This window comes from Nostoc sp. NZL (assembly GCF_015714705.1).
GTDB lineage: Bacteria > Cyanobacteriota > Cyanobacteriia > Cyanobacteriales > Nostocaceae > Nostoc > Nostoc foliaceum_A.
In genome coordinates this window covers 1-47,397 of sequence record NZ_WBKL01000133.1, presented here as the reverse complement: position 1 = coordinate 47,397, position 47,397 = coordinate 1, and the positions used below count along the sequence as shown (strand labels likewise).

The window sequence follows — 47,397 nt, the reverse complement described above, 5'->3', positions numbered from 1 at the left end:
TTAGTCATTAGTCATTAGTCATTAGTCATTAGTCATTAGTCATTAGTCATTAGTCATTAGTCATTAGTCATTAGTCATTAGTCATTAGTCATTAGTCATTAGTGAATAACAAAGGACAAATGACTAATGACACCCTAGCCTAGTTCTTCTGACTCCGCAGTTAAATTACCTATGCTGGCACTCTGAAAAGAGGCTGGCAAAGACTGGCTATTACGAGAATATGGCTCTGCCAGGTTAGAACGCAGTTGCCGCATCAGGCTTGCCATTTCTAGGGCATTCAGGGCATAATCCCAGCCATGATTACCTTTTATGCCTGCCCGTTCTAAGGCTTGCTGCATAGTGTCTACTGTCAAAATACCAAAAATTACTGGTACTCCAGTTTGAAAGCTAGCGGCAGCGATGCCTTTAGAAACTTCGGCGGATACATAATCAAAATGGGGTGTTTGTCCTCGAATGACTGCACCTAGACAAATTACAGCATCATAACGATGGGAAAGTGCTAGTTGGCGAGCTACTAAAGGTACCTCAAAACTTCCTGGAACCCAAACATAGTCCACCTGATCGCCTTGGGGGTTAGGATCTACACCGTGGCGTTTCAAGCAATCTTGACATCCCTCTAGCAGCTTTCCGGTAACTAGGTCATTGAATCGACCAATCACCACTGCAAACCGCAAAGGCTCCGTTTGGGTAAAAGTTCCCTCGAAAACTGCCATGACTGCCTCTTAATCAACTATACTTCTGGCCAATATACATTTCTTATTAAAATGTAGAGGAGCAGGAAAGCACGGTCAGAAAAAAGAAAATCGGAAAAAATTTCTCCTTTTTTCCTTTGGTTTTTGACCTTGGCTTTTCTGCCCCTCTAGTTCTTATATTATGTGCCTGCGCCAGAGCGAAGCCGTCGCTTACACGACAAAAAAGTTTAACAAACCAACTAAAAACACCAAAGCAATCCAAGCGGCGGAACCAACCCAGAGCAGTTTTTTAGATTCAACCCAATTTTGGGGAGTGGCGTAAGCAACGGGGACGCCAACAACCAGGACAAAAGACAATAGGACTAGACCTATCAAGGCAAATTGGAATATTATGGTCATTTTTGCTTCTCCCAATACAGCGAAATACTAAGGATAGAATATCCTAAAGGGCGACACTGACACTTTCTTATTATTTTTAAGCTAGCAGAAATTGCAACATTTTAGTCATTTGTCCTTTGTCTAAGTACCAATGGCTAATGACTCGTAACTATGGATTTAATTCTTTGCCACACAACAGCAGATTTTGACGCACTAGGAGCTGCGGTAGGGTTAACGCGCCTACTACCGGGAAGTAAGATTGTGCTGACTGGCGGTTCTCACCCTCCTGTACGGGATTTTTTAGCATTGCATCGGGATGAATATCCGCTGATTGAACGCCGTTCGGTGAATCCAGAAAAAATTCGTTCTCTGACTGTGGTGGATACGCAACACCGCGATCGCTTGGGTAAAGCTGCTGAGTGGTTAGATTTACCCCATTTTAAAGAGATTATAATTTATGACCATCACTTAGGACAAGAATCAGATATTCCTGCCACGGAATCATATATTTCCTCAGTAGGAGCCACGACAACTTTGATCGTGGAGCAATTGCAACAGCAGGAAATTTCCTTGACTCCTGCCGAAGCAACTGTGATGGCTTTGGGTATCCATGTTGACACTGGTTCTTTGACTTTTGACCAGTCCACACCACGGGATGCCCTAGCTTTGGCTTGGTTGATGCAACAAGGTGCTAGTTTATCAGTAATTTCCACCTACCGCGACCCCGGATTATCTCCGCAATTACAGCAGCTATTAACTGAGGCACTGGAAAATTTAGAATATCTTTGTCAACACGGATATACGGTTGCTTGGGTAACTCTGAAAACAGATAGTTTTGTGCCGGGGCTATCGAGTCTGGCTTCGGAACTCGTGGAATTAACCGAAATTGATGCCCTACTGTTGGCTAATGAATATCCTTTAAGTGAAAGTGATTCACGCTTAACTGTAATTGGGCGATCGCAAATTCCCAAAACGAATCTTAACCTATTATTCCAACTTCTAGGTGGCGGCGGTCATTCACAAGCCGCATCGCTCAACTTAAGGGGAGTTGATTCACAGGCAATATTAAAACAACTCCTTGATGGGGTAAAAGCGCAAATTCCCCATCCCCCCACTGCTAGGGACTTGATGTCATCTCCTGTTCGCACTATTCTGCCTGAAACCACAATTGCCGAAGCCCAACGCATTTTATTGCGCTATGGACACTCTGGTTTATCTGTAGTCGATACCCAAGGGCAACTAGTAGGTATTATTTCGCGCCGCGATCTTGATGTTGCCCTGCACCACGGATTTAGTCATGCGCCAGTCAAGGGCTATATGACCACAAATCTTAAAACAATTACACCAGATACGACATTGCCACAAATTGAAGCGCTGATGGTGACATACGATATCGGACGCTTACCAGTATTAGAGAATGAGCAGTTAGTTGGTCTGGTCACTCGTACTGATGTTTTGCGGGAATTACATCAGGAAAGGGATGAAGATGAAGGGGGACAAAAATTCAAAATTCAAAATCACGCTCTCTACGAGACGCTGCGCGAACACGGACTCGCTCTAAGCGTTGGCGCAGCCTCTCGTAGAGAAGCCATGCCGAAGGCTTACGCTGCGCTAACAAAATTCAAAATTCCTCTCAGCACTGAGTTGCAAAATCGCCTTGCACCGCAACTGTGGCAATTACTAACTACAGCATCGCAAGAGGCAGAAAAACGGGGTTGGCATCTTTATCTTGTCGGGGGTGCAGTGCGGGATTTGCTATTAGCTGAAGCAGCAACGGGCACTTTGATGATTAAAGATATCGATCTTGTGGTTGATGGCTTTCACAAATCAGCAGATGTTGGTGCTGGTGTAGAACTAGCAAAGGCACTCCAACAACTTTACCCTGCTGCCCGCTTAGAAATCCACGGGGCTTTTCAAACTGCTGCTTTGTTGTGGCATAAAGACCCGGAATTAGATTCTCTATGGGTAGATATTGCCACCGCTAGAACAGAATTTTATCCCTACCCGGCGGCGAATCCAGAAGTTGAGGCTAGTTCTATTCGTCAAGACTTGTATCGGCGAGACTTTACTATTAACGCCCTCGCCTTGCGCCTAACTACTCCCCGTGCTGGTGAATTACTCGATTTCTTTGGTGGATTACTAGATTTACAAGCTAGGCAAATTCGGGTTTTACACCCTAACAGCTTTATCGAAGACCCCACCCGCATTTATCGTGGCGTGCGTTTTGCCGTGCGCTTTGGATTTCAGATAGAACCGCAAACTGAAGAGTTTATCCGCTATGCCATCAACAGTGGCGTTTACGATCGCACTGCTCAAGAGAATAGCAAAACTCCAGCCCTGCAAACTCGACTGAAAACAGAATTAAAACACATCTTAGAAGCCCCCTACTGGAAATCGGCTTTGCAGTTACTTGATAATTTAGGGGCATTGCAATGTATCCATCCTACCCTCAAGCTAGATGCAGAACTCCTGCGACAACTACGTTTGCTAGAACGCTGCTTGCGGCGATTTGATGCTGAACAAACTCTCATCCATTGGGAAATGCGCTTAGAAGCGTTAATCGCCCATTTAGCACCACAATATCGAGCGAAAGTAGCAAAAAATCTGCAACTGCAAGAGGATAGCATTAAACGCTTGCAAAACTTGCCTTCTGTCCAAACTGAGGTGATGGAATCTTTGCCTAAGTGTCAAAGTCCCAGTCAAGTAATGCAGTTGTTGCGACAGTACGATTTACCAATGCTGATTTTAATTGCTTTGCAAAATCCGCGATCGCTTAGACATCAGATTTGGGAATATTTAACTGTTTTGGCTAATGTGCAGCCACTATTGAATGGCAATGATTTAAAGAAACTTGGCTACAAACCAGGGCCTCAGTATCGGCAAATATTAGATGATGTAGTTGCTGCTACTTTGGATGGAGTGATTAAAGATAGGGCGGAAGCTGAAGAGTTTTTAGCACAACACTATCCTAAATGAAATAGCCCTGGTCTAAATTGTATCTGGGTCAATGTTTAACTCACGCAGTTTTGCTGCCAAACGTTCTGCCGTTTCTTCCGGTGTTGGTACTAGTTGCCCATCTCGTGTAAAAAACCGCAATAGACCTTCATAAACTCCCAAATATAACCCTAGTTGCTGACTCCACAAATATCCTTGTTCACTTGCTTGTAGAGGTTGATATTCTCCATCTACTAAATGAAATCCCGCAAATTCTTGTGTGTAAGGGTCGAACCAAAAATAATCCAACGTGCGGAAAGTATCTTGATAAATTTCTTTTTTTAAACCTTTATCTGTATTAGCTGTTGAGTCAGACAAAATTTCTAGAATTACATTCGGATATTTGCCATCTTCTTCCCAAACCACCCAACTTTTGCGGGTTTTGCGTTCAGTTCCTAGCACTACAAAAAAGTCTGGGCCTCGGAAGTATTCTGATTTGCGTTGGCGTGGACTGTAGTAGATAGTCAGATTTCCAACTGCATAGAAATCATTTCTATCTCGCCACAGCCATTCCAAACATGTTAAAAGTAGGATTATTTGCCGTAGATGTAGTTCGCTTTCCAAGGGAGGCTCATCACTATATAAATCACCAGGGGGAAATATAACATCTTGGCAGATGCCTTCTTGATCATCTAATTCTTGAGCTATGGTCATAGAATGGATACGGCATCAAGTAGTTATGGGTTTATTTTAGCATTCTTGTAGTAGGCGATCGCTTAGTTATAGATGCAAAACATGTGTATCAAAATTCCTCCTGAGATTCTACTCTCTGCGTTTTCTGCACCTCTGCGGTGAAAAATTTTATTAACCACAGAGGCGCGGAGGGCACAGAGAAGAAAAGAGCGATCGCTACCCTTCCGAAATACCTTCATGCTACACTGTAGTCAATATCAAACCTCATCATAACTCCAACGAGATAGCTGAAATGAAGTAGTACCAAACACCTGTTGCGCCAAAGCAACAAATGTCAACGAAGAATAAACGCAACTAGTTTGACAGGGTTACTTCACATAGTCATGTACTAAAAATATTGTCATCAATCGTATCTACTTAAACCGCTTGGCAAGTGCTTGCGACTAAGATTTTTTGTGTCTAATCTACCCGTAATTGTTGTAAACATGCGGGTGAGAGTTTGCGAATTGAGGTTTGATAAGAATGCAGAAAAAATCAATATTATTAGCTGAGAATTTAGCCTACGAACTCAGCTTGGGCAGAACTTTGTTTCAAAAAATTCAGGTGAGTATTGAAGCAGGCGATCGCATCGCTTTAGTAGGCCGTAATGGTGTAGGAAAATCAACCCTACTCAAGATACTTGCAGGGCAAATCAGCCCCAGTGATGGTTCGGTTTGGCGTAATGGTATTGTCTACTATTTGCCACAAATTAGCACTATCAGGCAAGAAATGACAGCAGATACAGTACTTAATTTTTTGATTTATATTTCTGATGAATGGTGGAAGATTGAGGATATTTTGCAAACACAATTTAATACAAAACTTGACTTATCTTTACCATTTGCTAACTTGAGTGGCGGAGAACTTACTAAACTGCTTTTGGCGATCGGTTTGGCTCAACAACCAAATTTGTTATTGCTCGATGAGCCAACTAATCACATGGATTTGCAAGCATTAGAAAGCTTAAGACAGTTTCTTTTGAATTTCACAGGTGCGTATGTAATTGTTTCTCATAAGCCTTTTTTCTTAGACCAAGTGACAGATGTAACCTGGGAACTTACACCTGTTGGTTTGAAAGTATATGGAGGCAATTTTTCTCAGTATCGGGAACAAAAAGAAATCGAGTTAGAGGTAGCATTGCGAGCGCACGAAGTCGCTAGAAAGGAACTCAAACGTACCCAAGCCACAGCTATGCAAGAACAGCAACGCGCAGCCCAATCTAGCCACAACGGTCGTGCCAAGTTTCTTAATGGCAGTATTGATAGAATGGCAGCAGGGCTGATTAAAACCAAAGCTGAGGTGTCTACCGGAACTGCGAAAAAGAAACATGAAGCAGCAGTAGCAAAGGCTAATCAAAAAGTTGCAGAGACGAAGGTCAAAACTACGAAAGTAACTAGTATTCAGCTAGAAGAAAAAAATCAAAAGTACAGAAATCTCATTAATATCCAGGGTGCAAATCTTAGGATATCAGAACGGCTATTGATTCAAAATATTCAACTGCATGTATCATCTGGCGATCGCATAGCCATTCTCGGCGCAAACGGTTCTGGTAAATCGAGTCTAGTAAAGGCTATTCTGGGAATGGAAAACCAAACAGCAGTTTTGGACTCAGGTGAGGTTTTGCTAGCACCAACGATGAAAGCTGTATATCTCGATCAAACCTACGAATTGGTAGATCGCCAATACACAGTTTTGGGAAATATGCAAGCTGCTAATCCTAATCTCAGCTATCAGCTTTTGCGTCAACAGTTGGGACACTTCCTCTTTAAATGTTATGACGTTCACAAAAGCGCCTCTGTACTGAGTGGAGGTGAGTTAGCAAGATTAGCGATCGCTATGATCAGTATCTCAGAAATCGATCTGCTGATTCTCGATGAGCCAACTAATAACCTGGATATTGAAACTGTTGAACAAATGATAATAGGTATCAATGACTATCAAGGAGCGCTTTGGGTAATTTCCCACGATTTAGATTTCCTCAGCCGGATTAATATTACTCAAAGTTTCAAATTGAAAGAGCAAGCCTTGCAAATGACCGCCTATTTACCCAGTAGACCAGAGCAATATTATCGAGATTTACTAGAATGTCACGATAATATTTGATCCCAGGTCGGTGTAGCCCTCGTTTGTGTGCCCGTGAACTCCGCGAATTCTATTCGTTAGGGCTGAAGTCGCACATTGCGTCACGTAAATCTCTAACTCCTCAGCAGAAGCCGTAAAGCATACAGGCAAGTTATAATTCTCTTGCGGATCAACGTAACAAAAATTTATGAGTAACCCCCTTGTGCAAGCCTTTTTCGTAGGCAGAGCAGTAGCTGAAGTAGTTAATGAGCGTTTAGAGGTCGCTTTGACCGATGCTTTGAGTGATCTGGGCAAATTTGATGCAGAAGCTAGAGAGCAGTTGCGCCAGTTTACAGAAGAAGTCGTAGAGCGGGCAAATCGGGCAGCAGAAGCAGCTAATGCTGGTCAAGCTACTACAAGTAGTGGAAAAGCTAGTTCTGATTCAGGCGACTTGCAAGCAGATATTGATGAATTGCGAGCAGAAATTGCGCTGTTACGAACAGAATTGCAACATTACCGCAGAACTTCTGCATAAATTTAGTCATTAGTCATTGGTCATTGGTCATGAGTTATTAGACCAAAAATTATCCACAAATGACAAAGGACAAAAAACAAATGGCACTTTATCAAAAACAGTTTAGGAATCAGAGTGTCTTTTCTTCCAAGTGATTCGGTTGCAAACCAACGGTACACACAGCATATGGAACAAGGTTATTCAGATAAGGCATACCGTTGGAATCGGGAAAACTACTCTAGCAGACGGCGTTTTGTGGACATTTGGTCTTTTGTCTTGACCTTATTGTTCAAACTTTGGCTATACAACAAATCTTGGAGTTATCCGGGTGGCGTGACTGAGGCAAAGCAAGCTGCAAGACGCAAAACCCAAGCGGTCTGGATTCGTAATACCCTGCTGGATTTAGGGCCAACCTTTATCAAAGTTGGGCAACTGTTTTCTACCCGTGCTGATATATTCCCTATTGAATATGTAGAAGAATTAGCCAAGTTACAAGACAAAGTACCGGCATTTAGCTATGAGCAAGTAGAAGCGACCATTGAGAAAGAACTAGGCAAGAAAATTCCTGAGCTATTCCATAATTTTGAACCTATTCCCTTAGCTGCTGCTAGCTTGGGGCAAGTACACAAAGCTGTGCTGCATACTGGGGAATCGGTTGTTGTCAAGGTGCAACGTCCTGGACTAAAAAAGTTATTTGAAATAGATTTACAGATTCTCAAGGGAATTACCCGCTATTTTCAAAACCATCCTAAATGGGGAAGGGGGCGAGATTGGTTGGGTATTTATGAAGAGTGTTGTCGCATTCTCTGGGAAGAAATTGATTATCTCAATGAAGGTCGTAACGCTGATACTTTTCGCCGGAACTTTCGCGGCTACGATTGGGTGAACGTCCCAAGAATATACTGGCGTTACGCCACGTCCAGAGTACTGACTTTAGAATATCTCCCTGGAATTAAAATTAGCCAATACGAAGCTTTAGAAGCAGCAGGTTTGGATCGAAAGGCGATCGCTCGTCAAGGCGCTCAAGCTTACTTACTACAGTTGCTCAATAGTGGCTTTTTCCACGCCGATCCTCACCCAGGCAATATTGCCATTAGTGCAAATGGTGCTTTGATATTCTACGATTTCGGTATGATGGGGCGGATTAAGTCCAACGTCCGCGAAGGATTGATGCAAACACTGTTTGGCATTGCCCAAAAAGATGGCGATCGCGTTGTGCAGTCTCTGATCGATTTAGGCGCGATCGCCCCAACGGATGATATGGGCCCAGTGCGGCGTTCCGTCCAGTACATGCTGGATCATTTCATGGATAAGCCTTTTGAAAACCAATCGGTGGCAGCAATCAGTGACGACCTTTATGAAATAGCTTATAATCAGCCATTTAGATTTCCAGCAACCTTCACTTTTGTGATGCGAGCTTTTTCTACCCTGGAGGGGGTAGGCAAAGGTTTAGATCCAGAGTTTAACTTTATGGAAGTTGCCAAACCATATGCAATGCAGCTTATGACCGATATGAATGGTTCTGAGGGAAATAGCTTTATTAACGAATTAAGTCGTCAAGCAGCTCAGGTAAGTAGTACCGCGTTTGGTCTACCACGTAGGTTAGAGGATACCCTAGAAAAGCTAGAACGGGGAGACATGCGCCTGCGTGTTCGGTCTATCGAAACTGAACGCCTGTTGCGGCGGCAGAGCAGTATTCAACTCTCAATAAGTTATGCTCTGTTAATCAGTGGTTTCACACTTTCAGCTACGATCTTAGTGGTTAGTAAGTCTGTATGGTGGGCACTAGTGCCTGGTTTAATTGCAGCAGTGCTTTCAGTGATCCTGATCAGACTACTTTTACGCCTTGACCGTTACGATCGTATGTATTAATTGTTGCAAAAATAATTTATGAAACTTAATTTCACGGGTTTTAGCGATCCGGGACTTATTCGTTCTAATAATCAGGATGCTTACTATATCGACCCAGAGGGGCGGTTTTTCGTTGTTGCCGATGGTATGGGTGGTCATGCGGGAGGTGAGGAAGCAAGTCGCATTGCCACTGGAGAAATTCAGGCATATTTGCTGGCAAATTGGGAATCTTCAAAATCTTCCCAAGAATTGCTAGAGCAAGCTTTGTGGGGTGCGAATGAAGCGATTTTACACGATCAGCAAAATCATCCCGAACGCGCTGACATGGGTACAACGGTTGTAGCGGTAATTTTTCGCTCCCCAGAATCGCCCTGGTGCGCTCATGTTGGCGATTCGCGGCTATATCGCTTCCGAGAGTCACAATTAGAACAGGTAACGGAAGACCACACTTGGGTAGCACGGGCAATCAAAATCGGTGACATCACCTTAGATGAAGCACGATTACATCCTTTTCGTCATGTATTATCGCGCTGTTTGGGGCGTGAAGATTTGCATCAAATTGATGTGCAACCACTAGATGTAAAAACTGGCGATCGCTTGCTGTTATGTAGTGATGGTCTCACAGAAGAACTTGTCGAACAGAAGATTGCTAGCTGCCTCCAAAACACTCCTTGGCTTGATAAAGCCGCCATCTCTCTAGTTGAGGCTGCTAAGGAGCACGGAGGACACGATAACATCACAGTTGTCATCGTCTCACTCGATTAAAAATTCATTGATCATTGGTGATTGGTCAAATCCGGTAGATATACTCAGCAATTTGTTCAGCGTGAGCATTTTTCCTTTTTACAATTTGATACAAATATTTTTAGCCTCCAAAGTGACCTAAGGAGGCTGAATTTAGCATAAATTAGTAAATTGACATCTTGCACTTAATAAGGTAGAGCGACTATAATTCACGCTTATTACCATTCATTCCCCAACCTCCTCAAAATTCCTATCCCTCCAAAGTTTCCTGCATACTTGGGGATGAAACATCTTAGTTTTTCTGTTTAGGAAAAACTATCGAGAGTTAAGGATAACACCTGAGCTTCTCCTCAAAGGAGGTTCTGCAAATCAGGAAGGAGGCAGGGAGGTAGTTATAGCTTATCTGAGGTCAAGGGCAGCCTATTTTCTGGAATATGGCTCAACTTACTTGGGTGGTATATCAGTAGGCTTAGGTGCAAGATGTCAGAGCAGAAAAAGTCCACACTTAGGATGTGGGCAATCTGTCAAACACTTGTTATCTTTCTTAATACGGAGGAACAAATGTTGGACAGTTACAAGTCCAATTCTTATCCCATTTGGACTTCTGTGACCCATATCACCTTTACGCGTTGTTTTTTCGGAGTTAATTATGAACCAACCAATGAAACTATCCTTGGAACAGCAATTCAGCATCTGCTCATTTGCTACTCAGGTGCAAAATATGAGCCATGATCAAGCTAAAGACTTTTTGGTAAAGCTCTATGAGCAAATGGTCGTGCGCGAGGCAACTTATCAAGAGCTTCTTAAGCACCAGTGGGGCTTAGATTCCGGTTCCACTATGGCATAGAGTCGTTCTACTGTCGCAGTGGGCGACCTCCTTCTCTTGCTTGGTTCCAAGGAGGAAAAGAGCTGGGGATGTCGGGGCGTCAACTTCGATAACCAAATTGTGCAATGGTTGGGCAAAAATTCAATTCAAAAAACCAACAACTAAAACTTTTGACGATAGATCTGCTAGAGTCTAGACTTACTTGAATTCTGTAGGACAAATTTACTGTTTACTTTAGCCAGACTTGCTTTTCGTTCGTCTAGTGTGAGAATTAACCTGCGTAAATTTTCAATTTCCCAGAATATGTACATAGGAAGATTGAAAGAGAATTTAGATAGCCATGATTTGGCAGCTAGTGTTTTCACTCTTTATACATATAACTAGAACTTACATCTTTATATATATTTTGTTTATAAAAGTTTACATTCTTTGAGCGATCGCCCCTTAGTTACATCTAAAACATGTAATATTAAGAAATTATTCTTAGCTGGAAAGATCGTATGGAGAATCTGTATCAATACTTTCCAGTTTTGCGAGAATTTGAGGCTTAATCTTTTCGTACTCGCTTTTGAGTAAGCTTTTACTAATTTGCGGATCGGCAGAGGATATCAATGTGTTGCTCATTGCGACCCACTCTTGCAGTCGTTGACGCTGGGCAGAAGCGACGCTGGAAAGTGAGATATGGGTACAGCAATTTGGTGTTTCTCGGGCAAAGAATAAAAGGCGGTAGCAACCTGTGTGCTGTAGTAACCGGGCAATTTCTTGACCAAGACTGGTTTTGAGATCAAGGTAGTAAGGTAACCATTTAGCACCATGTTTGCGGTTGTAGATGACAGTAATCCATAGCAGCATAGGATGGGGAATAGAGATGAAAAGAAATTGGTTATAGCGGGTACAGAGTAAGCGCTTTTGAATTTCCTCTTGCGGTAGCATTACCCACAGAGCTGGGAAAAGCTCCCCATTACTATTAATGGGCTGGGGAAACACAATATCGGCAACTGGTTTATTTTGGGGCCAGGAAATGGCACGAGCGATTTCATCGTTTGACCAGGATGCCCGCAAATCGGCTTTTGTCTTTTGTTCAAGCTCAGTACTCGCTGTAGTAGTAGGAACTAGGGCATGGCTGTCTTGCTTAATTTTGCCTGGATGCTCAGGCTTTTCTAGAGATGCTAAAACTCTGAGAATTTCAGTGATGCTTTGGGGGCGATCACGTGCTACTTTAGCTAGACAACTCATCACCAAATTTTCGATTTCTTTGGGTAGTTCTAATCCGGGCGCAACCTCAGCAAAAGAACGTGGTTTTTGATAGTGATGTGTTTTATACCATGCTCCAAAAGAGTGAGTTGGTGCCACCAATGGCATTTTGCCTGTGAGCATCTCAAACATCATGACACCCAAACTATAAATATCAGCACGGTTGTCTAATTCTTTACCCTCCATCTGTTCGGGAGAAGAATAAGCCAATGTCCCCAAATAGAATTTTGTATGGTCGCCATCTGACTGTAATAACTTAGCAATACCAAAATCTAGAACCTTGACCAATTCTCCGAAACTGGGGTCTTGAATCACCAGCATATTACTTGGCTTGACATCACGATGGATAATTGGGCAAATATTACCCTCAACTGGGATGCCATCATGAGCGCACTGTAACCCCAGGCTGAGTTGACGCGCCATACTCAGGAATCTTGGTAAAGGCAGTCGTTGCTTACGAATAATATTGTTCAGGCTTTGTCCTTGTAGGTATTCCATGACGTAGAACGGGGTGTTATTGTCATCTACGCCATAGTCCATGACTCGGACAATGTGGATGCTTTTTTGCCCTAGTAAAGCACAGGTTTTTGCTTCTCGCTCAAAGCGGTCTTGCAATCGCATCTTTTCATTTTGGATTGATAGAGCGAGAAACTTAACCGCAACAGGTACACCTCCCAACAAAGTATCTTTAGCACGATAAACTCGACCCATTGCTCCAGTACCGATTAACTCCTGGAGTTGGTAGCGTTTGCTGAGTAAGCGACCAATATTGGGGTCTGACATAGAGAATTTGAATCCAAAAGCAGGTTGTAAATGTTTGGGAGATAAAGGTGCATTCAAACTGATATCTGAATTATTGCGCCCAGAAATGATTTTCTAGGCTCGTACCGCAAGGCACAAATAGAAGATAAAAGCTAAAAAGCTTAGAGGCTAGGCTTTTTGGCGATTTACAATCGTTGGTATATTTACGCAGTGCTGTACTGGCTTTTTTCAGTCCTCTTTTAGAAGATTGAAACCATTCTCTGGCAGTTTGCAACCGAGACGGTGAAAAGAACTGATGCAACATGTCAGATCAAACAAGCAGAACGGGTAGATTTATAATGACGCTTTGTACCATTTTGCTACTTTCATTGTGGTGTAATTTTAGTTTGCCCAATTTTGACTAAATAGATAACTCTAGGATGTGCCAAAAACCTTAATTAGGTAGCATCACACTCACCACAGAGTTCTAAGAGCTGTGTAATGAGTGCGGAGTTTTAAATATCAATAAAGCCTGAGGAGGCGACATGAAGCCGTGCTGGGCAGATTTTTTAAGCTCCAACCCCTTATGCCTCGTAAATAATGCTTTAGCTTATTAGGATTTTTGACTGTTATTTTAACGTGAATTCGACGGCTCATATAGTATCCGTCTAATTAGCCCAATAAAAAGACCTCTAAAAAAGAAGTTTTACTACCCAAAACAGTCCCTCTTCGAGTGGCAGAGGGACAGATTTGAACTTAAGTTCAAGGTAAGGAAAGGTTCGTCAAACTCAGGTTATGTTAGTGAGCAATGACCCATAACTAAAGTTTTGCTTAATTAGTACTTTGCTCCTACCTCCAGCAAAGCTATTCTCTGCGTTTATTTTGTAAGTAGGGATAATTAAAAATACTTATTGCCTGACCAGATTTTTAACCTCCAGGCTGATTCTGACTACGGAAGGATGGATTATTTCTTGAGGGAACTGTGATAGTACTAATTGTTACTTTTTCGCTCCCTCTGTATATTATAAGAAATGTCAAAAACTGATTTATTACCCATTACATAATATTGAATTCGACGTTCTATAATATTGGACAATCGGGAAATAAAATCATAAAAGAAGTACGGGTTTTTACCCATTTCTGTCAATGCTGTTACCCATTTTCCTTCCTTTAGAGGCTCTACAACTTGAAGGTAAGCTAAATCTTTTTTGTAGACTGAATTATTATAAGACAGAGCACGCATTAAAGCTGGATTTTTTTTCACAACTTCTTGTTGCATGAAAGAACTACTAGCATTCAAGTATTGATTTAGACGTGACAATTGGCTTTTATGTACAAGAGAACCGGGGCGTGAACGGTAGAAATAATAGGGTTTTGGCTCAAGGAAAAAGCGAGCTCCTTTGATTAAGCATTTCATATCAATCCAAAAATCTTGGCCCATCCTGATGGCATCATCGTACTCTATGCCGTGCTTAACCAGAAATTCTCGTTTGAATAGAGGCTTGCTTATACCAAGATGCAACCCTGGTTGTCCATAGACATCAGTTTCTACAAAATAAACGATATCAATTTGGAGAATTTTATCTATATGTTTCTCACTTTCTTGAATCAATGTGCTCCAAGGAGATGTTTCGCCATCCTTTATTAAATAAAGATCGTCAGCAATCATGTCTGCATCTCTTTCATGTGCCAGTGACACAAGCTTTTCTAATCTTTCAGGAGCATACCAATCATCTGAATCAAGCACAGCAATCCATTCCCCTTGGGCTGCTCTTAAGGCACAATTACGCGCAGCAGCAGCCCCAAGGTTTTGTTGATTAACTATTACTTTGAGACGTGGATCAGTAAAACTTTTAGCGACTTCTACAGTTTTATCACTTGAAGCATCATCGACTATGATAACTTCAATATCTGTAAGCGTTTGCTCTAAGACTGACTCTATTGCCTTCGCAATATAAACTTCAGTATTGTAAGCAGGGATAATGACAGATACTTTAGGATTCATGAAACTGGACTCCAGACTACACGGTTCGGTAAAAATACTAAAAGTCTGACAATAATTTGATAATTTCTTTTTTAGTATACAACTCAGTAGGTAAGTGAGAATAAATGATCACTCATTAAGTTCAGGCATGAGACATTGGACGTTAGGAAACCAGTGCGTTGTCAGAGTTGTTTGACCGGAAGAAACACAGCCGGCCGCGCTGTCTTTAGGTTGACTGACGTTCTAGGCTAGCTTCCATTGTGTTAGTTAAAAAATGACCAGCCAAGATGCCACTACTGAGGTAGTATGTATCTTCCGAAATCCGGTGCAGGGTTTCAAAGCCACTACGACGCTGACGATCGCCTATTACCCAGTAACGTTGCACAATAGTATCTAAACCAATCCAGCCTTCACCTTCAACTTGCCCCAAAATATTATGTTGCAGTAAAAAAGTATACTGGCGCTCTCCTTCATGCAGCCGCCCCTTGTATTGCAGAGAGATTTCTGAGCGATCGCTACCTGGGAATATCAGCTTTGTAGCCATAGTGAACCAGTTATTTCGATTCCAAGCTACCAAGGTCATACCCTTGACGCTGATTGGCATACCATTTCGTTCTAGCCAATTTCCTTGCATTGCCCAGCGTCCTGGTTCCAATAAAAAAGTATGAGCCACCTTCTATATTCCCTGTCTTGATCGAGTGCCGCCAAGACTACAGTTATAGCAGTGCCGAGTCGTGAGTGCTGAGTTAAGAGTTAGGAGTGAAGAGTTAGGAGTGAAGAGTTAGGAGTTAGGAATTCTTCCCTTACTCTCCCACTCCCTACTCAGTACTGAGTCCTGACCTTGGTGAATTTCTCCCAAAAGCACTTCTTGAGGTGCCCCTGTAGCAGTAGGTAGGTTGCCAGGAATACCCAAATGTCGCCAGTAGGCTAAAACTGCAAAGGCGATCGCTTCTTTAAAATCTGCACTCAAACCGACTTCATCTGTAGTCGAAACTGGTATTGATGCCAACAACAACTGTAATCTTTGTTTCAAATAGAGATTGCGACTACCACCGCCACATAATAGTACCCGCTGTGGCATTTCCGGCAAAAAAGTGCGGTAACTATGAACAATTGAAGCTGCTGTAAGTTCTGTGAGAGTTGCCAGTATGTCGGCAGCATTGAGTTGGTATGCTTGGGCATCTTTTAAACACTGATGTATGTAAGTCACACCAAATAACTCTCGACCTGTAGATTTGGGTGGCGATAGATGAAAATAGTTTTGGTTAAGCCATTGTTCTACCAATGGATGACAAGGAGTACCACTCGCTGCCCAATTGCCATCTTCATCGTAAGTTTTAGTACCAGCGCTTAAATGCTCTACCGCCAGATCCAATAGACTATTTCCTGGGCCAGTATCCCAAGCACGAATTTTTGAGAGCCAGTTGCCATAACGAGGCGGAATATAAGCGACATTACCAATACCACCAATGTTTTGAATACAACGGCCCTCTTGAGGGTGACTGAGTAAATAGGCATCTACTCTCGGCACGAGAGGCGCACCATGACCACCAATAGCGATATCAGCAACGCGGAAGTTGCTCACAGTTGTAATGCCCGTAAGATGGGCAATTAATTCACCGCGCCCTAATTGCAGACTGTAACCTAGTGGGGAGTGGGCAGAGACGCGATTAATCTCGTCTGTACTAGGAAGTGGGGAGTCAGGAGTAGTTTTTTTCCCTATTCCCCTATCCGCAGGTGGTCGATGATAAACCGTCTGACCATGAGAGCCAATGATAGTAGCTGGCTGATGACCAATTTGAATATTTTGGGCTGCTTGGGCAAAGACTTGAGCGATCGCATCATCTATTTCTGCCAATTCTGGCATTGAGATGGCAACGCCTGCACCAATTGCCAGTATTTTTTCTCTAAGTCCGGCTGGATAGGGATACGTTTCCCCGGTGAGCAACTCAATTTTGAGATCCAATTCTGTACCGGAAATCTCTACCAACGCAGCGTCTATGCCATCTACGGATGTGCCACTAATTAAACCGATAACGCGAGTAGGGACAGCAGCTTCTTCAGTCGGATGCATTGACAAAGATTCTTTTGTTGATTGCAAGAGGTAGTTTAATTCATGTTACTACCCATGTCAAAAAAACTCAGGTGGCATAGTTGAGTGGAGAAAGATGATGTAGGTAGAGCAAGGGAAGAATCTCAAAACCAATAACAATCACCACGAATCTATTTCTATTTATCAGGCAAGCAGGGTTATCTGTTAACTTTATTAATCCTTAATAAGGACAATATCCAAAGATACAAATTCTTGATATATGGTCAAGCTTTGCAACTTTTTTATCTCCAGATAAAGAACAAATACTCCATCCACTTTTTCGAGAAGTAAAAATACTTATTTAGCATCGAGAAGAGAGCCAAATATTTACCCAATATATGGATTTATTGGCAAAGACAAATCCAGTAATTTCATCCTGTTGTTTCTCCTGCAAGCCATTACATAATGAATTCAAGCCGCACAACGAATTTATCAACAAATAAAAATACAGAATCTCAAAATTATGTCTCTTAAAAAAATTGCTTGCATCGCTGCTCTATCTTTATCTGCAATCTGCTCATTAATATATGCAGGTTCTGCCCAGGCTATTTCCTTCCAGGTGACTACAGGGATTGCAGGCCCCAATGGAGAAACGAACCAAGGTGCTTTTTCTGAGTTTACTCAGCTTCCCGGTACGACAACTGTTGACTTCAATAATGGTCAAGCACCAACCACTGGTTTTGCTAAGTACTCATTTGAAACTGGTCAAAACAGCAGTGTAAGGTCAGATGTATGGGCACCTGCCGGAGCAAACGGTGAGGTCAATGATGGTAAGTATTTGGCAGTTTTCAATGGTGATAAAGTCACAATTAATCTTGAAAGTTCCCTCAATTATTTTGGTATTGACTGGGGAGCTATCAGTGCCAGTAACATTTTTTCATTCTACAATGGCGATACTCTGATCAAATCATTTACAACTGAGGATGTGAACCCAGTTGCTCCAGTTCATGCATCACAGCATGGTGGTGAAGGAAATGGCTTCCTTCACTTCTACTCAGATAGTAGCAACGATATTTTCAACAAAATTGTCATTACCCAAGCTGGTGGTGGTGGATTTGAAAGCGATAACCATTCTTTCCATCTAGGAACTGACAGATTTACAGGTTTTGACCCTAAAGCTGTTCCTGAGCCTAGTATTACCTTAGGTATGCTGGCTGTAGGTGGTATGTTTCTACGCAAGCGCAAGAACAAGAAGTTGCAAAGTGTCTAGATAAACTCATTAAATATATCAATCCTAGGTCAGTAAGATTTTCCTGATTTTCTCTACACATACTCCCAGACTGTACAAGGATTTCAGAATTTCCGATGACAATTCAATATTAAAGACAAATTAGGGAGAGCTTACTTAGGTAAGCTCTCCCTAATCTTTTTGCGATTTATGATCGCCCTTCTCCTACGGTCAACACAACGCATAGCAAGCTTTCAAAGTCAGAGTACATCCAAGGCAGCTTAAGGGCAGTCTTGCTAGAAGAAAGAAAAGTGGTTAAAAAAACCTTAAATAATACTCACAGAAGAAATAAAAGGAAAAAGCTTACAGAAAACCCATTTCCTCAGAATCGATATGATAGAAAAGTAGATAAAACTTAAAAAATATTTATCGAATGGTGCTTCAATCATCTGGCTTGTCCAAGGTCAAAGACTCATTAACACAAAAAATCTTCTTGGGTAATGAACCCAATGCGGAGTTAATTGCAATTCTCACCGTTTATTTTGTCCAAGGAATTTTAGGGCTATCGCGTCTAGCCGTAAGTTTTTTCCTCAAAGATGAACTACTGCTGAGTCCAGTCCAGGTATCGGCACTATTGGGAATTGTCTTCCTACCTTGGATGATTAAGCCGGTGTTTGGTTTTATCTCTGATGGCCTGCCTATATTTGGCTATCGTAGGCGTCCTTACTTGATTTTATCCGGGATACTGGGAACTGCTTCTTGGGCGAGTCTGGCCACAATAGTTCATACTAGCTGGGCAGCTACCTTAGCGATCGCTCTTGGTTCTCTCTCCGTCGCCATGAGTGATGTGATAGTTGACTCGCTAGTTGTGGAACGGGCTAGAGGTGAATCGCAAGCAAAAGCCGGTTCATTACAATCTCTGTGTTGGGGTGCTTCTGCGATCGGAGGTTTAATAACAGCATACTTTAGCGGTCTGCTACTCCAATACTTTACTACCCGTACTGTCTTTGGAATTACCGCCTTATTTCCTCTCATAGTCTCAGGGGTAGCTTGGTTAATTGCTGAGTCCCCTGTTAGCAAAGATGCTCAAGATATTAATCAGGCCAACTCTTTACCAATCAAACATCAACTGGGGCAGCTACGCCAAGCCATTAGCCAAAAAAGAATTTGGCTACCAACGGCGTTTATCTTCATCTGGCAAGCTACCCCAAATGCTGACTCAGCCTTTTTCTACTTCGCTACTAACGAACTCCACTTTGAACCAGAATTTTTGGGGCGAGTACACTTGGTGACAAGTTTCGCTTCTCTAGCAGGTGTTTGGATTTTTCAACGTTTCCTCAAAAGCATCCCTTTTCGCGTGATTTTTGCTTGGAGTACCGTCCTTTCGTCAATTTTGGGGATGACGATGCTGTTGTTAGTGACTCACACAAATAGGCTGCTGGGTATAGATGACCACTGGTTTAGTTTGGGTGACAGCCTGATTCTCACTGTGATGGGGAAAATTGCCTTTATGCAAGTGATGGTTCTAGCAGCAAGGCTTTGTCCTTCTGGTGTGGAAGCGACATTATTTGCCTTGTTAATGTCGGTGTTTAATTCAGCAGCAACAGTTTCCCATGCATTTGGGGCATTAATCACCTATTGGCTAGGTATCACTGCAACGAACTTTGAGTCATTTTGGCTATTGGTGGTAATTACTAACCTCAGCACGCTGTTACCCCTACCATTTATCAACTGGCTACCTGCTGCTGAAGAACAAACTGATACATCCAAAGATGGGGAACAAGCATTTTTGCCAGATTTGATGTCTGAGTTGGTACTGAGAGAACCAGAGTCGGAAATAGTGGAATAGTGTAATAAATCTTATGCTAAGTCGAGGCAGTGCGCTGCCTTGGCAGCGTAGTAAATAGGGTAGTAAAGTTGCAAAAAATATTTTTAGCGGCTACATATTTTCGTCCAAGATAACAAAAACAAAGTATATGCATTTGAAAATTCAAGAAAGCCTAGTTTCAGAAAAATCTTACACTCGTACAGACTGGCAAAAAGGATATCAATCTCTCACCCAAGAGTTTGATTATTGGATTGATGATATAGAAGGACAAATTCCCAGAGAGTTACAAGGTACGCTGTTTAGAAATGGCCCAGGTTTGCTGGATGTGAATGGGCAACCTCTTCATCACCCGTTTGATGGAGATGGGATGATTAGCAGAATTACCTTTACCAATGGTCGTGCCCATTTTCGCAACCGCTTTGTCCGCACAACTGGCTATTTGGCAGAACAAAAGGCGAAAAAAATCCTCTATCGCGGTACTTTTGGTACTCAAAAACGTGGCGGTTGGCTAGCTAATATCTTTGATTTCAAACTCAAAAATATCGCCAATACAAATGTTATCTATTGGGGTGGGAAACTGCTTGCGCTGTGGGAAGCGGCTGAAGCATATCGCCTTGATCCTTATACTCTTGAAACCTTGGGCAATGAATATTTTAATGATGCTTTGGCAGTAGGTGAAGCTTTTGCTGCACATCCCCGCGTGGAAAAGAATTGTGACCAAGATGGGGGCGCACCTTGCCTGGTAAATTTCTCAATTAAGCCGGGATTATCTACCACAATTACTATTTTTGAGCTAAACCCAGCGGGTGAAATTATCAGACAGCACGCTCATAAGGTTCCAGGTTTCTGTTTTATTCACGATTTTGTCATTACTCCCAATTACTGCATCTTCTTTCAAAATCCTGTCACCTTCAATCCCATACCTTTTGCCTTGGGAATCCGTGCGGCGGGAGAATGTATAAAATTTCAGCCAAATCAGCCAACTCAAATTCTAATTATTCCCCGCTTCCCCAAAGAAGGGCAAGAAGAGATAAAATTTCTGGAAACTCAGTCTGGTTTCGTCTTTCATCACGTCAATGCTTTTGAGGTAGGAGAGGAAGTTTTGATTGACTCCATTTGCTATCAATCTTTACCAGAAGTAGAACCCAAAAGCGATTTTCGACAAGTTGATTTTGAGGCGAATTCACCTGGACAACTCTGGCGATTTTGTTTGAATCTAAAGGATGGGACAGTCCGGCGAGAATTAATTGATAGCCGCTGTTGTGAATTTCCCAGCATACATCCGGCGAATGTAGGACGCCCTTATCGATATCTATATATAGGTGCGGCTCATGTAGAGACTGGTAATGCTCCCTTACAAGCATTGCTGAAAATTGATTTAGAGTCTGGAGAAAGACAATTTTGGAGTGCTGCACCCCGTGGTTTTGTCGGTGAACCGATTTTTGTGCCGCGCCCAGGTTCGAAAAAGGAAGATGATGGTTGGGTATTAGCTCTGATTTATGATGCTGCTCATCATCGGTCAGATGTGATAATTTTGGATGCCAATGATTTCTCTAAAGGAACGATGTCTGACGACAAGTCGCTTCGCGCCTACGCGCGGCTACATCTGAAGCATCATATCCCTTATGGTCTGCATGGAAGCTTTACTTCTGAGATTTTTATGGAAACTTGATCTCTTGTTTAGCTGAAACCATTTTTTCGCTGGCAATGATGTGCAAATCAATATTTTTGAGCAAGCGCACCAATTTTTGCGTCAAAGATCCTTTGAGGAGCATTTGCCAGCGCGATCGCTGACTCTCTCCAATTACAATTTGGGTAATCCGATATTTCTCGGCAACTTCTGCGATCGCATTGGCGATGTTACTGTTGGTAACACGAATAAAAGTACCTTCAAATTCCTTACAGAGTTTCTCACAAGTGTGGATGTGTAAGCTTTCCTCCTTGGTGAGGAAGCGTTCTGGGTCGGCAACGAACAAGGTATAAAGTGGGGCGTTCATATAGTTGGCCAGCCTCGCACCCCGGCGTAAAAGTTGCACTGAGTTGGGGTAAGTGGATACACATACCAAAACTCGCTCATGAATATTACAAAATTGCCCATTGGGAGTAGAGGCGTTCGCAAAGCGTGCGCGAAGCGCAATTGCATTTTCTTCCACGTTGTCTGCTACTTCCCGCAAAGCCAATTCCCGTAAAGCAATCAGGTTACGGCGTTGGAAAAAATTATCAAGGGATTGTTGGATTTTTTGCGGTGCGTAAATCTTGCCTTCTAATAACCGTTCTTGCAAGGTTTCTGGTGTAACATCTACCACCACTATTTCATCTGCTTCATCCATAACCCTGTCAGGAACTCGCTCACGGACTACTACCCCAGTAATTCTGGCTACTAGATCATTGAGACTTTCCAAATGTTGCACATTCATTGTGGAGTAGACATCAATACCTGCTGCTAAAACTACTTCTACATCTTCGTAGCGTTTTTCACGTGGGGAACCAGGGACATTAGTATGAGCAAGTTCATCGATTAAGGCTAATTGGGGCGATCGCTTTAAAATAGCATCTGTATCCATATCCGTTAGCGTCAATTCACCCCGAGGATATTGTTTGCGGGGTATAATCTCCAGTCCCTCTGCCTTTTCAGCTGTCTCCTTGCGTCCGTGGGTTTCCAAAAGCCCAACGGCGACATCAATTCCTTCCTGTTTAAGCGCGTGTCCCTCTTCCAGCATCCGATAGGTTTTGCCTACCCCAGGAGCCATGCCAATAAATATCTTATGCTTCCCCCGCCGTCGTGCCGGATAAAGTGAGTAACTTGCAGAATTTAAAGAAGTGCCAACCGAACCAGCATTACTATTATCTGACATTTCATTCTTTTTACCTGTATAGCAATTCTATTTCATGGAAAAACGGCTCTTTAGCAATGGCCAATGCCAAGTTTATTGATTTTGCTGACGATTAATATCTTGCAAGTCAAGAGCATAATTCAATCGCAGAACATTCACTCCCGGCTCGCCAAAAATCCATAAAAATCTGCCATCAGTATATTTATTAATTAAACGTAGGATCTCATCTTCTTTGACTCCACGCGCACCAGCAACTCGCGCCAATTGCTGCCGTGCCGCTTTGAAGGAAATATGCGGGTCTAAACCTGAAGCAGAAGTATAAATTATATCAGCGATCGGTTGAAGATTTTCGTCTCGCAACTGATTTGCCTGTTCTAGAATTCGCGTCAGTAGTTCTGGATTGCTTGCAGCGAGATTGCTGGCTCCAGATATGCCAGTTGGCTTGGCTTTTTTGCCTTGGCTATATCTAACAGTACTGGGACGAGGATGGAAATATCCCTCAGATGTGAACACCTGACCAATCAAAGCCGAACCAATTGGTTCATTATTTAGATTCAGCATAATGCTGCCATTAGCTTGATAGGGCAAAAACACTTGACCTACTACAAGGATTATCAGAGGATAAATGATTGCAGTCAACAACCAAAGCATTAGAGTTATGAAAATTGCTCTGATGGTTTCTCGAATAATAGTCATAAAAAGTTTTCCAATTGCTATTCAAATTTAATTTTTAAGTTTTAATTTTAATTATTTTACCCAAGTAAAACATCATTCAAAGATGCTGTCAGCAACAGCATAAACAACTGGGGTAATTATCACATTCAAGCACAGCAGGATAAAAATAGCGAGTGTTAGGTGTTGTTTCCGCCATTGTGGCCAAACAAAGGATATCGACTGCATCAAATTTATCGGCAGAAACTTTTCCCAAATATTAACCTGTTTATTCATATTCTTCTTGTTCCCTTTCTGAACAGGTAAAAGTAAAGCTAAAAAAGCTAAAAATGTTTATTATTTTACTTTTATCAAGATGCGCTCGTTTGGCGGTGTCTCTATTTTTGCTGCCCTTAAGCCAAGCCCACAACTGTAATCAGTATATCTATCAACTTAATAGCGATAAACGGCGCAATTACCCCACCTAAGCCAAAAATTAAAATATTGCGTTGGAGTAACTGATTAGCTGTCAGCGGTCTAAACCGCACACCCTTCAATGCCAAGGGAATCAAAGCGGGAATAATCAAAGCATTATAAATCAGCGCTGATAAGACAGCAGAATTAGGGCTAGTCAAATTCATAATATTCAAGCTTTGCAGGTTAGCAGCGACAAATATCACTGGGATAATTGCAAAGTATTTAGCAATATCATTAGTAATTGAAAATGTCATCAATGCCCCACGAGTAATTAGCAGTTGTTTGCCAATGCTAATAATATCGATCAGCTTTGTAGGATCGGAGTCTAAATCGACCATGTTGGCAGCTTCTTTTGCAGCTTGCGTTCCTGTATTCATCGCAACGCCAACGTTAGCTTGGGCCAATGCTGGAGCATCGTTAGTGCCATCTCCCGTCATGGCAACTAGCTTGCCTGCTGCTTGTTCCTTTTTGATGACGCTGATTTTGTCTTCTGGTGTGGCTTCAGCAATGAAGTCATCCACCCCAGCTTCTTTGGCAATGACAGAAGCTGTAATCCGGTTATCTCCAGTTAGCATGATGGTACGCACTCCCATTCGTCGCAGTTGCTCAAAGCGATCGCGGATACCAGGTTTAACTATATCTTTGAGATAAACAATCCCATAGATTTCGTTATCTAGACTGACTGCTAGGGGTGTACCTCCCAGGCGAGAAACTCGTTCGTAGGCAGCATCCAATTCTGGCATATCGCGTCCGTTACGGGAACGGACAAATCCTTTAATGGCTTCTACTGCTCCCTTCCTGGCCTCATACCCACCAGGCAAGTTAGTACCACTCATGCATGTTTTTGCAGAAAAATCAATTCCTTCTGCCTGACTGGAGTCAAAATCAAACCGTGCGCCTAAATTTTCTGCCAGTCGGACAATGGATTTACCTTCTGGTGTATTGTCAAAGACACTAGCCGCCCACGCAACATTAGCAATTTCTGACATTGAATGACCGTTGATGGGAATAAACTCTTCCGCCAAACGGTTGCCAAGGGTAATTGTACCTGTCTTGTCGAGAACTAAAGTATTGACATCACCACAGGCTTCGACTGCTCGTCCTGAAGTGGCAATGACATTAAATTGGGCAACTCTATCCATACCAGCAATGCCGATGGTACTTAGTAAGCCGCCAATGGTTGTAGGAATTAACGCTACTAATAGGGCAATTAAAATTGGCACGCTGACCGGACTGTTGACATAGTAGGCAAGTGCGGGCAAGGTTACCACAACTAACAAAAACACTAGGCTTAGAACTGCTAGCAATACTGTCAGAGCAATTTCACTGGGTGTTTTGCTACGTTCTGCTCCTTCCAGCAAGGCAATCATCCGGTCAATAAAACCTTTATCTGGATCAGCAGTGATGCGGATAATTAATTCATCTGAGATAATCCGCGTCCCACCAGTAACAGAACTAGAAACGTCGGAGCCTGATTCTTTTAATACTGGTGCCGATTCTCCAGTAATTGCCGATTCATCTACTGAGGCGATACCCATGATTACTTCGCCATCGGCAGGAATAATATCGCCAGCAACGACGTAGATAGTATCACCCTGTTTAAGGGTGGTGGATGAAACTTCATTAATTGTGCCGTCAGCAGCAAGTTTTTTAGCGATCGCCTCTGATTTCGTTAATCGCAAGGCATCGGCTTGGGCTTTACCCCGCCCTTCTGCCACCGCTTCGGCAAAATTGGCAAACCAAACTGTAAAGAATAAAATACCCGACAGCAAGCCGTTGAAAAGTTGCGGGTTCTTTTGGAGGGCTGGGCCAAATAGGTTGGGATCAATTGTTAGCAATAGGGTGATGATTGTCCCCACCCAAACCACAAACATTACTGGATTTTTGATTGCATACTTAGGGTTGAGCTTGACAAAAGCATCTCTTATTGCCCTTAAGTACAGCCACTTATTACTTGTCCTAGCCTTTTTACGTGCTTGGCGGCGATCACCAGGACGAGAATTTGGCCGTCTAGCTTTGAAGTTAGTTGCCACTTGATTCATGAATAAAGTTAGGAGTTAGGAGTTAGAAGTTAGGAGTTATTAGGAACTTCCAATAAAAAAATATCCAACCTGTAAGGTGGGTTAATAAGGCATTTTTATCAGACGGTGCGTTACGCGATCGCTAATACACCCTACGAAACCAGATAATTTATTTATTTTTTGGTATTCTCTTAATTCCAGACTTATAACTCATAAATTTTCTAACTGCCAGATGCTAGTTTCAAACCCTCAGCTATGGGGCCTAAAGCTAGAACGGGAAAGAAAGTCAATACTCCCAAAACCAGTGTCACTCCAGCAGTGATCCCAATAAATACTAGAGAATCAGTTCTCAGCGTAGCAGGGGTTTCAGGGACTGGTTGTTTGCGAGACATCCCGTCAGCTAAGAGCAGGATGGCAATTATCGGAATGTAGCGTCCTCCGATTAAGCTAACTATTGTACTCAAGTTCCACCACAGGGTGTTATCTCTCAACCCCTCTAAGCCGGAGCCATTATTTGCTGCTGCTGAGGCGTATTCATAAACTACTTGGGAAATACCGTGATAGCCAGAGTTGCTAATTCCAGATAGGGAGATGGGATAAGCCAAGGCGATCGCACTGGGAATCAAAACTAGAATTGGGTGAATCAGCAGCACCACGCTGGCGAGGACGATTTCCCGCTTTTCAATTTTGCGTCCTAAAAACTCTGGGGTGCGTCCTGCCATTAGTCCAGTTAGAAACACTGTGAGAATTAAGTAAATAAATAAGTAAGCTGTTCCTGTTCCTTGACCGCCCCAGATAACCTGGATAAATAAGTTGAAGAGAGTCGAAAATATTCCTTGCGGCATCAAAGAATCGTGCATCCCATTCACCGCACCAGACATAGTAGCGGTAGTCATAACTGCCCAAAACGCAGTTTGTGCCCAGCCAAATCGAAGTTCTTTACCCTCTAAATTGGGCTGTTCTAATCCAAAGGCGTTATTAACCAGAGGATTACCTTGTAGTTCTCCTACGGCTGTCACTCCCACCAAAACTACAAAAATCACAAACACCATCCAAAAAAGTAGCCAAGCTTGTTTGATGTTGTTAACAAATATACCGTAAGTGTAAATCAAGGCTGCTGGTATAGAAATCATGGCGATCATTTCTATCAAATTAGAAGCGCCATTGGGATTTTCAAAGGGGTGAGCTGAGTTTACGCCAAAATAACCACCGCCGTTTTCGCCCAAAAGTTTGATCATTTCAAATGATGCCACTGGGCCTCTGGCAAGATATTGAGTCCCGCCTTCTAAGGTTCTTAGATCCAGAGTGTTAGCTAATGTTTGTGGTACACCTGCTACAAGCAAGGCGATCGCTCCAATAATAGAAATCGGCAGCAATATTCGCGTAATTCCACGGACAAGATCGACGTAAAAGTTTCCCAGCTTTCTACCCGACAACCCGCGAATAAAGGCAATTCCCACAGCTAAACCGGTGGCCGCGGAGGTGAACATCAAAAAGCCTAAAGCTGCTACCTGACTAAAATAGCTTAAGGTTGTCTCACCAGCATAGTGTTGCTGGTCGGTATTCGTCACAAATGAAATGGTTGTGTGCAGTAATACATCCCAACTGGGCGCACCGAAGCCATTAGGATTCCAGGGTAAGACTCTCTGAAAATATAATAGTAAATATACTGAAATACCCATGATGAGGTTGCTGTACAGTACAGATCGGATATACTGCGAACCCGTCATATCATCCTTCCTCCGAACACCCGCTAGTACGTACATACTTCGCTCTATGGGGTTCATTAAAAAATCAAGCAGTGTTCTTTCTCCCAAGAAGACACGTGCTATATATCTACCGAGTAGTGGAGTAATTGCTATGACAATACATAGCGTTAAGCCAATTTGCAAAAAACCTTGTCCCATATATTTCGCGATCAATTAAATTTAAGTGCTAGCCAGCAAATTCTGAGAAATAACAGATTATAACTGTTGGTATATATGATTCAGAGCTATTTGGCGATATCTCATATCACCACAATTCTTTAATCTGGATTTACTATTTTTAGTTATTACTATTTTTCAGATACTTGTTAAAGTATCTGTTAAGAATCTTTAAATTTTACGTTTATTTCTCTATCTCGCTAGTTAGTATTACTTGTTTATACAATACATTCTCGAAGTTCGCTACTTTCAAAGAATATAAATATTCAAGAGGATTTTATTAAAGGGATTAGGCATCAGGGATTGGGAAGATTGTGGTAAATACCCCGCCCCTTATGGGCAACTACGCAGTCTCTAATCCTCAATCCCCAGGTCTCAGTCCCCTTTCTTGCATCTGGACAATCATAATTTTCGGTTTAGTTCTCAAGTTGAGATTTGCAGATATAGTTTGCAGATAAATCATAATCGCTGAATTAAATAGTTGTAAAGATTGTATGATAACGATTTTTTAATAAATCAAAAATGACAATGTTAAGTTGATTATTGACTATGAAAGAAGCTATAAATAAGCATGGAAAGACATATGGGCTAATAGCGATCGCCTTTGCTCTCGTCATAAGCTTAGAATATTTGACACCACCTGAGTACGTATTTGGCTACCTCTACACAGGAATGATTTTTTTAGCAGATTCTCGATTGAATCGGCGAGCAGTGTTGGGGATCACTCTTGTAGCTACAGGATTAACATTGTTGAATTTGTTTGTCCCGGGAGGAGAAATAATTGATCCCTCAACGTTGGCAAATAGATTGATTGCAGTGTTGGCGTTGATGGTAACGGGTTGGTTAAGTGACCGCAACCACCGCAATGAAGAAGCGATCGCTTATACTCAAGCACAATTACGCTCCCAAGAACAACTAGCTACCATGCGTGAAGATTTTGTTTCCACCCTGACTCATGACTTGAAAACTCCCTTATTAGGAGCAATTGAAACGCTGAAATATTTTCAAAATGAGCAATTTGGTGAAATCACGCCAATGCAAGCAAAAGTTTTACAAACAATGGCTCGTAGTCATCGGAGTACACTGCAATTAGTTCAAACTCTTTTAGATGTGTACCGCAATGATGCCGAAGGGCTGAAACTACAGAGATCACCAGTTAACTTGGTAACTGTGGCAGAGGAGATTATAGCTACCCTGACTGAACTAGCGAGAACACGTCAGGTTTATATTTCTCTGCACTATGGCGAATCAGATTTTCGTAGCTTTCTCTGGGTAAATGGCGATTCTTTGCAACTTGGACGAGTCTTTACTAATCTCCTAAGTAATGGCATTAACCATACCCCTCGTGGCGGTAAGGTAGAAGTAGTACTTGAAGGTTATTCTAGCGATCAAGTAGTAAAAATACTCGATACTGGTTCCGGCTTTACCGAAGAAGAGTTACCCCACTTATTTGAGAGGTTTTATCAGGGACATAGCGATCGCCACGTCTCAGGATCTGGACTTGGACTTTATTTGACCAGGCAAATTATTGCTGCTCATGGAGGTACAATTTGGGCAGAGAATCGCTCACCACGGGGCGCACTGTTTGGTTTCCGACTCCCAGCTTGTCCACCACCGGGGAGATGAGAGGGGGAGACAAGGGGGACAAGGAGGATAAGGGAGACAAGGATAATACCCATAACCAATGCCCCATGAAAAATGACAAAAATCTTACTTGTTGAAGATGATGAATTATTTCGGCTTGGTCTGCGGATGCGGTTGCAACAAGAAACTAGTTTGGAGATTGTCGCAGAAGCAGAAGACGGGGAACAAGCTGTAGAATTAGCAAATCGCTATCCCCTAGATTTGGTTCTGTTGGATATAGGTTTACCGGGAATTGGCGGGATTGAAGCTTGTCGCCAAATCAAGCAGAAGCACCCAAATTTACCAATTCTCGTTTTAACGTCTCGTTCTGAAAAAACCATAATTTCGCGGTTAATAGCCGCTGGGGCGCAAGGTTACTGCCTCAAAGGTATTCCTGCTGAGTCTCTGATATTGGCAGTACGATCGGTTGCTGCGGGGGCTTCCTGGTGGGATCAAACGGCAACAACAGAAATTAGAGCCGCTTTTGAAGGTAATTCTACGGCAGTGCAGCCAGCAAAAACTAAGGAAAACTTAGAAAATCCCCTAACGAAGCGGGAGCAAGAAATTTTGGCACTAGTAGCAGCTGGCAAAAGCAATCAAGAAATTGCTGAGATTCTCTACATTGCCCCTGGTACAGTGCGGGTTCATGTCCATGCGATTTTGCAGAAACTAGAAGTACGCGATCGCACTCAAGCCGCAGTTTTAGCTATCCAAAAAGGAATGGTAGCGCCAGAATTATTGATTCATTAGATTCATTCACATCGGGCTATGCGCCAAGGCTGATTTAAGTGTAAATACAGTGGTATTTTTACTTAAAAGAGTATAAATTTCTTTTCATAAATAAAAGCGATCGCTAAAATATAGCTTAGTTTTTCTAGGCTGTATTTAGTTATAAACGATTAAAAATATTGCGGTTTTACCCCAATAAATAATAGGTTTTCTTGCCTATCCAATTTGAGGATGGAAGCGAACGAGACATTTTTTGTCAATCTCTATAGTGCGACGAATATAGCGATCGCTGATAGTCGAGGGATGGCTACAATCAGAAATGATGACAGCCAAGCATTTTACTTTTAATAAATTAATACCATCTAGACAATAAAAATTTTTATCAAAGGACAATAATTACCACGAAGCAGTTAGCGGGACTTAGACAAAATTAATCTCAAATGTAACCTAAACTAGCTTTATAAGCAGCAAAAACGTCACGATTCAAGTTCAACCAATCGAGAAGTTGATAAGACACAGCCGTTATAAAGACCTCTAAAGCTTCAGTAAACGTGTAGCTATGCTAGTTAAGCATCATACTCTTTTTCCTCTCCTGTTTTATTTAAATCCCGCTAATATAACTACTTCAGATTTACTTAATAAATCAACTCTAAATTTAAATTTTTAGCAAAACTTACTTATTACAGTAATAATACAGTAGCGATTTTTATGGTTACAGTATAATTTTGTACTTGATTATAATCTTATTTTTTCTGTTTTTCCTCAATAAAAAGAGGTTCTAATTAACCATTCAATTTAGGCACGGAAGCGTATCTTTAAGTATTCGCTTCCTATTTAGTGCTGTGTTCCTAAAGTCTTAGATTCAAGTCAAAAGTTACAAGTTGCCAAATTTTATTTACTAACAATAATCAAGGTGCAACTACGAGAAAACAAAACTTCTAAAACCTAAACTAATTTTGCAGAGGAATTGTAAATGTCAACCAATACATCACCAACACTCAACAATACGGGTAATCCTAGACTTGCCACCATTACCCAAGACGTGAACGATGCCAACAACTCCGGCACTTTAATTTCTGCCATCCTTGCTACAGGCGCAGGTGGCAACCCCATTACTGATGCTGACACAGGTGCAGTAGAAGGAATTGCCGTCATTGCCGTAGATAATACCAACGGTACTTGGCAATACTCTACAGATGACGGAAACAACTGGATTAATTTCGCTGTATCTGAGACTTCTGCTACATTACTCAAAGATACGGAAAAAATTCGTTTTGTGCCCAATCCTGGCTACAACGGCACAGCTGAATTCACTTTTCGCGCTTGGGATACCTCAGATGGCAACGCTAGCGGCACTACTAACGTAGTTCCCGGAGTTGGTGGTGGCACAACAGCCTACAGTACTACTACGGAGACTGTTAGAATTTCAATTATACCTACCACCTTTGATGTGGGATTAAGACCCTATTCCATTGTTGTCGGCGACTTTGACGAAGATGGTAATACGGATCTGGTAACGGCAAACAAGTCTTCTCAAAGCGTTTCGGTACTTTTGGGAAAGGGTGATGGCACTTTTAAGCCTGCTAGCAACTTTAGTACGGTCGGGTTCAATGGGTTAAGTCCTTCTTCTGTTGCTGTAGCAGACTTCAACAAAGATGGGAAATTGGATCTGGTAACGGCAAACAATGTCTCAAATAACATTTCGGTGCTGTTTGGTAACGGTAATGGCAGCTTTCAAACTGCTGTAAATTTTCCTTTGGAGTTAGCGTCAGCCCCCACATCCGTTGCAGTGGGGGACTTCAACGGCGATGGAAAATCTGACATAGTAACGGTAAACAATGCCTCCCAAAATATTTCAGTGTTGTTGGGAAATGGTACCGGTAGTTTTGCAACTGCCAACAACTTTAAAGTTCCCAGCCGTCCCACTTCCGTCACAGTAGGGGACTTCAACGGGGATGGAAAATCTGACCTAGCGGTGACGAGTTCTTACTTCAACAACGTTTCAGTGCTGTTGGGAAAAGGTGATGGCACTTTTAATTCAGCCACCCAATTTGCTGTCGGAACAAATCCTAATTTTGTCGTCGTAGGCGACTTCAATAAAGACAACAAATTGGATTTGGCGGTGGCAAATTATGACTCTAACAATATCTCTATTCTGTTGGGTAATGGCACTGGCGGCTTTGGAATTGCCACTAATTTTGATATAGGGTTAAATCCCGCATCTCTTACAGTGATTGACTTCGATAATGATGGTAACTCTGACCTAGCAGTGGCAAATGCAGGCTCCAACACGGTTTCAGTCCTGCTGGGTGATGGCAATGGGAACTTTGGAACTGCGACGAACTTTTACGTGGGCGCAAAACCTCTTTCTGTCACCGTGGGCGATTTCAACAACGATGGTAAATCTGACTTGGCGGTGGCAAACAGCGAATCTAAAAACGTTTCGGTGGTACTTAACGAGCCTGACGATCCCGTTCCGCCTCAACCGATACTCATTAACGAAATTCTCTTCAGTACTTCAGCTAATAATGAATACATCGAACTGCGTGGTACTCCCGGTGCAACTCTAGCAGTTGGAACTTATTTAGTTGGTGTTGAAGGTGATTCTGGCACATCCAATCCTGGTGATATTCAGAATATTTTTAATTTGTCTGGTAAGCAGTTTGACAGCAATGGGTTTCTGGTTCTCTTGCAAAAAGGTAATAGCCATTCAACCCAGTCTGGTGCAAATGTTCTAACTAATGCTGGAAGTGGTGCGGGATGGGGGAACGGAGCCTCAAGTTCAATCGGTCATAGTGGTGATACTGGTACAACAACTAACATAGAAAATGGGTCTGTTAGTTTCTTTTTGATTCAAAGTACTACTGCACCCACTCTTAGCAATGATATTGACTCGGATAACGATGGTATTGCTGATGGTTCTGTATACTCAAATTGGATTGTGCTGGATTCAGTTTCCGCTTTAGATGGCGGAACTACAGACATAGCATACGGCTCTATTGTATTTAGAAATAATGCCAAAGGAACAGTTCCAACTAATGCCACATTTGTTGATACTTTATTTATCGCTGGATATGTAGGGCGTTCAGGTGACACTACAGGTTCAACAGGCTCGGATTGGGTGGCGAGTTTAACTAGTGGAACAGTGCCGAATTTGATATTAGGTAATGTTTCTAACACATCACCAGAAAACTTTGCTGGTCAACCATTAAATCACATAGGAGATACTAACTTTGTTATTCCTGCTAATATCGATTACGCCATTTCAACTGCGACCCCAACTGTAACTGAAGGTAATAGTGGTAGCCAAACTGTTACTTTCACCGTTACCCGTAGTGGCGATACTAGCATTGCCAGTACTGTATATTATGTTCTGGATGGCACGGCAAGTTTTAGCAGTGATTACAACACCATTAAAGTTGCAGGCGTTACAAGTGCCGCATCTGGGGCTGTAATCTTTACTGCTGGAGAAACAACAAAGAGTATTACATTAAACGTTCTGGGTGAAAAGGTCACTGAAGTTGACGAAACCATTAATCTGACGTTGAGTCACCCGAAACAGCCAGATCCTGTTGCCAATCCTGCTACAGTGACCATAGTTAACGATGACAACCCACCTACTATATCCATAGTAGATAAAACCGGTATCGAAGACAGCGGCAATCTTGTTTTTACTGTCAAACTCTCCAATGCCAGCAGTGACTTAATTACAGTCGATTACAACACTAGTAATGATACTGCGATCGCTGGAGTTGATTACACCACACTCACAGGAACCATCACTTTCAACCCTGGAGTTATCACTCAAACAATTACGATACCGATTCTCGACGATTTTGTTGACGAATCCAGTGAACGCTTTTTTGTCAATCTCACAAACCCCAGCAATGCCACCATTATTGATAACCAAGCTAATGGTAATATTACTGACGACGATACAGCAGGTTTCACTATATCCCCTGCTACTGGGCTAGTAACTACTGAAGCTGGTGGCACCGCTAATTTCAGTATTCAAATCGATAGCCAACCCACTGCTGATGTCACCTTAAGTTTTAGTAGTTCTAATGTGAATGAAGGTACTGTTTCAGTTTCTAGCGTCACCTTTACCGCAGCTAACTGGAATACGCCTCAAATCATCACGGTTACAGGTGTTGATGATGGCATTGCAGATGACAACATTGCTTACCAAATCATTACTGCCAAAGCAGTTAGTAGTGATGCCAAATATAACAATTTCAATCCTGCTGATATTGATGCCGTCAATATTAAAAGTGGCAACCAAGTTAATAGCATTATCACAGGTTCAGCCTCGGCTAATAATTTGCAGGGAACTAGCTCAGACGATCTGATTTTTGGCTTTGCTGCTAATGACACAATTGTGGGTGGAGGAGGAAATGATCGCATTTACGGCGGTTTAGGTATTGATAATCTCACAGGGGGTACAGGTAGTGATATCTTTGTGATTGTCCAAGGTGAAGGTAGAGATACAATCAAAGATTTCAACATTAATGAAGATTTGATTGCTTTATCAAGTGGTACAAGCTATTCAAATTTGTCTATTACTCAGAGTAACAGTGATACTTTGATTAAGATTGGAACCGTAAGTCTTGCTTTGTTAACTGGAATTACGGCATCCGATTTAAACGCTAGTCATTTCACTACTTACTAGTGGTTCATTGCATTAATTTTTAGGGTTTCAAGATCCCCGACTTTTTGAATAAGTCGGGGATCTGACCATACGTAAGAAGTTAAACCATAGACTATTTATCTATTTTTTACCCAAAAAAATTACATAATATTTAATGGGTCTACATCTATTGTCAAACTAACAGACTGAGGACAAAGCGATCGCACTTGTTCCCAATCTGGCAATTGTGGCAATGCATCGGGGGCAAATTTAATCAATATCTGCCAGCGATAACGATTAGCTACCCGTAAAATACTTGCTGGCGCTGGGCCTAATATCTCAAATTCTTCTTCTGTACTCAAGGCTGTGGCGATTATTTGTGCGGTATTTTGCACTTGAATGGGATCGAGACTACTTAAACGCAACAAAATTAACCGCCCATATGGGGGATAATTGAGGGCTTGGCGTTGTTCTAATTCCGCTTGGGAGAAAGAGTGATAATCGTGCGATCGCACTGCTGCAATTACCTGATGCTCTGTAGTATAAGTCTGCACAATCACTCTCCCCGGATCATCGCCTCTACCAGCACGTCCAGCGACTTGAGTCAAGGTTTGAAATGCTCGTTCACTGGCGCGATAATCTGATAAATTGAGCAATCCATCGGCGGCGACAACGCCCACAAGTGTTACCTGCGGTAAATCCAAACCTTTGGTAAGCATTTGCGTACCTACTAATAAATCTGCTTCGCCGTTGGCAAATTGGGTAAGTAGAGTTCGGTGTGAGCCTTTGTTGCGGGTGGTATCGCTATCAAAACGAATCAAGCGCAACTCTGGGAATTGTCGCGCTAGTTCCTGCGTTACTCGCTGAGTACCGCTACCGAAAAATTTCAAGTAAGGGGAAGTACAATCAGGGCAGTATTTGGGATGCGATCGCGCATAGTTACAATAATGGCAGCGCAATAATTCCGGCGCTTTTTCTTCGGTGTGGTGATACGCTAACGACACATCACAGTGCGGACATTCCAATACATATCCACAACTGCGGCAAGATACAAAAGTACTGTGTCCCCGGCGATGGATAAATAAAATTCCCTGTTGTTTTCTCTCTTGCAACTGTTGCAAAGCTTCTTGGAGCGATCTACTAAATATAGAACGATTTCCCTGCTGCAACTCTTGCCGCATATCCACTATCTCCACGGGCGGTAGAGGGCGGGAGTTGATGCGTTCGGGCAAACTTAAGTAATAACTCCTGTCCCCTGCCCCCTGCCCCCTCACACTTACCCAACTCTCCAAGGAAGGGGTAGCGGAACCCAACACCAAGGGGCAATTTTCTAATTCGGCTCGCCACTGGGCGACGGTGCGGGCGTGGTAGGTGGGTATGGGTGAGTCTTGCTTAAAGCTGCTGTCGTGTTCTTCATCTAAAATAATTAAACCCAAGTTGGGCAAAGGGGCGAAAACGGCACTGCGCGTACCAATGACAACTTGGGGTTCTCCTGCGAGCATTTGTCGCCAAGTGTCGTAACGTTCACCATCGGAGAGGGCGCTGTGATAAACACTGACTTTATTACCAAAACGGGCGCGAAAACGATCGGTTAGCTGGGGTGTAAGTCCAATTTCTGGGACTAAAACAAGGGCGGATTTGCCTTGGTTGAGGAGAGGTGCGATCGCTTGCAAATATACTTCTGTTTTTCCCGAACCTGTCACCCCATGCAACAAAACTTCAGCAAAGCCATCTAGTGTCTGGATTGTTTCTAAGGCGCTAGCTTGGGCAACAGTTAAGGATTTAGCCCCATCGCCTGCTAATGCTGGCCCCTGTTCAGTTCGCAATACTTCCCGTTCTTCGATGACGATGTAACCTTTTTGTGCCAACGTTTTGAGAATAGAGGAACTAGCATTGCAAATTTGCAGTAATTCATTTTGCCACAACTCTCCATTATGCCGCCGTAGCACTTCCAAAATTTCTCGTTGGCGAGTAGTTAAGTCGTCGTCGATTGTACCTGTGAGCGTGACTGCTTTTTGCAGCTTTGGTCGAGTTAGTCGTGGCGGTTCTAAGTAGCTTTCTACTAAACCGAATCGCAACAACTCCCGAATTCCCCGATAAGCAGATTTGACTTTTTGCTGGAGGTAGACAAAACTGTAGTCCCCTGCCGGCTGTGCTTGCAAAAGTTCCCAAACTTGTCGCGCAGTTGGAGTCAGAAAAGCGGCAGGATTGGGAGATGCAAGTAAATAATTATTTCCTTCTGCACCCCTGCCTTTAATGATGCGGATACGACGCTGCGATCGCCCCAGCAACCCTGGTGGCAGAGCAACCCGGATTACTTGAATTAGAGGCGTATAGTAATATGCAGCGACTCGATTGAGTAATTCCCAATAAGCACTTGGGAAAAATCCAACGCTCACTATATCTTCTACTTCCCGGATTTTTTCTGGTGCTAAATCGACATTTGGTTGTGCCAGTAACCGAATGGCGATCGCTCCTAATTGTTGTGCCCCAAATGGCACGCTCAAAATATCCCCTGGTTTTATTTCTAACTGGGCTGGCAATCGATAGGTAAATAGTCCTGTACTTCCTGGACAGTCTACCAGTACTTCAACCCACCTATTAAGAGTTGCACCTGACTGGTACGATTCACTAGCTTGGGCCACTAATAAAGGAGATAAATTTACGTCATTAATATACATAGTTACTGTCTTTATAGTTAGATATTTCCCTCAGATAGCTTGTCAAAAATAACCTAGCTAACTAAAATCTAATTTTTTATTTTCTTAGACTTAAATGGTAATTCTCAATACTGTTATCCTTCATAATACTTGATAAGTTTCCTCTTATGTAATCTACTAGACAAATTCGTATCAACTATACATGCAATAAATATTTGGTACCCACTATACAAATAAAAGCATGTCGGCCCTTGCTGCAACAGTTGCTCTATCTACTAAATAGGGAGTAGCCTTTTTCCGCCTATCGATAGATATTCAACCCTTTCTGCATATGAGATGCTTTTATACAAATAAGAACATCTCGAAATTAAGCTGCCATTCTTGTAATTTGTCTCATGTGGGTAAGTTTAAATCGGGAATGCATAACCCCAACACTAGGTTTTAAATTTATCCAGTGACTTCCAAGGTCTAAACATTAAAAATATTTAGAAAAATATATGAAAGTTTAAGAAAATTGGATGGTTAGCTGAGATTTATATGTTTGTTAAGGTTGAGAAAGTTTGAGGGGGTTTGACATATTTGGAAATTAAGAAAAAAATGAAGAATATAATCTGTTGGGAGCCTCAGAAGAAAGTTTTGTTGGGTGCGAAGGCCAGTTTCGTTAAAGGTTGTATCTAACTGTAACCCATAGGTGGTAGGTAGATTAGGTAGATGCCGATTTTTATTTCTAAAGAAAAATTAGCATCAGCCTGTATTTCGCTATATAAACGGGTGCATTCGTCCCTTAGGGAAAACTACCAAGCCTCAAACGAGTAGCTGTAACTAATTTATGTACCAAACAAAACAACAATCCCTAAAGGAAACTATGAATATTGTTGAATTGGGAAAAATGGAAATACTGGAGAATACTGCTGATATTGAAGAACCATCACTCGATATTTTAGAAGCAGTGGCAGATGAAGAGACTCCAATTGTAGTAGAAAATCTGGAATCAGATGAACGCGACGGGGATGATATGGCTGCGGCCCGTCCTTCGGGATACAACAAAACCGAGCATGATGATGCTGTCGGCGCGTTTTTTAAAGAGATGGCGCGTTATCCGCTTCTAAAAGCTGATGAAGAGGTAGAGTTAGCGCGGCGAGTTAGGTTTCTAGAGGAAGTTAGGGAATTACAAGCAGCTTTACAATTAAAACTGGGACAGGAACCCAGCAAGGTAGAGGTGGCTTCCGAGCTAGAAATGACGGAAAAGCAATTAGAAAGTCGCTTGTATCAAGGTAGAGTAGCGAAACGCAAAATGATTCGCTCGAACTTGAGATTGGTAGTTTCTATTGCTAAACGATACCTGAACCGGGGAGTGCCTTTCCTGGATTTAATTCAGGAAGGAGCAATGGGTTTAAATCGCGCTACAGAAAAGTTTGATCCAGATAAAGGATATAAGTTTTCTACTTACGCCTATTGGTGGATTAGACAAGCGATTACCAGGGCTATAGCTAACGATGCGCGGACAATTCGGCTACCTATTCATATTGTTGAAAAGCTTAACAAGCTGAAAAAAGCACAACGAGAACTCAAGCAAAAACTTTGCCGCAATCCTACTGAAGGTGAAATGGCAGAAGCTTTAGAAATTAGTGTGCAACAACTACGCCAGCTACAACAACTACGGCGTCAAGCACTTTCTCTTAACCACCGCGTCGGTAAAGAAGAAGACACGGAATTGATGGATTTGCTAGAAGATGAAGATAACTTGTCTCCAGAAGCAAAAATGAATGAAAACATGATGCGTCAGGAGATATGGGAAGTCTTAGGTGACGTGTTAACTCCAAGGGAGAAAGATGTGATTTCTCTGCGGTATGGTTTGACAACCAGCGAACCCTGTACCTTAGAAGAAGTTGGCAACATGTTCAATCTTTCTCGTGAGCGAGTGCGACAAATTCAAAGCAAAGCCATGCGGAAATTGCGCCGTCCCCACATAGCTAAACGTTTAAAAGGTTGGTTGATTTAATTACATTTACGAAGATAGAGATGCAATACCTGACCTAATTAGCTCCATTAACGAACATGGTTCAAATAAAGTGCAAAACTTTAAATCTTGTAGGGTGTGTTACAGGCATTTGTCATAACGCACCTAAAATTCGGTATGGTGCCGTACTCTTGGCGATAATACACCCTACAAAACTTGCTCTTTATTAAATCCACATTGCTAACGAATGAAAGCAAGCTTGTATCTGCATATTTCTTGAGCTTCACCTATCGCAAATTGCAAAAACCGGGCGTTTTGTACCTTTTTTCGGCTTTTCTTTAGTCATTAGTCAAAAAAACTTGCACAGTTGCCTATAGACTATGGACTAGGAACTATAGACTATATACTAATGACTTCGCGTAGCAATTTGATTGTGCGTTTTGCTGAACCAACTGATTACAGCGTACTGTTTAAATTAATTCAGGGGCTGGCTGAATATGAAAAATTATCTCACGCTGTGACCGGCAATGCTCTCGAACTTAAGGAGCATTTATTTGGTTCCCGGAGATATATAGAAGCGATTTTAGCAGAATCTGCGGGTCAAGCTGTTGGTTTTGCCCTATTTTTTCATAATTATTCAACATTTCTGACTAAGCCAGGAATTTATCTGGAAGACTTATTTGTGTTACCAGAATATCGCAGGCAAGGTATTGGAAAGGCTCTCCTTAGTAAAGTAGCTCAGATAGCTGTAGAACGTGATTGTGGGCGGTTAGAGTGGAGTGTGTTGGAATGGAACGAATCAGCCCAAAAATTCTACCGGATTATGGGAGCATCTATATTAGATGATTGGCGCATTTGTCGTGTTACAGAAGATGCGCTTACTCACTTAGGGGCTGTTAACTAAATAACAAAGGATGAATATAAAGGATGAAGCAGGATAATTTTCATCTTGAATATCTCATCCTTAAAGACCTATTATTTATTAGTTATAAAATATTAAATTTTGTATGAATTTACATTTTCATTATTAGCGTAGATGTAAAGCAGTTTATCGCCAGACATCATTCTGTGTTAACAACCTTCAATTTAAAACCTCGAATATTCAAAATCTCAAACTTGAGAGCGAAGTTTGACAGCTTGTCATTTGACTAGAGCAGCGGCTCAACTGACAATTATGGAGGATATTGCAGCGAATAAGCCGTTATTGCAGAGAGAACACGAAATGAAAAAAATTATTACAGTGATGCTGTTAGGCATAGCAATCTTCACCTTTGCCTTCAGTAGTCCAGCTTTGGCAGGAGATGCTGTTAGTGGAGCTAAAGTATTTAGTGCTAATTGTGCCTCTTGTCACGCGGGGGGTAAAAATCTGGTTCAAGCTCCGAAGAACCTCAAGAAGGACGCTTTAGAAAAGTATGGTATGTACTCAGAAGAAGCAATTATCGCCCAAGTTACAAAAGGTAAAAATGCCATGCCTGCTTTTGGCAGTCGTTTAAAATCTAACCAGATTGAAGATGTAACTGCTTATGTGCTTTCACAAGCCGATAAGGACTGGAAGTAGACTAAAATTTAACTTCAATAATTAACAATTAGCGGGGCTTTTTGTCCCGCTAATTTTAAGGTTGCCGAAATTGTCAAATAGGATACTTATACCAATTTTGGATTTAGAGTCTTGACAAAAAGACTGTTCCAAAAACATCAAACAATACTACTTATCCTAATTTGGTACTATGAGTAATTTCTGGCGATTATTTCTCAGTTTAATTGTTGCTTTACCTCTGACTTTGTGGACTTTATCTGCATATTCCTCACCTATTTGAATTACCAAAATTACAGCGAGTGACTTCTTGGAGTTGGGTGTAGTTAAGATGCGGCGGGGTAATTACCAGGAAGCAATAGAGAATTTCAATCAGGCGATTGAACTTGAAAAAGATTTTGCTGTAGCTTATAGCGATCGCTATAAGCTACAGCAATTACAAGATTACCATCAAGGTGTTACAGATTGTACTCAAGCTATAAATTTTGCACCTGATAACTTTGAGGCTTATCTGAACCGGGGAGTGGCACTACAGACAAGGGGGTTATCAGGCTGCCATTGTCGATCATAATCGAGCGTAGGCGTAGCCCGTGCTGGAGATGGGAAAAACTCTAAGGCAATTCTTGACTTTAATTTAGCTCTAATTCAGATACCTCGAATCAGCAGCTGACTGCTTGCAGATATCTATAATGACCGAGGTTTAGCGCATTTTGTCTTGCAAGATACCTAAACAGCTATGCTCGACTTTAATCTAGCAATTCGTCTCAATGCTAACGATTATAGAGCCTACTTTAATCGGGCTTGTGCTTGCGGACGAAATGGAGATGACTTTGGTGCAGTGCGTGATTTTTCTAAAGTCATCAGACTTAACCCCCAAGCTTACGTTAATCGCGGAGTAGCTCGTTATCGCTTAGGATATTATCTAAGTATCTTTTTATTCTCGTACTGTTAACTGATAAGGCGTAACACCATTAGAGAGCGATCTGTGACTGGTACAGTTTGAGAGCCTGAAACTAATTTTCCTCGATCTAGGAAGCGAGGTTCATTAGTGTCAATTACTATCTCCCATACATTTTCCTTAAACTCATTGGGTAAAGCAAACTCAATTAACTCGTAGTGAGCGTTAAAAAATAGTAGAAAACTTTCATCAATAATCCGCTCACCACGAGTTCCTGGAGTGGAAATTCCTTGCCCATTCAAAAAAATCTCCATCACTTTGGCATAACTAACTAGCCACTGCTTTTCAGTCATTTCACTGCCGTCAGAATTAAACCAAGCAATATCATTAATGCCTAAACCGTGGATGGGGCGACCTTGAAACCACTTACGCCGTCGGAATACTGGATGTTGATGGCGAAAATTAATTAGTTCACGGGTAAAGTCTAGTAAATCCGCGTTTGCTTTTTGCAAATCCCAATGCCGCCAGGAAATCTCATTGTCTTGGCAGTAGACATTATTATTTCCCTTTTGACTACAGCCAATTTCATCTCCCTCTAATAGCATTGGTACACCTTGAGATAGCATTAGGGTTGCTAAAAAGTTTCGTCGTTGCCGTTGGCGCAAACGCATTACTTCTATATCTTTGGTTTCGCCTTCTACACCACAATTCCAGGATCTATTATGGCTTTCACCATCTCTATTGTCTTCCCCGTTTGCCTCATTATGCTTTTCGTTGTAGCTGACTAAATCATTTAACGTGAAACCATCATGAGCAGTCACGAAATTAATACTTGCATTTGGGTTACGCCCGTTTGTTTGATACAAGTCAGGGCTACCTGTAAAACAGTAAGCAAATTGTCCTAAACTATCATCTGCACCACGCCAAAAATCTCGTACTGTATCCCGATATCTTCCATTCCACTCAGACCAACGCAGTGGAAAATTCCCGACTTGATAGCCGCCTTCTCCTAAATCCCAAGGTTCAGCAATGAGCTTTACATCTGCCAAGATTGGGTCTTGATGAATAATATCAAAGAAAGCTGATAGGTTATCTACCTCATACAATTCCCGCGCCAGCGCCGAGGCCAAATCAAAGCGGAAGCCATCTACATGCATTTCTGTTACCCAGTAGCGCAGGCTATCCATAATTAACTTCAGAACTTGAGCATGACGCACATTCAGAGAGTTACCGCAGCCTGTAAAGTCCATGTAGTAGCGAGGATCATCCTTTACCAAACGGTAATATACAGAATTATCAACACCTCGTAAAGATAGCGTTGGCCCAAAATGATTTCCTTCGCCAGTGTGGTTGTAGACTACATCTAAGATCACTTCAATTCCGGCAAAATGTAGTGCCTTGACCATTTGCTTAAATTCGGTGACTTGTTGACCCACAGTTCCACTAGCACTGTAACTAGAATAGGGGGCAAAATAGTTGATGGAATCGTAGCCCCAGTAGTTGGTTAATCCTTTTTCTTCTAAATGTCCTGGATGAGATAGAAAGTGATGTACTGGCATCAACTCAACGGCTGTAATTCCTAGTTGCTGTAAGTGTTGAATTGCAGCTGGATGCGCCAACCCGGCATAAGTGCCACGCAACTCTTCTGGAATAGCTGGATGTAGTTTAGTAAAACCTTTTACGTGAGTTTCATAAATAACAGTTGTATGCCAGGGTGAAGAAAGCAGTTTATCGCCTTCCCAATCAAAAGATTGATCGACCACAACACACTTGGGCATTATTTTGGCATCATCTAGTTCAGAAAAAACTAAGTCTTTTTCTGGAGCATTTAGAGAGTAACCAAAGACAGATGGATCGTTACTAAACTCACCGTCAATTGCCTTAGCATAGGGGTCAATTAATAGTTTGTTTGGATTAAATCGATGACCTACCTCCGGTGCCCACATCCCATGCACTCTAAACCCATATTTTTGACCGGGGCCCACTCCTGGTAAGTAACCATGCCAAACAAAATTGTTTTTTTCTGTCAAAGGTAAGCGAATTTCTTCGTCATCGTTATCAAATAAACAAAGCTCTACCCCTGTTGCATTTTCTGAAAATAAAGCAAAGTTTGTCCCTTTACCATCCCAAGTTGCGCCTAAAGGATATACATTCCCTGGCCATAAAGCTATATACATAAGTAAATTTTCAATAATTAGTTTTTCGGCAAATAATCAACTTCGATTTTTTTGAATGATTAATAATTTAGTTAAAATTTAAAGTTACTAATAATTCCTTAAAATCACTAACATTCAAGTATAACTTAGTAAATAATATTCTTTGATCTATCAGTAGTAATAGAAATCTCTATTCCTTAAGTAGGAATAATTGAGACAGAGAGCAAGAGGCTAGAGAAAAACTGCTCTGTCTGCGGCACCTACGCGATTTGCTTCAGTAAAGCGATGCCTACGGTGGTAAAGTAGCTCTGCCATTTGTGCAGCGTCTCCTAGAGAAGTGCTGGCTGCGCCAACGCTAAAAATCAAGAGTTCAAAACCCTCACTGTTGCGTTAGCTTATAGCTTTTTACGTAGCTCCAAACATCCAGGGTCGTTCCCTCCTGACTTCTTCAAATACAGACACTTTGGAGTTTAACCCATAGTGAATTGACCAATAGTCTCATCTGAATTGTAGAAATATGACAGCGTGTCTTTTGACACGATTTTACTATTACAGCAACAATACTACGTAGTGACTGTTTTTACCTGGTGTGAAAGAGAACGTGAAAAAGGATTTTTTGTTGCTAACAGTTGCTTTACCGAGTTTACTGATAGCGTTTCCTGGCTTTGCTGCTGAGAGTGAAATTAAACAGAGAAATACTGATAAATCAACCGAAGTCATTTCAGATATTCCGAGTTTGAGTGAAATTGAGCTACCCGCCACTAATGCCGAATTATTAACTCAACAATCTGCGCCGAGTGAAGTTAATCCAGAAACTCAGCCAGAAACAGAGCCAGATTATACAGATGATGCAGACATTTCTATAGAAGCGATCGCAGAACCAGACAATCTACCTCAATCTACACCAACTTACGTAATTGATAAAGAAGAAATTCAAAAGCAGGGCGCTACAAGTTTAGCTGATATTTTGAAAAGAATGCCTGGTTTTGCGATCAATGATGTAGGGCATGGGGCAGATATTCACACAGGTACATATTACCGGGGAGCCTCAATTAATCAGTCTGTATTTTTGATTAATGGTAGACCAATTAACAATAATGTCAATATTTATCATGGTGGAACTGACTTAAATAGCATTCCTGTAGAAGCTATTGAACGAGTGGAATTATATAGCGGGACAGCTTCCGCATTGTATGGTTCCTCTGCTTTTGGGGGAGTTGTGAATATCATCACTAAGGAAGGTTATGGCAAACCTAAATTGAGCGCTAGTGCAGAATTTGGTTCATTGAGTTTAAATAATCAACAAGTAACCTATGGTGGTTCATCTGATAATGTTAAGTACAACTTCAGCTTTGAAAGATTCTTTATAGATAACCGTTACCGCGTCCCTGTAGGTGCAGCTAATCGTGATGAACAGGGATTTTTATCAAATGCAGATACAGCTACAAGTACTTACTTTGGTAGCATTGGGCTAGATTTAGATAAAAAAAATTCTTTGAATTTAGATGTTACTGCACTCAGCAGTCGTCGCGGCTTAATTTATTTCGGTTTCCCTCTGCAAAGAGATAGATTAGACCATGATGGTTTAAATGTTGGCTTATCCTGGAAAACTCGACTAGGTAATGGGGAAAGTTCCAATCTTACAACCTCTATTGGTTATAACCAAGATTATTTCAGCACCTATGGCCCTACAGGAGAATTTTACCGTACAGGAGCTTTAGATACCCAACAACTTACAGCCAGGGTAGATCATGAGTGGAAAGTTACTTCCAATAATAAATTGCGCTGGGGATTAGATTTAAAAAACACCGATTTAACTGGTGACGTTTTAAGTACAAATCCTACTAGGATTGCCAATAATGAAACTGAAGATAGGAGTTTGTTCAATACAGCTTTATTTGCTGTGAATACTTGGAATATTAGCGATGACTTCCTGATAGATTTAGGACTAAGGCAAAGCTTTGACAGCCAGTTTGGAAATTATCTCAATCCTAGTGTTGGGTTACGTTATGCCGTCACACCAATAATAGCAGTGCGGGGAAGTTGGGCAGGGGCACAACGCAATCCTGGGTTAGATCAGTTGTATGTTTATGATACAGTTCATGGTTGGGAACCTAATCCTGATTTAAGACCGGAAACTGGTTCTACTTGGAGTGCGGGAGTAGATGTCAATTTTTCTCAAAATCTGATTGGGCAGTTTACTTACTTTGGTAGTAGTATAGGCGATCGCTTGGGAGTCATCGCCGGAAGATGGGAAAACATTGGACTAGTAGATACCAATGGTTTAGAGGTTGCATTGCAATTAAGAATTGCAGCTGGCTGGTCAACTTTCCTCAACTACACTTATACAGATGCTGAAGTAAAAACAGGCTCAGAGAGAGGTTTACAGTTAGGCTTGATTCCCTACTCTGTACTGCAAACTGGTGTGGGTTATCAAAATTCAGGTTGGCAGACTAATTTGTATGTTACCTACAACAGTGGCACTCGCAGAGCCTTCTTTACAAACCCTGGTGACACGATTACAGATTTTGCCCCATCTTTCGTAAATTTAGATTTGAGCGGTCGTGTACCTATAACTAGCAATGTAGGATTGACAGTTTACTTAGAAAATCTACTGGGTGAGCAATATGAGCGAGTTAATCGCATCTATAGCCCTGGATTCACTTTTCGTGTGGGTTTAAATGCCAGTTTTTAGGTGGTAAAATCTCTGCGTTCTCTGTGCCTCTGCGGTTTAAAAGTTATTTATTGAACCACAGAGGGGCAGAGAATACAGAGATAAAGAGGAGCTTTTTGGTAAAGACGAGGTACCGCGATGATACAACATGGTGCGTTAGGTTAAAGTCGTAACGAACCCTACGGTTAAGGCAAGAGGCGCGATGAATCGCCGTCTCTACAATAATCAATCAAAAACCTTAACCGAACGGGATTGTAAGGCACCCTATTTAAAATTTATTTTTAATCCGAAATCTAAAATTGCTATGAGAGCCAGAATTGAAAATAAAGTGCTTTTTATTCATCATGAAGATTTACCAGAGTTTAAGAAGGGTGGTTCGGTGGTGCGAAACTCTTATTTCTGGGCGCTACGTTCAATTGCTGGTAAAGCTTCGCGTTATCGTGATTGGGAATACGAATCGGAGGTTTGGCTAGCGCTTTCACGAATGCTTTTGTCGTTTGCTGAATCTGGGTATTTGGGACTTAGAGAAACTCTGCTGGAGTTTCCTTTATCTCAAGGGGAAATTCCTAGTTTGCTGCGAGATGTGTCCACTTTTGAGTAGCGTTGCTGCCGCGAGGATCAATTAGAGTTTCAGCTTAGATTATAAATCATCAATTTTTAATAATTAAATAAGGGCAACAATCACATTCGCTATTTGCTTGTTGGGCGATCGCATTTGCTTGTTCGGCGACTACATTTGCTTGTTGGGCGATCGCATTTGCTTGTTGGGCGATCGCATTTGCTTGTTGGGCGATCGCATTTGCTTGTTGGGCGATCGCATTTGCTTGTT

Annotated in this window: 34 protein-coding genes; 19 read left to right on the top strand and 15 right to left on the bottom strand. The window is 41.9% G+C overall.

All coding sequences use genetic code 11. The annotated features are described in order from the left end of the window. Nucleotides 1-134: 134 nt before the first annotated feature. A complete protein-coding gene (gene ribH / locus F8R90_RS19250; RefSeq protein ID WP_190893873.1) occupies nucleotides 135-713 on the bottom strand; it encodes a 6,7-dimethyl-8-ribityllumazine synthase in 579 nt (192 codons plus the stop codon). A gap of 189 nt (nucleotides 714-902) precedes the next feature. Then, nucleotides 903-1,091 (bottom strand): photosystem II reaction center protein PsbZ, encoded by a 189-nt coding sequence (gene psbZ, locus F8R90_RS19245; RefSeq protein ID WP_185585168.1) that lies wholly within the window; start codon nucleotides 1,089-1,091, stop codon nucleotides 903-905. A gap of 150 nt (nucleotides 1,092-1,241) precedes the next feature. Here psbZ and F8R90_RS19240 point away from each other — a divergent pair, with 150 nt between their 5' ends. Next, nucleotides 1,242-4,046 (top strand): CBS domain-containing protein, encoded by a 2,805-nt coding sequence (locus F8R90_RS19240; RefSeq protein ID WP_196512007.1) that lies wholly within the window; start codon nucleotides 1,242-1,244, stop codon nucleotides 4,044-4,046. A 12-nt stretch (nucleotides 4,047-4,058) separates the two neighbouring features. Here the strand turns inward: F8R90_RS19240 and F8R90_RS19235 are convergent, their stop codons facing one another. Then, nucleotides 4,059-4,718 (bottom strand): Uma2 family endonuclease, encoded by a 660-nt coding sequence (locus F8R90_RS19235; RefSeq protein ID WP_196512006.1) that lies wholly within the window; start codon nucleotides 4,716-4,718, stop codon nucleotides 4,059-4,061. Nucleotides 4,719-5,219: 501 nt separating this feature from the next. Between F8R90_RS19235 and abc-f the strand changes: the two genes are divergently transcribed. From abc-f to F8R90_RS19210, 5 genes are all read left to right on the top strand, one after another. Beyond that, complete coding sequence (gene abc-f / locus F8R90_RS19230; protein WP_196512005.1) at nucleotides 5,220-6,839, top strand: ribosomal protection-like ABC-F family protein; 1,620 nt, start codon at nucleotides 5,220-5,222, stop codon at nucleotides 6,837-6,839. 166 nt (nucleotides 6,840-7,005) lie between these two features. Next, complete coding sequence (locus tag F8R90_RS19225; protein WP_190893877.1) at nucleotides 7,006-7,332, top strand: DUF6825 family protein; 327 nt, start codon at nucleotides 7,006-7,008, stop codon at nucleotides 7,330-7,332. Nucleotides 7,333-7,497: 165 nt separating this feature from the next. After that, nucleotides 7,498-9,183, top strand: coding sequence for an ABC1 kinase family protein (locus tag F8R90_RS19220; protein ID WP_196512009.1), 1,686 nt, complete (start codon nucleotides 7,498-7,500; stop codon nucleotides 9,181-9,183). A gap of 18 nt (nucleotides 9,184-9,201) precedes the next feature. After that, nucleotides 9,202-9,927, top strand: a complete 726-nt coding sequence (locus tag F8R90_RS19215) for a Stp1/IreP family PP2C-type Ser/Thr phosphatase (protein WP_196512004.1) — start codon at nucleotides 9,202-9,204, stop codon at nucleotides 9,925-9,927. 628 nt (nucleotides 9,928-10,555) lie between these two features. Further along, on the top strand, nucleotides 10,556-10,753 hold the full coding sequence (locus F8R90_RS19210) for an NblA/ycf18 family protein (protein WP_041565841.1): 198 nt from the start codon (nucleotides 10,556-10,558) through the stop codon (nucleotides 10,751-10,753). 462 nt (nucleotides 10,754-11,215) lie between these two features. On the opposite strand, the gene F8R90_RS19205 is transcribed toward F8R90_RS19210, so the two are convergent. The 4 genes from F8R90_RS19205 to F8R90_RS19190 all read right to left on the bottom strand — a co-directional run bounded on the left by F8R90_RS19205 (nucleotide 11,216) and on the right by F8R90_RS19190 (nucleotide 16,785). Beyond that, nucleotides 11,216-12,769 (bottom strand): serine/threonine-protein kinase, encoded by a 1,554-nt coding sequence (locus F8R90_RS19205; protein WP_196512003.1) that lies wholly within the window; start codon nucleotides 12,767-12,769, stop codon nucleotides 11,216-11,218. 949 nt (nucleotides 12,770-13,718) lie between these two features. After that, entirely contained in the window at nucleotides 13,719-14,732 is a 1,014-nt protein-coding gene (locus F8R90_RS19200) for a glycosyltransferase family 2 protein (RefSeq protein WP_196512002.1), read from the bottom strand. Between the two features lie 205 nt (nucleotides 14,733-14,937). Continuing rightward, nucleotides 14,938-15,384, bottom strand: a complete 447-nt coding sequence (locus F8R90_RS19195; protein WP_196512001.1) for a hypothetical protein — start codon at nucleotides 15,382-15,384, stop codon at nucleotides 14,938-14,940. Nucleotides 15,385-15,492: 108 nt separating this feature from the next. Next, a complete protein-coding gene (locus tag F8R90_RS19190; RefSeq protein WP_196512000.1) occupies nucleotides 15,493-16,785 on the bottom strand; it encodes an anhydro-N-acetylmuramic acid kinase in 1,293 nt (430 codons plus the stop codon). 481 nt (nucleotides 16,786-17,266) lie between these two features. Between F8R90_RS19190 and F8R90_RS19185 the strand changes: the two genes are divergently transcribed. The 3 genes from F8R90_RS19185 to F8R90_RS19175 all read left to right on the top strand — a co-directional run bounded on the left by F8R90_RS19185 (nucleotide 17,267) and on the right by F8R90_RS19175 (nucleotide 21,471). Then, nucleotides 17,267-18,013, top strand: a complete 747-nt coding sequence (locus F8R90_RS19185) for an Npun_F0296 family exosortase-dependent surface protein (protein WP_196511999.1) — start codon at nucleotides 17,267-17,269, stop codon at nucleotides 18,011-18,013. Between the two features lie 391 nt (nucleotides 18,014-18,404). Next, the gene (locus tag F8R90_RS19180; protein WP_196511998.1) at nucleotides 18,405-19,820 is read left to right on the top strand and encodes a folate/biopterin family MFS transporter; all 1,416 of its coding nucleotides are present in this window, start codon (nucleotides 18,405-18,407) and stop codon (nucleotides 19,818-19,820) included. A gap of 127 nt (nucleotides 19,821-19,947) precedes the next feature. Beyond that, nucleotides 19,948-21,471: a carotenoid oxygenase family protein gene (locus tag F8R90_RS19175; protein ID WP_196511997.1), complete on the top strand. Its 1,524-nt coding sequence runs from the start codon at nucleotides 19,948-19,950 to the stop codon at nucleotides 21,469-21,471. Here the strand turns inward: F8R90_RS19175 and F8R90_RS19170 are convergent. The 5 genes from F8R90_RS19170 to kdpA all read right to left on the bottom strand — a co-directional run bounded on the left by F8R90_RS19170 (nucleotide 21,458) and on the right by kdpA (nucleotide 27,689). Continuing rightward, nucleotides 21,458-22,654, bottom strand: coding sequence for a universal stress protein (locus F8R90_RS19170; RefSeq protein WP_196511996.1), 1,197 nt, complete (start codon nucleotides 22,652-22,654; stop codon nucleotides 21,458-21,460). The two genes, F8R90_RS19175 and F8R90_RS19170, sit on opposite strands and share 14 nt — an antisense overlap. A gap of 72 nt (nucleotides 22,655-22,726) precedes the next feature. Then, the gene (gene kdpC / locus F8R90_RS19165; RefSeq protein ID WP_190893887.1) at nucleotides 22,727-23,329 is read right to left on the bottom strand and encodes a K(+)-transporting ATPase subunit C; all 603 of its coding nucleotides are present in this window, start codon (nucleotides 23,327-23,329) and stop codon (nucleotides 22,727-22,729) included. Between the two features lie 72 nt (nucleotides 23,330-23,401). Next, nucleotides 23,402-23,581, bottom strand: a complete 180-nt coding sequence (locus F8R90_RS19160; RefSeq protein ID WP_196511995.1) for a hypothetical protein — start codon at nucleotides 23,579-23,581, stop codon at nucleotides 23,402-23,404. Between the two features lie 116 nt (nucleotides 23,582-23,697). After that, entirely contained in the window at nucleotides 23,698-25,803 is a 2,106-nt protein-coding gene (gene kdpB, locus F8R90_RS19155) for a potassium-transporting ATPase subunit KdpB (RefSeq protein ID WP_196511994.1), read from the bottom strand. Between the two features lie 200 nt (nucleotides 25,804-26,003). After that, a complete protein-coding gene (kdpA, locus tag F8R90_RS19150; RefSeq protein WP_196511993.1) occupies nucleotides 26,004-27,689 on the bottom strand; it encodes a potassium-transporting ATPase subunit KdpA in 1,686 nt (561 codons plus the stop codon). A 567-nt stretch (nucleotides 27,690-28,256) separates the two neighbouring features. Here kdpA and F8R90_RS19145 point away from each other — a divergent pair. The 3 genes from F8R90_RS19145 (at nucleotide 28,257) to F8R90_RS19135 (ending at nucleotide 34,728) form a co-directional block, all read left to right on the top strand. After that, a complete protein-coding gene (locus tag F8R90_RS19145; protein WP_196511992.1) occupies nucleotides 28,257-29,333 on the top strand; it encodes a sensor histidine kinase in 1,077 nt (358 codons plus the stop codon). A gap of 72 nt (nucleotides 29,334-29,405) precedes the next feature. Then, nucleotides 29,406-30,080 carry a response regulator transcription factor gene (locus tag F8R90_RS19140; RefSeq protein WP_196511991.1) on the top strand — a complete coding sequence of 225 codons (675 nt, stop codon included), beginning with the start codon at nucleotides 29,406-29,408 and terminating at the stop codon, nucleotides 30,078-30,080. A 952-nt stretch (nucleotides 30,081-31,032) separates the two neighbouring features. Beyond that, a complete protein-coding gene (locus F8R90_RS19135; protein WP_196511990.1) occupies nucleotides 31,033-34,728 on the top strand; it encodes a beta strand repeat-containing protein in 3,696 nt (1,231 codons plus the stop codon). Nucleotides 34,729-34,847: 119 nt separating this feature from the next. Here F8R90_RS19135 and priA read toward each other — a convergent pair whose 3' ends face one another. After that, a complete protein-coding gene (gene priA / locus F8R90_RS19130; RefSeq protein ID WP_196511989.1) occupies nucleotides 34,848-37,367 on the bottom strand; it encodes a primosomal protein N' in 2,520 nt (839 codons plus the stop codon). Nucleotides 37,368-38,175: 808 nt separating this feature from the next. Here priA and F8R90_RS19125 point away from each other — a divergent pair. The 5 genes from F8R90_RS19125 (at nucleotide 38,176) to F8R90_RS19105 (ending at nucleotide 41,792) form a co-directional block, all read left to right on the top strand. Further along, nucleotides 38,176-39,348 carry an RpoD/SigA family RNA polymerase sigma factor gene (locus F8R90_RS19125; protein WP_190893897.1) on the top strand — a complete coding sequence of 391 codons (1,173 nt, stop codon included), beginning with the start codon at nucleotides 38,176-38,178 and terminating at the stop codon, nucleotides 39,346-39,348. A gap of 367 nt (nucleotides 39,349-39,715) precedes the next feature. After that, nucleotides 39,716-40,210: a GNAT family N-acetyltransferase gene (locus F8R90_RS19120; protein WP_196511988.1), complete on the top strand. Its 495-nt coding sequence runs from the start codon at nucleotides 39,716-39,718 to the stop codon at nucleotides 40,208-40,210. A gap of 318 nt (nucleotides 40,211-40,528) precedes the next feature. Continuing rightward, entirely contained in the window at nucleotides 40,529-40,864 is a 336-nt protein-coding gene (gene petJ, locus F8R90_RS19115) for a cytochrome c6 PetJ (RefSeq protein ID WP_196512008.1), read from the top strand. Between the two features lie 292 nt (nucleotides 40,865-41,156). After that, nucleotides 41,157-41,411 carry a tetratricopeptide repeat protein gene (locus F8R90_RS19110; RefSeq protein WP_196511987.1) on the top strand — a complete coding sequence of 85 codons (255 nt, stop codon included), beginning with the start codon at nucleotides 41,157-41,159 and terminating at the stop codon, nucleotides 41,409-41,411. Between the two features lie 165 nt (nucleotides 41,412-41,576). After that, a complete protein-coding gene (locus tag F8R90_RS19105; RefSeq protein ID WP_196511986.1) occupies nucleotides 41,577-41,792 on the top strand; it encodes a tetratricopeptide repeat protein in 216 nt (71 codons plus the stop codon). Here the strand turns inward: F8R90_RS19105 and glgX are convergent. Both glgX and F8R90_RS33485 read right to left on the bottom strand, forming a co-directional pair. After that, nucleotides 41,789-43,915 (bottom strand): glycogen debranching protein GlgX, encoded by a 2,127-nt coding sequence (gene glgX, locus F8R90_RS19100; protein ID WP_196511985.1) that lies wholly within the window; start codon nucleotides 43,913-43,915, stop codon nucleotides 41,789-41,791. The two genes, F8R90_RS19105 and glgX, sit on opposite strands and share 4 nt — an antisense overlap. 210 nt (nucleotides 43,916-44,125) lie before the next feature. Beyond that, entirely contained in the window at nucleotides 44,126-44,260 is a 135-nt protein-coding gene (locus F8R90_RS33485) for a hypothetical protein (RefSeq protein WP_269141772.1), read from the bottom strand. Between the two features lie 235 nt (nucleotides 44,261-44,495). Here F8R90_RS33485 and F8R90_RS19095 point away from each other — a divergent pair, with 235 nt between their 5' ends. Both F8R90_RS19095 and F8R90_RS19090 read left to right on the top strand, forming a co-directional pair. Beyond that, the gene (locus tag F8R90_RS19095; protein WP_196511984.1) at nucleotides 44,496-46,589 is read left to right on the top strand and encodes a TonB-dependent receptor plug domain-containing protein; all 2,094 of its coding nucleotides are present in this window, start codon (nucleotides 44,496-44,498) and stop codon (nucleotides 46,587-46,589) included. Between the two features lie 283 nt (nucleotides 46,590-46,872). Then, nucleotides 46,873-47,169 (top strand): hypothetical protein, encoded by a 297-nt coding sequence (locus F8R90_RS19090; protein ID WP_069074363.1) that lies wholly within the window; start codon nucleotides 46,873-46,875, stop codon nucleotides 47,167-47,169. The last annotated feature ends 228 nt before the right edge of the window (nucleotides 47,170-47,397 follow it).

Bases quoted from the DNA above. Each gene is read 5' to 3' on its own strand.
- ribH (WP_190893873.1), bottom strand. From the start codon at position 713: ATGGCAGTTTTCGAGGGAACTTTTACCCAAACGGAGCCTTTGCGGTTT.
- psbZ (WP_185585168.1), bottom strand. From the start codon at position 1,091: ATGACCATAATATTCCAATTTGCCTTGATAGGTCTAGTCCTATTGTCT.
- F8R90_RS19240 (WP_196512007.1), top strand. From the start codon at position 1,242: ATGGATTTAATTCTTTGCCACACAACAGCAGATTTTGACGCACTAGGA.
- F8R90_RS19235 (WP_196512006.1), bottom strand. From the start codon at position 4,718: ATGACCATAGCTCAAGAATTAGATGATCAAGAAGGCATCTGCCAAGAT.
- abc-f (WP_196512005.1), top strand. From the start codon at position 5,220: ATGCAGAAAAAATCAATATTATTAGCTGAGAATTTAGCCTACGAACTC.
- F8R90_RS19225 (WP_190893877.1), top strand. From the start codon at position 7,006: ATGAGTAACCCCCTTGTGCAAGCCTTTTTCGTAGGCAGAGCAGTAGCT.
- F8R90_RS19220 (WP_196512009.1), top strand. From the start codon at position 7,498: ATGGAACAAGGTTATTCAGATAAGGCATACCGTTGGAATCGGGAAAAC.
- F8R90_RS19215 (WP_196512004.1), top strand. From the start codon at position 9,202: ATGAAACTTAATTTCACGGGTTTTAGCGATCCGGGACTTATTCGTTCT.
- F8R90_RS19210 (WP_041565841.1), top strand. From the start codon at position 10,556: ATGAACCAACCAATGAAACTATCCTTGGAACAGCAATTCAGCATCTGC.
- F8R90_RS19205 (WP_196512003.1), bottom strand. From the start codon at position 12,769: ATGTCAGACCCCAATATTGGTCGCTTACTCAGCAAACGCTACCAACTC.
- F8R90_RS19200 (WP_196512002.1), bottom strand. From the start codon at position 14,732: ATGAATCCTAAAGTATCTGTCATTATCCCTGCTTACAATACTGAAGTT.
- F8R90_RS19190 (WP_196512000.1), bottom strand. From the start codon at position 16,785: ATGCATCCGACTGAAGAAGCTGCTGTCCCTACTCGCGTTATCGGTTTA.
- F8R90_RS19185 (WP_196511999.1), top strand. From the start codon at position 17,267: ATGTCTCTTAAAAAAATTGCTTGCATCGCTGCTCTATCTTTATCTGCA.
- F8R90_RS19180 (WP_196511998.1), top strand. From the start codon at position 18,405: ATGGTGCTTCAATCATCTGGCTTGTCCAAGGTCAAAGACTCATTAACA.
- F8R90_RS19175 (WP_196511997.1), top strand. From the start codon at position 19,948: ATGCATTTGAAAATTCAAGAAAGCCTAGTTTCAGAAAAATCTTACACT.
- F8R90_RS19170 (WP_196511996.1), bottom strand. From the start codon at position 22,654: ATGTCAGATAATAGTAATGCTGGTTCGGTTGGCACTTCTTTAAATTCT.
- kdpC (WP_190893887.1), bottom strand. From the start codon at position 23,329: ATGACTATTATTCGAGAAACCATCAGAGCAATTTTCATAACTCTAATG.
- F8R90_RS19160 (WP_196511995.1), bottom strand. From the start codon at position 23,581: ATGAATAAACAGGTTAATATTTGGGAAAAGTTTCTGCCGATAAATTTG.
- kdpB (WP_196511994.1), bottom strand. From the start codon at position 25,803: ATGAATCAAGTGGCAACTAACTTCAAAGCTAGACGGCCAAATTCTCGT.
- kdpA (WP_196511993.1), bottom strand. From the start codon at position 27,689: ATGGGACAAGGTTTTTTGCAAATTGGCTTAACGCTATGTATTGTCATA.
- F8R90_RS19145 (WP_196511992.1), top strand. From the start codon at position 28,257: ATGAAAGAAGCTATAAATAAGCATGGAAAGACATATGGGCTAATAGCG.
- F8R90_RS19140 (WP_196511991.1), top strand. From the start codon at position 29,406: ATGACAAAAATCTTACTTGTTGAAGATGATGAATTATTTCGGCTTGGT.
- F8R90_RS19135 (WP_196511990.1), top strand. From the start codon at position 31,033: ATGTCAACCAATACATCACCAACACTCAACAATACGGGTAATCCTAGA.
- priA (WP_196511989.1), bottom strand. From the start codon at position 37,367: ATGTATATTAATGACGTAAATTTATCTCCTTTATTAGTGGCCCAAGCT.
- F8R90_RS19125 (WP_190893897.1), top strand. From the start codon at position 38,176: ATGTACCAAACAAAACAACAATCCCTAAAGGAAACTATGAATATTGTT.
- F8R90_RS19120 (WP_196511988.1), top strand. From the start codon at position 39,716: ATGACTTCGCGTAGCAATTTGATTGTGCGTTTTGCTGAACCAACTGAT.
- petJ (WP_196512008.1), top strand. From the start codon at position 40,529: ATGAAAAAAATTATTACAGTGATGCTGTTAGGCATAGCAATCTTCACC.
- F8R90_RS19105 (WP_196511986.1), top strand. From the start codon at position 41,577: ATGCTCGACTTTAATCTAGCAATTCGTCTCAATGCTAACGATTATAGA.
- glgX (WP_196511985.1), bottom strand. From the start codon at position 43,915: ATGTATATAGCTTTATGGCCAGGGAATGTATATCCTTTAGGCGCAACT.
- F8R90_RS19090 (WP_069074363.1), top strand. From the start codon at position 46,873: ATGAGAGCCAGAATTGAAAATAAAGTGCTTTTTATTCATCATGAAGAT.